The sequence below is a fragment of the Moritella yayanosii genome, assembly GCF_900465055.1.
In the GTDB taxonomy this organism is placed as follows: Bacteria; Pseudomonadota; Gammaproteobacteria; order Enterobacterales; family Moritellaceae; genus Moritella; species Moritella yayanosii.
The window spans coordinates 3,979,331-4,037,001 of sequence record NZ_LS483250.1 but is presented as its reverse complement, the minus strand read 5'-3'; the positions used below and the strand labels follow the sequence as shown (position 1 = coordinate 4,037,001).

The 57,671-nt window shown below is 41.1% G+C and carries 56 protein-coding genes and 1 pseudogene (2 of these 57 running past the window's edge); 27 read left to right on the top strand and 30 right to left on the bottom strand.

The window, feature by feature from the left end:
• Nucleotides 1-105, top strand: partial view of an OmpA family protein gene (locus MORIYA_RS18790; RefSeq protein ID WP_112717691.1) — the 3' end only. The gene continues 660 nt to the left of window position 1, outside the view; the window shows 105 of its 765 coding nt (coding positions 661-765); its start codon lies beyond the left edge, outside the window; it ends in the stop codon at nucleotides 103-105.
• Between the two features lie 115 nt (nucleotides 106-220).
• Here MORIYA_RS18790 and MORIYA_RS21105 read toward each other — a convergent pair whose 3' ends face one another.
• Together MORIYA_RS21105 and MORIYA_RS18785 are read right to left on the bottom strand one after the other, a co-directional pair.
• Nucleotides 221-595: a zinc ribbon domain-containing protein gene (locus MORIYA_RS21105; protein WP_197713402.1), complete on the bottom strand. Its 375-nt coding sequence runs from the start codon at nucleotides 593-595 to the stop codon at nucleotides 221-223.
• Nucleotides 596-627: 32 nt separating this feature from the next.
• The gene (locus MORIYA_RS18785) at nucleotides 628-1,509 is read right to left on the bottom strand and encodes an RNA-guided endonuclease InsQ/TnpB family protein (protein WP_197713401.1); all 882 of its coding nucleotides are present in this window, start codon (nucleotides 1,507-1,509) and stop codon (nucleotides 628-630) included.
• A gap of 36 nt (nucleotides 1,510-1,545) precedes the next feature.
• Between MORIYA_RS18785 and MORIYA_RS21640 the strand changes: the two genes are divergently transcribed.
• Both MORIYA_RS21640 and MORIYA_RS18775 read left to right on the top strand, forming a co-directional pair.
• The gene (locus MORIYA_RS21640; protein ID WP_269461248.1) at nucleotides 1,546-1,662 is read left to right on the top strand and encodes a transposase; all 117 of its coding nucleotides are present in this window, start codon (nucleotides 1,546-1,548) and stop codon (nucleotides 1,660-1,662) included.
• 157 nt (nucleotides 1,663-1,819) lie between these two features.
• Entirely contained in the window at nucleotides 1,820-2,251 is a 432-nt protein-coding gene (locus MORIYA_RS18775; RefSeq protein WP_006032759.1) for a universal stress protein, read from the top strand.
• A 127-nt stretch (nucleotides 2,252-2,378) separates the two neighbouring features.
• Here the strand turns inward: MORIYA_RS18775 and MORIYA_RS18770 are convergent, their stop codons facing one another.
• Both MORIYA_RS18770 and MORIYA_RS18765 read right to left on the bottom strand, forming a co-directional pair.
• The gene (locus tag MORIYA_RS18770; protein WP_112717689.1) at nucleotides 2,379-3,830 is read right to left on the bottom strand and encodes a cytochrome P450; all 1,452 of its coding nucleotides are present in this window, start codon (nucleotides 3,828-3,830) and stop codon (nucleotides 2,379-2,381) included.
• An 80-nt stretch (nucleotides 3,831-3,910) separates the two neighbouring features.
• Nucleotides 3,911-4,906, bottom strand: a complete 996-nt coding sequence (locus tag MORIYA_RS18765; protein WP_112717687.1) for a hydrolase — start codon at nucleotides 4,904-4,906, stop codon at nucleotides 3,911-3,913.
• Between the two features lie 195 nt (nucleotides 4,907-5,101).
• On the opposite strand from MORIYA_RS18765, the gene MORIYA_RS18760 reads away from it, so the two are divergent.
• The 5 genes from MORIYA_RS18760 to MORIYA_RS18740 all read left to right on the top strand — a co-directional run bounded on the left by MORIYA_RS18760 (nucleotide 5,102) and on the right by MORIYA_RS18740 (nucleotide 8,528).
• Nucleotides 5,102-5,596, top strand: coding sequence for a DUF2947 domain-containing protein (locus tag MORIYA_RS18760; RefSeq protein ID WP_112717685.1), 495 nt, complete (start codon nucleotides 5,102-5,104; stop codon nucleotides 5,594-5,596).
• Nucleotides 5,597-5,605: 9 nt separating this feature from the next.
• Complete coding sequence (locus tag MORIYA_RS18755; protein ID WP_112717683.1) at nucleotides 5,606-6,073, top strand: YchJ family protein; 468 nt, start codon at nucleotides 5,606-5,608, stop codon at nucleotides 6,071-6,073.
• A 162-nt stretch (nucleotides 6,074-6,235) separates the two neighbouring features.
• The gene (gene purU, locus MORIYA_RS18750; RefSeq protein ID WP_112717681.1) at nucleotides 6,236-7,069 is read left to right on the top strand and encodes a formyltetrahydrofolate deformylase; all 834 of its coding nucleotides are present in this window, start codon (nucleotides 6,236-6,238) and stop codon (nucleotides 7,067-7,069) included.
• 135 nt (nucleotides 7,070-7,204) lie between these two features.
• Entirely contained in the window at nucleotides 7,205-7,645 is a 441-nt protein-coding gene (locus tag MORIYA_RS18745; RefSeq protein ID WP_112717679.1) for a hypothetical protein, read from the top strand.
• A gap of 166 nt (nucleotides 7,646-7,811) precedes the next feature.
• Nucleotides 7,812-8,528: a DUF3581 family protein gene (locus MORIYA_RS18740; protein ID WP_112717677.1), complete on the top strand. Its 717-nt coding sequence runs from the start codon at nucleotides 7,812-7,814 to the stop codon at nucleotides 8,526-8,528.
• A gap of 11 nt (nucleotides 8,529-8,539) precedes the next feature.
• Here MORIYA_RS18740 and MORIYA_RS18735 read toward each other — a convergent pair whose 3' ends face one another.
• Nucleotides 8,540-9,013 (bottom strand): Lrp/AsnC family transcriptional regulator, encoded by a 474-nt coding sequence (locus tag MORIYA_RS18735; RefSeq protein WP_112718679.1) that lies wholly within the window; start codon nucleotides 9,011-9,013, stop codon nucleotides 8,540-8,542.
• Nucleotides 9,014-9,505: 492 nt separating this feature from the next.
• Between MORIYA_RS18735 and MORIYA_RS18730 the strand changes: the two genes are divergently transcribed.
• The gene (locus MORIYA_RS18730; protein WP_112717675.1) at nucleotides 9,506-10,606 is read left to right on the top strand and encodes a ketoacyl-ACP synthase III; all 1,101 of its coding nucleotides are present in this window, start codon (nucleotides 9,506-9,508) and stop codon (nucleotides 10,604-10,606) included.
• A gap of 113 nt (nucleotides 10,607-10,719) precedes the next feature.
• Here the strand turns inward: MORIYA_RS18730 and MORIYA_RS18725 are convergent, their stop codons facing one another.
• The 4 genes from MORIYA_RS18725 to MORIYA_RS18710 all read right to left on the bottom strand — a co-directional run bounded on the left by MORIYA_RS18725 (nucleotide 10,720) and on the right by MORIYA_RS18710 (nucleotide 16,859).
• Nucleotides 10,720-10,992, bottom strand: coding sequence for a lipoprotein (locus tag MORIYA_RS18725; protein ID WP_112717673.1), 273 nt, complete (start codon nucleotides 10,990-10,992; stop codon nucleotides 10,720-10,722).
• Nucleotides 10,993-11,104: 112 nt separating this feature from the next.
• Nucleotides 11,105-12,577 (bottom strand): cardiolipin synthase, encoded by a 1,473-nt coding sequence (cls, locus tag MORIYA_RS18720; RefSeq protein WP_112717671.1) that lies wholly within the window; start codon nucleotides 12,575-12,577, stop codon nucleotides 11,105-11,107.
• The gene (gene arcB, locus MORIYA_RS18715) at nucleotides 12,570-14,906 is read right to left on the bottom strand and encodes an aerobic respiration two-component sensor histidine kinase ArcB (RefSeq protein ID WP_112717669.1); all 2,337 of its coding nucleotides are present in this window, start codon (nucleotides 14,904-14,906) and stop codon (nucleotides 12,570-12,572) included. Before arcB ends, cls begins: the two co-directional genes overlap by 8 nt.
• A 90-nt stretch (nucleotides 14,907-14,996) precedes the next feature.
• Nucleotides 14,997-16,859: a sensor domain-containing diguanylate cyclase gene (locus MORIYA_RS18710; RefSeq protein WP_112717667.1), complete on the bottom strand. Its 1,863-nt coding sequence runs from the start codon at nucleotides 16,857-16,859 to the stop codon at nucleotides 14,997-14,999.
• Nucleotides 16,860-17,380: 521 nt separating this feature from the next.
• On the opposite strand from MORIYA_RS18710, the gene gltB reads away from it, so the two are divergent.
• The 7 genes from gltB to MORIYA_RS18675 all read left to right on the top strand — a co-directional run bounded on the left by gltB (nucleotide 17,381) and on the right by MORIYA_RS18675 (nucleotide 28,903).
• On the top strand, nucleotides 17,381-21,844 hold the full coding sequence (gene gltB / locus MORIYA_RS18705; protein ID WP_112717665.1) for a glutamate synthase large subunit: 4,464 nt from the start codon (nucleotides 17,381-17,383) through the stop codon (nucleotides 21,842-21,844).
• An 8-nt stretch (nucleotides 21,845-21,852) separates the two neighbouring features.
• Nucleotides 21,853-23,265: an FAD-dependent oxidoreductase gene (locus tag MORIYA_RS18700; protein WP_112717663.1), complete on the top strand. Its 1,413-nt coding sequence runs from the start codon at nucleotides 21,853-21,855 to the stop codon at nucleotides 23,263-23,265.
• A 208-nt stretch (nucleotides 23,266-23,473) separates the two neighbouring features.
• Nucleotides 23,474-24,709: a DUF481 domain-containing protein gene (locus tag MORIYA_RS18695; RefSeq protein WP_112717661.1), complete on the top strand. Its 1,236-nt coding sequence runs from the start codon at nucleotides 23,474-23,476 to the stop codon at nucleotides 24,707-24,709.
• Nucleotides 24,710-24,802: 93 nt separating this feature from the next.
• Entirely contained in the window at nucleotides 24,803-25,498 is a 696-nt protein-coding gene (gene mtnN, locus MORIYA_RS18690) for a 5'-methylthioadenosine/S-adenosylhomocysteine nucleosidase (RefSeq protein WP_112717659.1), read from the top strand.
• A 13-nt stretch (nucleotides 25,499-25,511) separates the two neighbouring features.
• Nucleotides 25,512-26,438, top strand: coding sequence for a cobalamin biosynthesis protein CobD/CbiB (locus MORIYA_RS18685; RefSeq protein ID WP_232011672.1), 927 nt, complete (start codon nucleotides 25,512-25,514; stop codon nucleotides 26,436-26,438).
• A gap of 55 nt (nucleotides 26,439-26,493) precedes the next feature.
• Entirely contained in the window at nucleotides 26,494-27,369 is an 876-nt protein-coding gene (locus MORIYA_RS18680; protein WP_112717655.1) for a cobalamin-binding protein, read from the top strand.
• Nucleotides 27,370-27,463: 94 nt separating this feature from the next.
• Nucleotides 27,464-28,903: a GumC family protein gene (locus MORIYA_RS18675; protein ID WP_112717653.1), complete on the top strand. Its 1,440-nt coding sequence runs from the start codon at nucleotides 27,464-27,466 to the stop codon at nucleotides 28,901-28,903.
• A 628-nt stretch (nucleotides 28,904-29,531) separates the two neighbouring features.
• On the opposite strand, the gene MORIYA_RS18665 is transcribed toward MORIYA_RS18675, so the two are convergent.
• The 5 genes from MORIYA_RS18665 to MORIYA_RS18645 all read right to left on the bottom strand — a co-directional run bounded on the left by MORIYA_RS18665 (nucleotide 29,532) and on the right by MORIYA_RS18645 (nucleotide 37,199).
• Nucleotides 29,532-31,160, bottom strand: coding sequence for an ABC transporter ATP-binding protein (locus tag MORIYA_RS18665; protein WP_112717651.1), 1,629 nt, complete (start codon nucleotides 31,158-31,160; stop codon nucleotides 29,532-29,534).
• Nucleotides 31,160-32,209, bottom strand: coding sequence for an ABC transporter permease (locus MORIYA_RS18660; RefSeq protein ID WP_112717649.1), 1,050 nt, complete (start codon nucleotides 32,207-32,209; stop codon nucleotides 31,160-31,162). The genes MORIYA_RS18665 and MORIYA_RS18660 overlap by 1 nt, the downstream gene beginning before the upstream one ends.
• Nucleotides 32,209-33,300, bottom strand: a complete 1,092-nt coding sequence (locus MORIYA_RS18655; protein WP_112717647.1) for a microcin C ABC transporter permease YejB — start codon at nucleotides 33,298-33,300, stop codon at nucleotides 32,209-32,211. Before MORIYA_RS18655 ends, MORIYA_RS18660 begins: the two co-directional genes overlap by 1 nt.
• A gap of 4 nt (nucleotides 33,301-33,304) precedes the next feature.
• Nucleotides 33,305-35,125: an extracellular solute-binding protein gene (locus tag MORIYA_RS18650; RefSeq protein ID WP_112717645.1), complete on the bottom strand. Its 1,821-nt coding sequence runs from the start codon at nucleotides 35,123-35,125 to the stop codon at nucleotides 33,305-33,307.
• A 229-nt stretch (nucleotides 35,126-35,354) separates the two neighbouring features.
• The gene (locus MORIYA_RS18645; RefSeq protein WP_232011671.1) at nucleotides 35,355-37,199 is read right to left on the bottom strand and encodes a putative bifunctional diguanylate cyclase/phosphodiesterase; all 1,845 of its coding nucleotides are present in this window, start codon (nucleotides 37,197-37,199) and stop codon (nucleotides 35,355-35,357) included.
• A gap of 250 nt (nucleotides 37,200-37,449) precedes the next feature.
• Here MORIYA_RS18645 and hpf point away from each other — a divergent pair, with 250 nt between their 5' ends.
• Entirely contained in the window at nucleotides 37,450-37,836 is a 387-nt protein-coding gene (hpf, locus tag MORIYA_RS18640) for a ribosome hibernation-promoting factor, HPF/YfiA family (protein WP_112717643.1), read from the top strand.
• Between the two features lie 227 nt (nucleotides 37,837-38,063).
• Nucleotides 38,064-39,230 carry a chorismate mutase gene (locus MORIYA_RS18635; protein ID WP_112717641.1) on the top strand — a complete coding sequence of 389 codons (1,167 nt, stop codon included), beginning with the start codon at nucleotides 38,064-38,066 and terminating at the stop codon, nucleotides 39,228-39,230.
• A gap of 177 nt (nucleotides 39,231-39,407) precedes the next feature.
• On the opposite strand, the gene tyrA is transcribed toward MORIYA_RS18635, so the two are convergent.
• Both tyrA and MORIYA_RS18625 read right to left on the bottom strand, forming a co-directional pair.
• Complete coding sequence (gene tyrA / locus MORIYA_RS18630) at nucleotides 39,408-40,550, bottom strand: bifunctional chorismate mutase/prephenate dehydrogenase (RefSeq protein ID WP_112717639.1); 1,143 nt, start codon at nucleotides 40,548-40,550, stop codon at nucleotides 39,408-39,410.
• Between the two features lie 62 nt (nucleotides 40,551-40,612).
• Nucleotides 40,613-41,680: a 3-deoxy-7-phosphoheptulonate synthase gene (locus MORIYA_RS18625; RefSeq protein WP_112717637.1), complete on the bottom strand. Its 1,068-nt coding sequence runs from the start codon at nucleotides 41,678-41,680 to the stop codon at nucleotides 40,613-40,615.
• Between the two features lie 285 nt (nucleotides 41,681-41,965).
• Between MORIYA_RS18625 and tal the strand changes: the two genes are divergently transcribed.
• Nucleotides 41,966-42,913: a transaldolase gene (gene tal, locus MORIYA_RS18620; protein ID WP_112717635.1), complete on the top strand. Its 948-nt coding sequence runs from the start codon at nucleotides 41,966-41,968 to the stop codon at nucleotides 42,911-42,913.
• Nucleotides 42,914-43,039: 126 nt separating this feature from the next.
• On the opposite strand, the gene MORIYA_RS18615 is transcribed toward tal, so the two are convergent.
• On the bottom strand, nucleotides 43,040-43,720 hold the full coding sequence (locus tag MORIYA_RS18615; protein ID WP_112717633.1) for a TIGR01621 family pseudouridine synthase: 681 nt from the start codon (nucleotides 43,718-43,720) through the stop codon (nucleotides 43,040-43,042).
• Nucleotides 43,721-43,914: 194 nt separating this feature from the next.
• On the opposite strand from MORIYA_RS18615, the gene MORIYA_RS18610 reads away from it, so the two are divergent.
• The 3 genes from MORIYA_RS18610 to MORIYA_RS18600 are packed head-to-tail and all read left to right on the top strand — an operon-like array spanning nucleotide 43,915 to nucleotide 45,207.
• Nucleotides 43,915-44,202 carry a SelT/SelW/SelH family protein gene (locus tag MORIYA_RS18610; protein WP_112717631.1) on the top strand — a complete coding sequence of 96 codons (288 nt, stop codon included), beginning with the start codon at nucleotides 43,915-43,917 and terminating at the stop codon, nucleotides 44,200-44,202.
• A 4-nt stretch (nucleotides 44,203-44,206) separates the two neighbouring features.
• Nucleotides 44,207-44,902: a M15 family metallopeptidase gene (locus MORIYA_RS18605; protein ID WP_112717629.1), complete on the top strand. Its 696-nt coding sequence runs from the start codon at nucleotides 44,207-44,209 to the stop codon at nucleotides 44,900-44,902.
• 38 nt (nucleotides 44,903-44,940) lie between these two features.
• A complete protein-coding gene (locus tag MORIYA_RS18600) occupies nucleotides 44,941-45,207 on the top strand; it encodes a DUF2897 family protein (RefSeq protein WP_112717628.1) in 267 nt (88 codons plus the stop codon).
• Nucleotides 45,208-45,327: 120 nt separating this feature from the next.
• Here MORIYA_RS18600 and bamC read toward each other — a convergent pair whose 3' ends face one another.
• Together bamC and dapA are read right to left on the bottom strand one after the other, a co-directional pair.
• Nucleotides 45,328-46,458, bottom strand: coding sequence for an outer membrane protein assembly factor BamC (gene bamC, locus MORIYA_RS18595; RefSeq protein WP_112717627.1), 1,131 nt, complete (start codon nucleotides 46,456-46,458; stop codon nucleotides 45,328-45,330).
• 27 nt (nucleotides 46,459-46,485) lie between these two features.
• Complete coding sequence (gene dapA / locus MORIYA_RS18590; RefSeq protein ID WP_112717625.1) at nucleotides 46,486-47,364, bottom strand: 4-hydroxy-tetrahydrodipicolinate synthase; 879 nt, start codon at nucleotides 47,362-47,364, stop codon at nucleotides 46,486-46,488.
• 208 nt (nucleotides 47,365-47,572) lie between these two features.
• Between dapA and MORIYA_RS18585 the strand changes: the two genes are divergently transcribed.
• Nucleotides 47,573-48,112, top strand: a complete 540-nt coding sequence (locus tag MORIYA_RS18585; protein ID WP_112717623.1) for a glycine cleavage system protein R — start codon at nucleotides 47,573-47,575, stop codon at nucleotides 48,110-48,112.
• 74 nt (nucleotides 48,113-48,186) lie between these two features.
• Here the strand turns inward: MORIYA_RS18585 and moeB are convergent, their stop codons facing one another.
• From moeB to MORIYA_RS18565, 4 genes are all read right to left on the bottom strand, one after another.
• On the bottom strand, nucleotides 48,187-49,605 hold the full coding sequence (gene moeB / locus MORIYA_RS18580) for a molybdopterin-synthase adenylyltransferase MoeB (RefSeq protein WP_232011670.1): 1,419 nt from the start codon (nucleotides 49,603-49,605) through the stop codon (nucleotides 48,187-48,189).
• A gap of 1 nt (nucleotide 49,606) precedes the next feature.
• Nucleotides 49,607-50,032 carry a M67 family metallopeptidase gene (locus MORIYA_RS18575; protein WP_112717621.1) on the bottom strand — a complete coding sequence of 142 codons (426 nt, stop codon included), beginning with the start codon at nucleotides 50,030-50,032 and terminating at the stop codon, nucleotides 49,607-49,609.
• A gap of 2 nt (nucleotides 50,033-50,034) precedes the next feature.
• Nucleotides 50,035-50,922: a PLP-dependent cysteine synthase family protein gene (locus MORIYA_RS18570; protein ID WP_112717619.1), complete on the bottom strand. Its 888-nt coding sequence runs from the start codon at nucleotides 50,920-50,922 to the stop codon at nucleotides 50,035-50,037.
• Between the two features lie 114 nt (nucleotides 50,923-51,036).
• The gene (locus tag MORIYA_RS18565) at nucleotides 51,037-51,522 is read right to left on the bottom strand and encodes a DUF6314 family protein (protein ID WP_112717617.1); all 486 of its coding nucleotides are present in this window, start codon (nucleotides 51,520-51,522) and stop codon (nucleotides 51,037-51,039) included.
• A 184-nt stretch (nucleotides 51,523-51,706) separates the two neighbouring features.
• Between MORIYA_RS18565 and bcp the strand changes: the two genes are divergently transcribed.
• A complete protein-coding gene (bcp, locus tag MORIYA_RS18560; protein WP_112717615.1) occupies nucleotides 51,707-52,216 on the top strand; it encodes a thioredoxin-dependent thiol peroxidase in 510 nt (169 codons plus the stop codon).
• 204 nt (nucleotides 52,217-52,420) lie between these two features.
• Here bcp and MORIYA_RS20870 read toward each other — a convergent pair whose 3' ends face one another.
• The gene (locus tag MORIYA_RS20870) at nucleotides 52,421-52,564 is read right to left on the bottom strand and encodes a hypothetical protein (RefSeq protein ID WP_162629294.1); all 144 of its coding nucleotides are present in this window, start codon (nucleotides 52,562-52,564) and stop codon (nucleotides 52,421-52,423) included.
• A gap of 331 nt (nucleotides 52,565-52,895) precedes the next feature.
• Entirely contained in the window at nucleotides 52,896-53,168 is a 273-nt protein-coding gene (locus MORIYA_RS18555; protein WP_112717613.1) for a hypothetical protein, read from the bottom strand.
• Nucleotides 53,169-53,471: 303 nt separating this feature from the next.
• On the opposite strand from MORIYA_RS18555, the pseudogene MORIYA_RS21855 reads away from it, so the two are divergent.
• Nucleotides 53,472-53,699, top strand: a pseudogene (locus MORIYA_RS21855) (phenylalanine 4-monooxygenase); the annotation flags it as partial.
• 66 nt (nucleotides 53,700-53,765) lie between these two features.
• Nucleotides 53,766-54,107 carry a 4a-hydroxytetrahydrobiopterin dehydratase gene (locus MORIYA_RS18540; protein ID WP_112717611.1) on the top strand — a complete coding sequence of 114 codons (342 nt, stop codon included), beginning with the start codon at nucleotides 53,766-53,768 and terminating at the stop codon, nucleotides 54,105-54,107.
• Nucleotides 54,108-54,221: 114 nt separating this feature from the next.
• On the opposite strand, the gene MORIYA_RS18535 is transcribed toward MORIYA_RS18540, so the two are convergent.
• The 3 genes from MORIYA_RS18535 to MORIYA_RS18525 all read right to left on the bottom strand — a co-directional run bounded on the left by MORIYA_RS18535 (nucleotide 54,222) and on the right by MORIYA_RS18525 (nucleotide 56,789).
• Entirely contained in the window at nucleotides 54,222-55,289 is a 1,068-nt protein-coding gene (locus tag MORIYA_RS18535; RefSeq protein WP_112717609.1) for an AI-2E family transporter, read from the bottom strand.
• Nucleotides 55,290-55,332: 43 nt separating this feature from the next.
• Entirely contained in the window at nucleotides 55,333-55,584 is a 252-nt protein-coding gene (locus MORIYA_RS18530; protein ID WP_112718673.1) for a sulfurtransferase TusA family protein, read from the bottom strand.
• 230 nt (nucleotides 55,585-55,814) lie between these two features.
• Nucleotides 55,815-56,789 carry a porin gene (locus MORIYA_RS18525; protein WP_112717607.1) on the bottom strand — a complete coding sequence of 325 codons (975 nt, stop codon included), beginning with the start codon at nucleotides 56,787-56,789 and terminating at the stop codon, nucleotides 55,815-55,817.
• Nucleotides 56,790-56,997: 208 nt separating this feature from the next.
• Here MORIYA_RS18525 and MORIYA_RS18520 point away from each other — a divergent pair, with 208 nt between their 5' ends.
• Nucleotides 56,998-57,384 carry a DUF423 domain-containing protein gene (locus tag MORIYA_RS18520; RefSeq protein WP_112717605.1) on the top strand — a complete coding sequence of 129 codons (387 nt, stop codon included), beginning with the start codon at nucleotides 56,998-57,000 and terminating at the stop codon, nucleotides 57,382-57,384.
• Here MORIYA_RS18520 and MORIYA_RS21480 read toward each other — a convergent pair.
• Together MORIYA_RS21480 and MORIYA_RS21475 are read right to left on the bottom strand one after the other, a co-directional pair.
• Nucleotides 57,377-57,568, bottom strand: a complete 192-nt coding sequence (locus tag MORIYA_RS21480) for a hypothetical protein (RefSeq protein WP_232011668.1) — start codon at nucleotides 57,566-57,568, stop codon at nucleotides 57,377-57,379. The two genes, MORIYA_RS18520 and MORIYA_RS21480, sit on opposite strands and share 8 nt — an antisense overlap.
• A 5-nt stretch (nucleotides 57,569-57,573) precedes the next feature.
• Nucleotides 57,574-57,671 carry the 3' portion of a hypothetical protein gene (locus MORIYA_RS21475; protein ID WP_232011667.1) on the bottom strand. The gene runs 58 nt beyond the window's last position, so the window shows 98 of its 156 coding nt (coding positions 59-156); its start codon lies beyond the right edge, outside the window — the gene reads right to left on this strand; the stop codon is at nucleotides 57,574-57,576.

Below are 57,671 nucleotides of genomic sequence, written 5' to 3'. Positions count from 1 at the left end.
CTTATTCAATACCCAAGAGATCGTAAAGTAACTATCGAATTTATCGATGACCAAGACCACAATATGGAAGATAGCACCGCAGATGAAATAGCGATGCAATTCTGACACATTTCGAGCATGGCGATGAAGGCTAACGATAATTCGTTAGCCTTTTTAAGGTCTCATATCTACCTACAGAACCCTGATTATCTAGCCTATAACTCTTGTGAACTACTCACCGCTAAAGCGGCAGAGCTTCCTGTAGACAATCGCCTACATTCTTTTTTGACGTTTCTTTAGTAGATGCCTGTTTGCTACGCTTGCAGGTCTTACGTTTACTTCCACGCCCATTACCTAAACTGAGTACACCCTGTTTAGACAACTCCGTTCCAGAGTCTAAGATTAAGTTAATTGCTCTTTTTGCTATTACACTACTTGCATTTGAATCTGCATTATCAGTGTGTCCACAACTAACGCATTTGAACTCACTTTGTGAGGTTCTATTAGTTGGGTGAATGTGGCTGCAATTAGCACATTCCTGACTTGTGTATGCGGCTGATACTTTGAATACCGCCATTGCTTCACGTTTAGCTTTGTACTTAACGTATGATTCCAATAAGTGCCATCCACTTGCTAAAATCGTTTTGTTTAGTCCTGCTTTTTGTGCTGCTTTATTAGAAACAAACTTACCGTTTTGATCTTGCCTTTTCTTATGTTTGTGCATTTAGCGTAATGTTTTGAAATTCTAATCTTGGTCTTGTTTCTGCGGTTAGAACCCTTAGCTTGCTTTGATAGCCTGCGCTGTAGACACTTGATATATCGCTGCGACTTACTACTTGATAGCTTTTGCTCTTTAGTAAAATCAAACGCTTTGTAACCTGCATGAACAGGGACAGCTACACCACGATCTAAACCTACTGTTTTTTCTTGTAGAAATTCTTTAATTGCACCTTTTAAATATGACAAATGTTCTTCATCACCAAGTAATTGCTTTTCATCAAAACTATCATCGTAACAAAATGAAATGCTGTATAAGCCACGTTCTTTCTTGATATAGATTGATTTTGGTTCTGTGAATTTTCTATGCGATTTAAACGATAGATAACCTATGTTATTTGTTTTTGTTCCAATGAATAAGCGAGTAACACCATCATCACACTGAACGAACTTGAATACTTCTTTGGTTAGATGAACAGAGCCACGATCAGATTTAGACTTAAACTTTGGCTTGCCACATTCACCTTTCATGAACTTCTGGTAAGTTTGATACCAGTTTACCGCGCTATTGCGAATAATCTGACTAGGACAGTTGTATAACCACGGGCTTAATTCTTTAGATTTAAACTGTGCAGCCTTTTGGTCTACAGGTGCATAAGTACCGATTGAATAATACTTACGAGCAAATACACTGTAATACTTTTCTTCACCACATTTAGCGTTCCAGATAAACTTTGCACAACCCATCCACTGAGAAAGAACTTGTTTTTGTTCGTTAGTCGGGTTTGCTTTTAATTTAATACCTAATAACACTTTAGTCCTCCTTAGCTCAATAAGTTGTTGTTATTCGTGGTAAATGGTAAGTCATCATACATGATTAGGCGTGAATACTGGGAGCATGTTAAAAATATGCTTTGGGGTAATCACTTCTGGTCGCCTAGCTACTGCGTCATGTTCAAAACATAAATATATCTGTTCTATACTGAAGTGATAACGAAAAAATATTAAAATTATATTTTATGATCTAAGTAACAGTTTACCGACCCTAAGTGAGTATATTTAATAGTGTAAGTACATTATTTCACGACTAACGATTAGTCTTATCTTGAACAGGAGTTCCATAATGACCATTAACAACATCCTTTGCCCAACCGATTTTTCAGATATGGCGAATAGAGCGATAAGCTATGCAGCAGAAATGGCGTTGAAATATGATGCAACCTTACATTTAGTAAGTGTAATTAATGAGATACATGGCTTTGATAGTTTCCAGGTACTTGCTATCACCCCACGTGATATTCACGAACATATGTTAAAGATCACCCAAGAAAAACTGGACGAATTAACCTCAGATATTAGACCGAGTATTCCATTACATACCGCGGTACTAGAGGGACATCCATCAACAGAGATCACGCGTGCGGCGGCAGAATTTGATTGCGATATGATCGTCATCGCAAGTCATGGCCGTACTGGGTTGGAGCATATCCTCATTGGCAGTGTCGCCGAATCAGTGACTCGCCATTCTCACTGCCCTGTCTTGATCGTGAAGTAATATTAAATGCAATTGGTATAAAACCAATATGAGCCCATTAATTAAATTGTTTTAATTAATGGGCTTCATTATGACTTCAGATAAGTACGATTCACTTGGGAAAATACCATTAGTCTCATGGCAAATATCATTTACGTGGCGTTAATGTTAGCGCTAAATTGGTCGGCCGCATAGTAAACGCAAACTCTTCGCCGACTTCAGGCGCTTGTTCTGGTTGACTAATCACGTAATACCAACATAAACGGGCAATCACAGCCTTGCCTTCCATCATTGCTAAACGCTCACCTGGACAATGCCTTGCCCCTGCGCCAAACGGAATATGACTACTTTGTAGATGCGGACAAACCGGCTTTTCTGGGGTCGATAACCAACGCTCCGGATTAAACTTTTCAGGGCACGCCACCACCTTTTCATCTAACCCTCCGGGACGTGTTAATATAAAAATAGCCGTACCTTTTGGCACTTTAATGCCATTACTCAATACCGTGTCTTCAGTCGGTTCTGCGGAAATAAGCGGTGCAGTGCCTTTAAGCCGCAAACCTTCACGTAATATCGCTTCAATAAACTCAAACTGCTCTAACGCCGTCAGATCTACTTTTTCAATATCGCCATCGCAAACACGTGAGACTTCATCAATCACTTGCTGCTGTAAACTGGGATTTTGGGCTAAATAATACAAAGTCCACGCCAGCATATTAGAGGTTGTGTCTTCACCAGCCAGCAGCAAGGTTAAAATGTTGGCAACTAATTCATCATCCGTTAATTTACTCTCTTCGCTGTCACTGGCAACAATCATGGCTTGTAAAATCGTTTCAGGCTCGTCGGCTAACACACTATTTCCGGCCAAATCCACCTTGGCTTTAGTGATCATACTGACGGCTAATTGATAGACTTCTTCGCGGGCTTTATCAATTCTGCGCGTTTCAGGGGTACGAATATAACGCCACCACGGAAAAGGGTATTTACTGCGTTTATTTAATGCGCGAAACAGACGGTCAATATTATCACGCAGACTGGTATCTGCATTACCCAACAGCATATTGGTTTGATAACCGAATACCAAACTGGTGGTGATATCAATGGTAAAATACTGCAATAACTTATGCACATTAAACACTTCTCCCGTGGCTATTTTTTTATCTATAGCCGCTTGCAGATTAATGGATAATGATTTTAGCTGGGGTACAAAATTGGCTAATGTTTTGTAAGAAAATGCTGGCATAATCAATCGTCGCTGCCGCTTCCATTTGTCGCCATTACTGGAAAATACCCCGTGAATACCTAAGTCTGCAAACAACCATTCTAAACGTTCGGTACGATTAAACAGTTTCGGTCTTTGTTTGATAATTTCTAAGCCTATTTTAGGATCTGAGATCACCAGATACGGCTTATTCAATAATCTCATTTGATAAGCTGAACCGTACTCTTTCGCCCATTGCTCTAAGTGTGTATGAAATGATTCTGCCGAAATCTGTGTGAAATTACCGAGGATAACTTGTTGTTTTGGACCTGGTAGGTCATCGAAAGAAATTGTTGGTAATACTGACGAGTTAACACCCTTAACCATTTTAGCATTCATTTAACTTTCCCTGTTCAATATGACATAGTGCGATATTAAAATCGTTACCATTAACCATAGAACAGTTTTTTAAGATGGCATTACCGTTTTTTATCTTTAGTAAATTCATTAAACCAAGTTGGGAACCGCTCTTCTAACCAATATTTTGGCTTTAAAATGGAACCATACACAAAACCAACATGACCGCCATAACGACTTAATTCAAATACAATATTTGCCGACATATCTTTAGCGTTTGGGATCACTTTTTTAGTTAAAAACGGATCATCTTCGGCATGAATAAATAATGTTGGCGTTTCGATCTTATGCAAAAACTGCAAACTACTGCATTGACGATAATAATCCAGCGCATTTTTAAAACCATGTAACGGTGCGGTGACACGATCGTCAAATTCGATAAAAGTATTTAACTTTTTCACTTGCTTGGTCGTTAAATTCAACGCATTACGCATATCTAAATGTTCAAATTTACGCACCACACTGGCTTGCAGACGTTTAATCAACCGGCGTTGATACGCTTTAGAAAAGCCTTTTTTGATCCGCTCGGCACTTTCTGCTAATAATAATGGCGCAGATACCACAGAGGCAGCTAATAATTGTGATTGCTTACCGGTTTGTGCCAGATAATGCGTTAATACACTGCCACCCAACGAATAACCCACCGCAAATAAAGGCGCGTTAGGGTAACGCTTGGCAATCAAACCAATCACATAACTTGCATCACTGGTATCACCAGAATGATAAGCCCGTAATAAGCGGTTTGGTTCTTCACTACAACCACGAAAATGCATCACTAAACCAATCCAACCCGCAGCATTGACCGCACGCATAATACCTTTTACATAAGGCGACTCGACAGAGCCTTCAAGCCCATGGAAAATAATAACAATCGGTTTAATATTTTCGGCTGTTGGGAGCACAGTCCAAGCGAGATCAAGAAAATCACCATCTTCGAGTTCTAATCTTTCACTAATTGTCGGGAACGTCAGATTTCGGCGACTGATCGTCGGCAACATGGTTTGTAAATGCGCATTACGCATCCACCACTGCGGCTGAAATTGACTCGGTTGAAACATATTTTAATACCTTAAGTTAACCAACTGGCCACTAAACAACGTCTTACATTTTATTGGATATTTGATAATAACACCACTAGGATATTTTATAATAACACTCCAACTCGTTAAATTACGGTCAGTTGAGTAATTAATACCGCCAAGGTAAATAATGCTGTAAACTGAAAATAATTTTTCTTATAACCTGTGCTATTAATGAATTATATCGAACTTGAATCTTATTCTCGAAAGTGGATCTTCAACCATAAATCACTGCCAATTAACGCTGAAGATTTAGCGAATATCAAACCCTTTAGCAAAGAAAGAGCCGGTCAATTATGGAGCCAACTTATTAGCTCGCAATGTAACTTTACCGATCAATTCAGTAAAGGCGACTGGCCACATGATCAAAACACTTGGTTGCAAGAAGCTGACTGGCAGCGCGCTTGGGACAATGATGATAGCCATGAATTACCTGAAGAAGTGCTCGCACATTTAACTTGGGACGATAACAGTAAAGTTTATTTTTGCTATGAACGCTTCAATATGATTGAAACGAATTGGGGCACATTTAAACGTAACTGGAAAAACTTTTTGTTCTATGATGACGGTGCATTATTAATCTCCGCGAAACGTAAAGAAACCCTCTCATTTAAAGAGAACGGGTCCGTATTAATTGGTACGCGCGCAGCTGTCCAGCCAGCTAAATAAAGAGTTATCATGCATATTTCGTGTAGCTGTGGTTTAGCAATACCCTTTAAAGATTGCTGCGGTAAATACATTTATGGCACAGCAACGCCGATAACTGCAGAACAATTAATGCGTTCGCGTTACAGTGCTTATGTAAACAATGTACCGATTTATTTAATGGCAACACATCATCCCGATTTTATTGCTGACTTAAATGAAGACTTAATTACTGAAACCGCAGAAAATACCCCGTGGTTACGATTAGAAATAATCGTCAGCCAAGGTGATGAAGAAAGCGCAACTGGCATCGTGGAATTTAAAGCCTGGTTCCAAGACGGCGAGCAAGAAGCGTGTTTACATGAACGCTCCAACTTCGTATTTCAAGACCAACAATGGTTTTATACCCATGGCGAACTTAATCCTGCGCCACTAAAACAAAGCCGTAACGATCCTTGCTTATGCGGCAGTGATAAAAAATATAAGAAATGCTGTGGCTAGCCATCATTGCTAAACACAGTAAATATGGCTAAACGCATACAAGAATGGAGTATCTCGTTTAGCCATATACCCAAGCTTCTTCAAATACACAATCAGCATCTTGAGTAACTTGGGTATATAACATTAAACATCAAATAAAGTAGTAGCTAGGATACGTAAATCATGGAAAAGAAAATATTACTGGCCGATTGTCCCGATCAAAAAGGACTTATCTCGAAGATCACCAACATTTGTTATAAGCATCGACTCAATATTATCAATAACACCGAGTTTGTCGATAACACCCACAATCGATTTTTTATGCGTACCGAACTCGAAGGCATATTCAACGATGAAACCTTACTTGCCGACCTCGATAGCGCGCTACCAACAGGCTCACACCGTAAACTGGTTTCTGCGGGTCGTAAACGCATCGTCATCTTAGTCACCAAAGAAGCGCATTGCCTTGGTGATATTTTAATGAAAAATTACTACGGTGGTTTAGATGTTGAGATAGCCGCCATTGTGGGTAATTATGATAACCTGGCCGAATTAGCCGGAAAATTTGATGTGCCTTATCATACGGTGTCCCACGTCGGTATTAGCCGCGAAGAACACGAAGAACAAATCATTGAAACAGTAACAACATACCAACCTGATTATGTCATTTTAGCAAAATACATGCGTATTCTAACGCCAAATTTTGTCACTGTATTTGAAAATAAAATCATCAATATCCATCATTCTTTCTTGCCTGCTTTTATTGGCGCACAGCCTTATAAGCAAGCGTTTGAACGTGGCGTGAAGATTATTGGTGCAACCGCCCACTTCGTCACTAATAATCTTGATGAAGGGCCGATCATTTTGCAAGATGTCATCCACGTAGATCATAAATACAACGCCGAAGATATGGCGCGTTCAGGCAAAGATGTAGAAAAATCAGTGCTCAGTAAAGCATTGCGTCTAGTACTTGAAGAACGTGTGTTTATCTATGAAAACCGTACCGTGGTATTTTAATCTACTTTAAATCTCGTGAATAATAGAAAGCCCATAAATCATTATGGGTCCACGCTTATTTCCTTTCAGATATACCTTTACACGAGTAACTAAATTGTTAATATTAATGACTTATTCATAATTTAATGGTTTATCATGCTAACAATTATCTTTACCGCATTACTCAGTAGCATCTTTACAGCACTGGCGTTTCTTTATGTCTTCAATCATGTCATTAAGCCCTATTTAGCCACTCAGATCGCCTTGATAAAAATCGAAGCTGAAACCACCATTAACCAAGCTTCACCACAAATAAGTACAGATATTGCCGATGCTATCGAAGCAAAATTTGCCGAACTACAACCCGACTTAGAAGCGCATGTGAAGCAAGAACTCGATCAGATTATTGATGAATTCTTACCGCAACTCAGTAAAGAAGTTGAGGATGGTGTCGACAATGCCTTTAAAAAATTCATTCCAACAATAATGGGTTCGGCTGCGAGTATGCCAGCTGAAACGCTCATTAAAACCAGTTCAAGCTTATTTAATACCGGCATTGGTATTTTAAGAAGTGTGACTCCAGATGTGAGAAAGTAGTCATTTCGCCATCATTAAATAGCCCTGATCGGCATTCAATAACGATAATATGCTCATCACGTGATCCGGTCTAAATTTTAAACAATAATATTTACAACTGGATCGACCTGCATGATAGACAAAATTAATGTAAACTAGCGTTTTCATTCTCGTAGCTTAATTATATATGTTTCTAAACGAATTCTATTCTCAAAAAGACAGCTCTTTTCGCTTCACTCAACAGCAGGCTAGTCGATTTGCTAAAACGGTAGCGAACGACTATAACAAGATCCATGATGTGGATAATAAACGTTTTTGTGTTCCTGGCGACTTACTTTTTGCTGTATCTTTGGTTAAATTCGGTTTATCTGAAACAATGAAAATTGATTTTACCGGTATGGTTAAAAACGACACTGACCTCGCTTTTTCCCCACTGGTAGAAAATAAAACCGAAATAGTAAATACCGATCAAAAATCCTTTATGAAATTAGAGATTGGCGGTCCATCGTCTCACGATGAAAAAATAATCACTAAAATTATTAAAGAATATGTTCAATTTTCAGGAAATAATTTCCCTGACATAATGGTGCCACTGATGCGCTCAGAGAACCTCATGTTCAACCCCGCGCGTGCATTAGTGATGTATAAATCCATGCAATTAAACATGACACGTGTGAATGTTAATAGCATTACACTAAAATTTGATGGCGCTGTGATTGACGTGCAAGGCAAACGTGCAACCGTGACCTTTAAATTTGATTTCTACGAAGGTAATGACAAAATAGGAACAGGCCAAAAAGAAATGCTATTAAGCGGTCTCATCCCATACGAAGAATCGGTAATGGCCGGTGTCATTGCCGATTATCAAGCGGCAAAAACTAAGTACCTTGCTGCAGCGAGTTAATTCGTTACCTATTATTTAATGTGGTCGAGCGGTAATACCGTTCGGCTTAATACATTACGTAACATAAAGCTCGATTTCACCCCTGTTACCCCTTTAATTCGCGTTATCTTTCCTAGCAGTAACTCTTGGTAATGCTCCATATCCGGCACGATAACCTTTAACTGAAAATCGGCATCACTCCCGGTAATAATACAACATTCCATCACATCTGGGATCGCGGCGATCTCCGCTTCAAAATTATCAAATCGCTCAGGCGTATGTCGGTCCATACTAATATGAATATATGCCGTCAGCTTTAAACCAAGTTTGGCTTGATCAAGCAAGGTCACATGCTTGTCAATTAAGCCTAATTCTTCTAAATTTTTAACCCGTCGCGAGCACGGCGACGCCGATAGACCAATTTTATCCGCTAATTCTAAATTACTGATCCTGCCATTTTCTTGTATTAAATTAAGAATTAATTTATCGGTTCGATCTAGTTTCATATTCATAGTCCCTACTCCACTGTTTACGTCTAAATTAACACATCAACGTTAAATTTTAGAATTAAAATAGCGCACCAAAACGCAACTAGGGTCAATTATTGCTAATTACTAGCTTTAATTCAAATGTAATTGCTAAATAAGCGCCAAGTAATGCAAACATTGCAACCACCCTCCCCATCAACATCGCTATACTAAACCCAGTTAAAGATAACGCCAAAAGCTGATTAGCAGACACCTTAACCTAGGTCGACGCGGTGATAGAAGACCCCTTCTTGTAACCAATCAGGCACCACTCCTTACCCAGGAATTATCGTCATCACCAATGACAGGCAATATTAACGCAAAGATAGGCATCCTAAACGATGCCTTTTTTGTGTCCCATTTTCAGTTCAAATATCCCATCTATTATAAATTAACTACCACTTTCAAAGACTAACCTCTATAATTGAGCAAGTAAGATTAATTACAGTCACAACACACAGGTAAATTTTAATGCACTATGCAAATATCACCGGTTGGGGTAAATGCCTACCGCCTGCAACGCTAACAAATAATGATCTCAGCACTTTTCTTGATACTAATGACGAATGGATCCAATCTCGCACTGGTATGCAAGAACGTCGTATCTCACATGTAAGTACATCAGAATTAGCGTATGTGGCAGCGTGCCAAGCTATTGCAGCAGCGGGTATTGATGCATCAGAACTTGACGGTATTTTCTTTGCGACTTGTACTGCTGATTGCACACTGCCAAGTGCTGCATCAAAAGTTCAAGCTAAATTAGGCGCAACCAACGCCGCTGTATTTGATATGAATGCGGCTTGTACTGGTTTTGTTTATGGCCTGAGTACCGCAAGTGCATTTATCCAAAGTGGTCAAATGGACAAAATATTAGTAATTGGTGCAGAACGCATCAGTTATTTCCTTGACTGGACAGAGCGTGGCACTGCAGTATTATTCGGCGATGGTGCCGGCGCAGTGATTCTGGAATCGAGCACTGAAAAACAAGGTATTTTAAGTAGCAAAATTGGCTGTGATGGCGATGCTGGTCATATCCTTTCAGTACCTAACTTTGGTACTGACAGAGCACGTTTCAAAAATGTTGATGGTCTATTTGACTTCCACTTCGAGGGTAAAGAGATCTTTAAACGCGCGGTAACACGCATGGCTGAAGCCTCTGCGATTGCACTAGAGAAAGCAGGCATGACAGCTGAAGATGTTGATTTCATTATCCCACATCAAGCTAACTTGCGTATCATTGATTTTTTAGCCAAACGCATGGGTGCAAGCAAAGAAAAAGTCATGGTGAACGTACATAAATATGGAAATACCTCGTCAGCAACGGTGCCTATTGCACTTTGTGAAGCGCTAGAACAAGGCCGTATTAAAGCTGGTGACAATGTATTACTGGCTGCATTTGGTGGTGGTTTGACGTGGGGTGCGACGGTGATAAAATGGGGCGAAAGAACAACACCTATCGCAACATCAGATGTATCACTACCTGAATATAACGGCACTGCGTTGGAGCTCATCCAGGATGCTGTCAAGGGTTGTCAAGAGGCTAAATTAGCCCGTGAATCTCAAGCGGATTAATATCATCGTTAACAAGTTAATGAATTAATTTATTAACTTGTTAACCTATTAATTTGTTAACAGTACCATAAAGCCAAGTAAATGAAACTGCATTCGCTTGGCTTTTTATATATCTAAAACGACTGACACTCACTTTCAGAATAACCACGCACCGTTACATCAGAACATGCACCACATGCATTACTGAATGTTTTCAGCTCATTTGATTCCGTAGTACCACATACAGGGCGATAATCCATCGTACACATCTGTGGGCGCTCATCTGGGCAGCTATTGCTGTAACTTGGCAATATCGGTAATGACTTTGCTGTCTCTTCTGTAGTATCGATATTACTACATGCCGCTAAAGAAAATACTGCCAATGCTAATAAAATCGGTTTTTTCATTTGAATTCCAACCCTTCATTGATTGCTAATACTTTGTTGTTAGTGATTTGTGGTTAGCCATTAATTGTTAGATTTTACTAGCTCTTTCTTATTAACCCTTTCTGATTCATACTTATAATAACGGATTAAATAAGTAAAATAGGCTTTCTAAAAATCGTTGCACTCGACCTCGTTGTCGCCATTGAGTTAGGCATACCTGATGAGAATGGGCGATGTAAGATAACTGTAATTGATAAAGTTCTTCAATAAAAGGGGACTTATCAATCAGCAATGTGACTTCAAAATTTAACCAAAAACTGCGTTTATCTAAATTGACTGTACCGACTAAACATAGTTCATTATCCACCAGAATACTTTTAGTATGCAGTAAGCCATTTTGGTATTGATAAATTTCGACACCGCATACCAGCAACTCATCAAAAAAACCTTTGCAGGCATAATCCACCATGCGTGAATCATTCTTCGCCGGTAGAATAATCTGCACTTTTACGCCGCGGGCGCTGGCGGTTTTAAGAGCCGCTTGCAAGGCTTCATCGGGCACAAAATAAGGCGTGGTCAGAATTAAAGATTTTTGTGCTAAATAAATCGCTGAAACCAATACTTGATGAATATTATCATCATCAAAATAAGGTCCTGATGGGATCATTTGCACATGACTGCACTCTTCGAATACAGAACTTTCTTGGTATTTAGACGCCCTAGTATTAACTAAACTTTCCCCCGTTTCCATCTCCCAATCCCATTCCAACAACGAACCGGTAATCGGAATAATAGGCCCTTGCATGCGGATCATAATATCAACCCACTCACCGACCCCAGCGTGTTGTTTAAAAACCTCAGGATCAACCAAATTCATACTACCAGTATAACCCACATGGTTATCAATCGCGATAAGCTTACGGTGCATACGCAAATCTTGACGATGAAAAAATATTCGCATCGGCCCAACGGGCAGCACTTCAATAAGGTGAATACCGGCCTGTTTAAATAACTTAGGCCAACGACTTTTAAAAAACGGCGAACTGCCTACCGAATCGAGCATGACGCGACAGTCGACGCCACGTTTAGCGGCATTAATCAGCGCGCTAGCAACTAGGTCGGTTTTACCGCCCACCGCCCATATATAAAACTCGAGATACACAACGTGGGTAGCAGTATTCACATCTGCTATTATCTGCTCAAGAATATCGTGAGGACGGGTTAATAACGTCAGTTGATTACCAATCACGGCTGGCATTTGAAAACGCCCATAAATCAACTCACGCAATGGGGTAACTAAACTTCTCTTATCCGCATCACAAGAGACCAGATACGGGGCGGCACATAGATTAATCCGTTGGGTAAAAGGACCGAACATTACAGCGGCTCGTTGCACTCGCTTTTTACCTAAGTACAGCTCGCCAAAAATTAGATAAATGACGACACCAGCAAACGGTAACGCGTAAATCACCGCTAACCAAGCCAACGATATACTGGCAGGACGTCGCTTAGTAATAACCCGAAATGATACTAATATAATTATCACAGCATGCAAAAAAACCAACAGTAAGGTAAAAAAATTAGTAAACGAATCCCACTTATCCATCTTGGCTCTCGATCCAGGTCTTCAGACGCTTAACGTCATGCTGATATTCGGTATTAATCTGCTCAACCCAATCGTCAATATTTTCCCACCATGTAGGTTGGTCTGGTGACTGGACCAATTGTGATACTTGCTGGATCCGCATTAATCCAACCGTCCCTGCTGCGCCTTTGATTTTATGGGCTTCATCAACAATCGCATCTTGGTCTCGCGCCGTTAAATTAGTGTTTAACAACGTCAAATAATGCGGCATTGTTTGTTCAAAAAAACGCACACTTTGCAGTAATAAATCTTTACCTAAGGTATCGAGATATTGTTGTAATAAATCAATATCAAGGTATTCATCCAGCATTTCTTGATCATCAGCAGTATAATGCAGCTTAGGTTTTACCTTTTTTTCTACCTGGTTAAATAAGCGATTGATCACACCGGTTACGGCATTGATAGAGACTGGTTTACTGATCGCATCATTCATGCCTTTCTCAATATATTCTTGACGATTATTAATGACATTCGCCGTTATCGCGACCACTGGCGGTAACTCAAGCGTTTTATTCTCTCGTAATATTTTAATAATTTCAAACCCCGAGATATCAGGTAAATTAATATCTAAGAAGATTAAATCGTAGCTATTATTCTCTGCCATTTGGATAGCGCTACGACCATCAACAGCCACTTCAACAGTATGTCCGAGTTTATTTAAAATTGCGGTACACACAGTAACATTCAGTTCGATATCTTCAACCAGTAGTACCGACAGTTTAATTTGCTCACTGCCAGCAGTACCACTCGGTAGTAAGCTATCCACACCATCCACATCAAACTCGATGGTGAAACATGAACCTTCACCTAATTCACTTCTGACCCAGATATCCCCACCCATTGCCGTCATTAAACTTTTGGCGACAGACAGACCAATACCCGTACCCGTAGCACGCTTACTGCCTTGTTCCTGATAATACATCGCGAATATCTTATCTTGTCCAGCGGCAGAAATACCAATGCCAGTATCCTCTACTTCAAAGGTTAGACCAATTTTGTTATTCGCTTCCTCACTGGTAAATATCCGGATACTAATTTCACCTGAATCAGTAAATTTAACGGCATTCGACACCAAGTTCCATAATACTTGACGCAATCGTGTACCATCGGCATTGATAAAGTCGGGAATATCGCCGAATATCTCAAATGCTAACACCAAGCCTTTTTGTGCTACTTGAAGCAGTGCTAGGGTTTTAATATCATTGAGAAAACTTCTGAATTCAATTGGTTGATTTATGATCTCAAATTTACGGCGGTCAAATTTATCTAAATCAATAATATCATTAAAGATGTTACCCATTGTTTGCGCGCTAACATAAATAGTATTTAAGTGCTGACGTTGCTCAGCATTAAGCGAGCTATCAAGTAAGATCCGGCTTAAACCAACGACGCCATTTAACGGCGTGCGTAATTCATGGCTAATGGTCGAAATAAATGTGGTTTTATCCCGGCTGGCTTTTTCTAATGCATCTTGGTATTTTTTGCGTTCGGTAATGTCACGGCCATAACCCAGTACCCCGATATATTCATTCCGGCGTCCAAAAAAGGGCACTTTTCGTAATTCAAAGCAAGCCTTATGACCATCGGGGTAAGTTAACCACTGTTCATAGGTTTCCGGTAATTTGGTATTAAGAACGGCTTTGTCTGTTGCCGCAAATTTAGCCGCAATTTCAGTATCAAAAACATCAAACGGCGTCAAACCGATAAGCTCTTTTTCAATCTTACCCGTGAGCGCTTCCATGGCTAAATTACAACCAGAAAATTGTCCCTGTTCATTACTGTAATAAACCAGATCTGGCGAGCTATCAATAAATGAACGTACTAATGCAGACCGTTCTTCAACAATAAGTTGTGCTTGCTCACGATGAAATACTTCATTTTCCAAATCTTTGAAGGCCTGGTTTCTATCTGCTTCTGCTTTTTTACGCTCTTCAAATTCAGCATTCAGTTCAATCAGGTTAACTTGTAACTCTTGTTGTAACTGTAAATCACGAGCGCGGACTTCTTGCAGTTTGTAAACCATTTTACTGAGTCGTTTTCGTGAATGTTCGAGTTGCTGAACGACGATAGAGAGAAAAAACACCACCCAAGGCGTAATGATAATCGCAAATAAGATTGCCGCATATAGATCATCAAGTTTAACCTGACCACGTAGAATATAATTAATGCTGGCTTGAATAGTAATAGAAAAGAAAATAACCGTAGCGGCGGAGAGGATACTAAAACGAATAACGCCCAATTTAACGAGCATATCAACATAGTATTGAGCCCAAGCTCTGATTTTCATCATGGTGTACCCATATTCATAAAATTATCTAGATAATTAATAATATACGATAGGTTATAGGCAAACCACAGGAAAATTAAGCTTTTAATCAATCTAATGTTTTAATAAATCAAAATTTAATTCCACCATTGCAGGCTCACGCTCCTGATCGCGATATACACAATACTGATTGCGGCCATGTTCCTTGGCGAGGTACAACGCCTTATCCGCATGTTCAAGTAATTGCGCTTCCGAACTTTCATCTTCAGGCCACATAGTGGCAACACCAATACTAAGTGTGACATGTTTTGCCACGTTAGAGTGAGCATGTGCAATCGCTAAACTTTCAACCGCAGCAATGATTTTCAGGGCAAGACGAACTGCCCCTTCTTCGTCGGTATTGGGTAAAATAACGGCAAATTCTTCACCGCCATAACGCGCCACTAAATCTGCACCGCGATGGACCTGCTCATTCATCACTTGGGCAATGTTAGCGAGCACGACATCCCCCATTGGATGACCATAATTATCGTTGTATAACTTAAAACTATCCACATCGCAAAACAACAACGATATTTCTTTAACTTCGCGACAATGAGTTGACCAATGATGCTGTAACTTACGATCAAACGTGCGTCGATTAGCTATTTTAGTCAGTTCATCAATTGAACTTAGTTCATCAAATTTTTCTATCGCCTGTTCAAGTTCATGCTCGATACGCTTACGTTCGGTTAAATCTCGGTAGATAATTAAAATACCACTTTCACCATTGGTACTATTCACATAGCGCTGTTTACATATTTCATACCAGCGTGGATCTTGACCCACAAAATGCAAAAATTCTTCATAACGGATTGATTTCCCATCCACTAACAATTGATTTTCTTGTTCTAATAACCAGGACTTTTTATCGTGACTAAACAGTTGTTGTCTATCCATACCAATTAAATCAGCATGTTTCACACCAACAACCTCGCAATAACCATGATTGGCACCTACATACTTACCGTTACCATTCATAAAAGCAACCGGATCTGGCGTCGCATTAATGACCGAGTTTAATAAACTATTATGACGGCTTAACTCAGCCTCAATGCGTAAGTGCTCACTGTTCTCACTCAGCAGACGTTCATTAAGTTCCATCACTTCCGTTTGGTCATTCGATACTGTTAAGATCGCGACCACCTTTTGATGTTCGTCATACAGCGGATATTTGATTGTTTGCAATAAAATATTATTGTCATCAACCATACTCCACTCTTCATATTCTTGGACCTCACCAGTAAGTACATACTTTTCATAAGATTTTATTTGTTCCAGCTTGGAAACACTATAAAAATCGTGTTCAAAATAACCACTCACTTGCTCTACCGATTGGCCAAATTGAGTTGCCCATGATGGTGAACAACTTAAGATGAGACCATCCAATGTTTTGATATGAATCAATGCCGAATTGGAGGAAAATAAACTATTAATGATTTGCCCATCCATATTCCAAGGAGAAATGGTAGCAGAATTAGTATCCATATGCTCAATCTGACACAACCAAGCCCGACGACCTTGATAGTTTATTTGCACCGCACTATAACGTAACGTTTTCTTTAATTTCTTTATATGAAAAACATCATTGGTTACAGACGTTTGATCTGTTAGGTGAGATAGACGCTCAAAGCAGCACTGAGCAACAATATGGCTGGTATTATTATCTTGATCAAAAGCAGCGGTTATTGCCGGATTAACATAACGTATCGTGGCGTTTTTTACATCGAGAACAAGTGTTGGGGTGACTGAAAATGTCAGCAATGCTTTATAGGTAGCAATTTGGCGTGATAGCGTTAATATCACCAGCATACTCATTAATAAGGCCGCTACAACCAGCCAAAACGTGATCATGATAGGGGTGTTTGTTGATAATTCAGTAATAGCCTGCCACCAATTCAATATTGGCTGCATAAAAGATTGATAATTAAAATCCATATTCCCGCCCAAGATCCATCTCACACCGACCGACCATAGAACACCAAAATTAGAACCCTGTAAAGCAGTTATGATGAAAATTAACGCCAACGCCATTTTTTGTTTTACATACTTTAGTATTAGGTAACATAAACTAAACAAATCAATATATTATTAGAATAAACAATATAAATGGCATACTACAACATCAATAACAGCTTAAACATAATTTAAAAAATCACACAATGTCATATATCCAAAATAAAAACTAAATTTTGAATAATCCTCAGTTTTTTTTGTAGTTTATTGACCAATACCAAAATAAATGGCCCATTTACTTAAAAAGGTGATAAGTAACTCAGAATACATTTTTAGATTGACCTAAGTATTAATTCTGGTAAATTTGGCAGGTTAGCCAATTTTCGGCTTTTGAAAATTTTAACGATTTATCTATTTTTGTATGTATTTTTACCTGTGAGTAGAAACTCAATATAGGCATATATATTTAGTATTTAGTGAATTGAATGCAAGGGAGAAGTGCAATGTCAGTCTATGACCCGTCGCTGGAAAAAGACAACTGTGGTTTTGGTTTAATCGCCCATCAAGAAGGTGAAGCTAGCCATAAGTTAGTGCGCATCGCTATTTCATCATTAGACCGTATGCAACATAGGGGCGGTATCGCGGCAGATGGGAAAACAGGAGATGGCTGTGGTTTACTCATGCAGAAACCTGACAGTTTTTTCCGTGCTATCGCGATAGAAAATGATTGGAATCTAGGAAGTAATTACGCCGTTGGTATGATTTTCTTAAATCAGGATACCGATAAGTCTGCAGCAGCAAAGCAAATCATTAAAGAAGAGCTCGAACGCGAAACACTCAAGGTTGTTGGCTGGCGTGAAGTCCCTCTTGATACCAGCGTGCTTGGCGAAATTGCAATGTCATCGCTGCCACAAATCCAGCAGGTATTTATTAATGCACCTGCGGGCTGGGCACCAAAAGATATTGAACGCCGTTTATATATAACTAAACGTCGTATCGAAAAACGCATTACCGATGACAACGATTTTTATATTGCCAGCTTATCAAACCTAGTGACTATCTATAAAGGTTTGTGTATGGCTGGCGATCTGCCGAAGTTCTTCTTAGATCTTGCCGATCTGCGTATGCAATCTTCAATTTGCTTGTTCCATCAACGATTCTCAACAAATACCTCGCCAAAATGGCCATTAGCACAACCATTCCGCTTTATGGCGCACAATGGTGAGATTAATACCATCGAAGGTAACCGAGAATGGGCACGCGCACGTAGCTACAAATTTAGTTCTCCACTCCTCCCTGACATGCATGATGCGGCACCGTTTGTTAATACCAAAGGTTCTGACTCATCATCTATGGATAACATGCTCGAGCTATTCTTAGCCGGTGGCATGGACATTTTCCGTGCTTTCCGTCTACTTGTGCCGCCAGCATGGCAAAATCACCCGAATATGGATGATGATCTACGCGCATTCTATGACTTCAACTCTATGCATATGGAACCTTGGGATGGCCCTGCGGGTATCGTCCTAACTGATGGCCGTTATGCCGCTTGTGGTCTCGACCGTAATGGTTTACGTCCAGCACGTTATGTGCGCACCACAGATGGTTTCATTACCGTCGCCTCTGAAGTCGGTATTTGGGATTACACCGCTGATGAAGTTATCGAAAAAGGCCGTGTTGGTCCAGGTGAGTTACTTGTTATCGATACTGAAACCGGCAAACTATGGACATCTTGGGACATCGACCAAGATCTGAAAAGCCGTAATCCATACCGTGAATGGTTAACCAATAATTCAACGAAACTAACGCCGTTTGAAGCATTACCAAAAGAAGCCATCGGCACTCGTACATTTAATGACGAGCAATTAGCCACGTATCAAAAACAATTTGATTACAGTAAGGAAGAACTCGAGCAAATTATTCGGGTGCTCGGTGAAAACGGTCAAGAAGCGACAGGCTCGATGGGTGATGATACCCCAATGGCTGTACTTTCAACTAAAACACGTTCGCTGTATGACTACTTCCGTCAGAAATTCGCGCAAGTAACCAACCCGCCAATCGACCCATTACGTGAAAATCATGTCATGTCATTGGCAACTTGCATCGGTCGTGAGCACAATGTGTTTAATGAAACCGATGGTCATGCGCACCGCGTACTATTTGATTCACCCGTACTATTATGTTCAGACTTTAAGCAGGTAACTGAATTAAGCGGCGAGCACTATAAAACCGCAAAAATTAACCTTTGCTTTAACGGTCAAGATGAAACCTTAGCACGCGCGGTAGCCCGCATTACTGCCGAAGCGATTGAACTTGCGACTGCGGGTGTTGTGCTATTAGTACTAACAGACCGGACCTTAGCGAAAAATAATTTACCCATTCCAGCAGCAATGGCTGTAGGCGCGGTACAAAAAGCATTGGTTGACGCCAATTTACGTTGTGATACTAACATTTTTATCGAAACGGCAAGTGCCCGTGACCCACATCATTTTGCGGTATTGATTGGGTTTGGTGCCACTGCGGTTTACCCGTACCTGGCTTACGAATCACTGCGTAAACTTGTTGAAATAGAAACCATCCAACAAGATATTGCGAAGACATTGTTAAACTACCGTAATGGTATTAATAAAGGTCTGTACAAGATCATGTCGAAAATGGGTATTTCTACCATTGCCAGTTACCGTTGCTCACAACTGTTTGAAGCCGTGGGTTTAGCCGACGAAATTATCGAGTTATGCTTCAAAGGCACAAGCAGCCGTATTAAGGGCGCTGATTTTAGCGATTTCCACATTGACCAACAGATACTGAGTAAATTGGCATGGACAAAACGTAAACCGACCTCACAAGGCGGTCTACTGAAATATGTTCACGGTGGTGAATACCATGCTTATAATCCAGATGTTGTCAGTACATTACAAACAGCAGTACAAAGCGGAAAATACGAAGACTACCAACGGTATTCAACCGAAGTAAATGAGCGCCCTATTACCACCCTGCGTGATATGTTACAGCTGAAGAAATCAGATAATCCGATTGAACTGGATGCTGTAGAGCATGAAGATAACCTATTCAAACGTTTTGATACCGCTGCAATGTCAATCGGTGCATTAAGCCCTGAAGCCCATGAAGCACTGGCGATTGCGATGAACACCTTAGGTGGTAACTCTAATTCGGGCGAAGGCGGTGAAGATCCACGTCGTTTTGGTACTTTAAAAGTATCTAAAATTAAACAAATCGCGTCTGGCCGCTTTGGTGTAACACCGCATTACTTAATGAATGCAGAGATCATTCAAATAAAAGTAGCGCAAGGTGCGAAACCAGGTGAAGGTGGTCAATTACCCGGCCATAAAGTAACCACTGAAATTGCTAAATTACGTAATGCCGTACCGGGTGTAACCCTTATTTCACCACCACCGCATCATGATATCTATTCTATTGAAGATTTAGCACAGCTTATTTTTGATATTAAACAAATCAACCCGACTGTATTAGTCTCGGTGAAATTAGTATCAGAGCCGGGGGTGGGTACCATTGCTACCGGTGTTGCAAAAGCCTATGCCGATTTAATCACTATTTCAGGTTACGATGGTGGTACTGCAGCAAGCCCTATTACCTCGGTGAAGTATGCAGGTAGCCCTTGGGAACTTGGTTTAGCCGAAACGCAGCAAGCATTAGTTGCAAATGGCTTGCGTCACCGTATCCGTTTACAAGTTGATGGCGGTCTAAAAACCGGCCTTGATGTTATTAAAGGCGCTATTCTAGGTGCAGAAAGCTTTGGTTTTGGTACCGGTCCAATGGTGGCGTTAGGTTGTAAATTCCTCCGAATTTGTCACCTAAACAACTGTGCAACAGGTGTTGCAACACAAGACGAAAAATTACGTCAAGATCACTTCCATGGTCTGCCAGAAATGGTCATGAACTACTTCAAGTTTATTGCCCAAGAAACCCGTGAAATCATGGCCTCACTTGGCGTAACTCAGTTAACTGATTTAATTGGCCGTACCGATTTACTGGTGCAATTAGACGGCATAACTGACAAGCAACGTAAAATTGATTTATCTGGCATCATCTACAAGCCACAGCCAAAAGAAGGCTTAGGTGTTTACTGTCAGGCAACCAACGATCCGTATGATAAAGCAGAACTAAACGAAGCATTAATTGCGCATTACTTAGAAGCAATCACGGAGAAATCAGGGTTATCAAATCATTACCCAATTAAAAACACTGACCGTTCTGTGGGTGCCCGCCTGTCTGGTGAGATTGCCAAACAGCACGGCAACCAAGGTATGGCATCAGACCCTATCACGGTTAACTTTACCGGTACTGCCGGACAAAGTTTCGGGGTCTGGAATGCCGGTGGCTTACACCTCATCCTCACTGGCGATGCCAACGATTACGTTGGTAAAGGCATGGCAGGCGGTAAGATCGTTATTCGTCCTGAACCGGGTTCAGCGTTTAAATCAAACGAAGCGGTTATCGCAGGTAATACTTGTCTATACGGCGCAACCGGTGGCGAATTATACGCAGCAGGTTTAGCTGGCGAACGTTTTGCAGTACGTAACTCCGGGGCACACGCTGTGATCGAAGGTATTGGTGACAACGGTTGTGAATACATGACTGGCGGTATTGTGACAATTCTCGGGGAGACAGGTGTTAACTTTGGCGCAGGTATGACCGGTGGTTTTGCTTATGTTTATGACGAGAATAGTCAATTAGCAAGTAGACTCAACAACGAACTGGTTGAACAGCATGCAGTAACGGACTACCCAATGCACGTTGAACACCTGCGCGGTATCATCATTGAACACCTTGCTCAAACATGCAGTCAGCATGCGCAAAATCTGCTTAATGAATTTGATACGGTGATAAATAAATTCTTTATTATCAAGCCTAAAACAGCTGATATGAACGCATTACTTGGCCACCAATCACGCTCTGCTGCAGAGTTACGTGTCCAGGCTCAATAGGAGGGATCATGAGTAATAATGTATTTCAATTTGTCGATGTACAACGCATTGATCCAGATAAGAAGCCGTTAAAAATCCGTAAAGTGGACTTTATCGAGATTTATAAACCATTCACGATGAACCAAGCACAAATGCAATCGGGTCGTTGTTTAGAATGTGGTAATCCGTACTGTGAGTGGAAATGCCCAGTACATAACTACATTCCAAACTGGTTAAAGCTGGTTGAAGAAGGTCGTATTATTGAGGCCGCAGAGCTTTGTCATGAAACCAACAGCTTGCCTGAAGTCTGTGGCCGAGTTTGCCCACAAGATCGTTTATGTGAAGGTTCTTGTACGCTCAATGATGACTTTGGTGCGGTGACTATTGGTAATGTTGAAAAATACATTACCGACGAAGCCTTTAAAATGGGCTGGCGTCCAGACATGTCAAAAGTTGTTCGCAACAATAAAAAAGTGGCGATTATTGGCGCAGGCCCTGCAGGTCTTGGCGCCGCCGATATCTTAGTGCGTAATGGGGTAACCCCCGTCGTCTATGACCGATATCCAGAAATTGGTGGTCTATTAACGTTTGGCATTCCCGCGTTCAAACTGGATAAAAGCGTGATGAGTCATCGCCGTGAAGTATTCACGGAAATGGGCATCGAATTTTGCCTTAACACTGAAATTGGTAAAGATATTCAATTCAGTGAATTAGTTGCCGAGTACGATGCAGTTTTTGTCGGTGTTGGTACCTACAAATACATCAGTGGTGGTTTTGATAACGGTGCAGCACAAGGCGTCTATGATGCCCTGCCTTACCTTATTGCTAATGTTAATCATGAACTTGGCTTTGAAAAGAACGCCGATGATTACATTAACTTAAAAGGCAAAACAGTAGTAGTACTGGGTGGCGGTGATACCGCGATGGACTGCGTACGAACCGCAATACGTCAAGGCGCTAAAAACGTTTATTGTGCTTACCGTCGTGATGAAATAAGTATGCCCGGTTCTAAACGTGAAGTTAAAAACGCCAAAGAAGAAGGGGTTAAATTCTTATGGAATTTACAACCACTTGATATAGAAGTGGCTGGCGATAAAGCCACTGGCGTTAAAATGGTGAAAACTCGCCTAGGTAACCCAGATAAAAACGGTCGTCGTCGTGCCGAACAAGTGATTGGCTCTGAACATGTGCTAAAAGCCGATGCGGTTATTCAAGCATTTGGTTTCCAGCCAGATCCTGCCCAATGGTTATTGGATGAAGGTGTTACCACAAACAGCTGGAATGGCATTATTGCTCCAGAAAAAAGTGACTTCCCATTCCAAACTGAAAATCCAAAAATCTTTGCTGGCGGTGATGCCGTTCGCGGTTCAGACCTGGTGGTAACAGCAATTGATGAAGGTCGTCGTGCTGCCGAAGCCATGTTGGACTATTTAGAAGTTTAAATGCTTATAAAAATGCAGTGTTTAACGGCGCTGTTATTTAGTCGTTAAAGCCTGATATTACTAATTAAAAACGCTAGTATTCATTTTACTAGCGTTTTTTTATACGTTATTTTCAACTATAAAAACGATAATATATTTAATTATTGATCATTATTTTGTATTATACCCATCCAATTACAAGGAACTATGGCGCAAATACCTGATAACAATGAACTCGTTTAATATCCGCACAACAACTAAATTAACTTTAATTGTTATTAGTATCGCTTTTAGTTTTTTAAGCACAGTATTTAGCGTGCCGAGCTTTGCTGCGCAAGAAATAATTCTAGGTGACTATATTAAAACGCAAGCGCCAACCTCACTTAGCGAATCAAGCAGTGTTAGCACCAATATTGCCGACAATACCGATGCAGTGACCCACATTGAAAACAGCCAAGAGATCATACTTGCCGACAGTTTAGGCATAGATGAAGATTGGCTCTGGTTAAAATCAGGTGAATTCTTAATTGGTAACATCGAAGATCTTTATGATGAAAAACTCGCTTTCGATAGCGATGACCTTGGCGATTTAAAAATTAAGTGGTCTGATATCAGCCGCATTAACAGTCGTCAATTATTTACCGTTCGAACCATTGACGGCAGTATCATTACCGGCACCATTGCGCTTGAAGACGGTATCCTCATTATTAGCAATAACCGGCAGCACAAAATAGCCCAAGCAGATCTAATGACCCTGATCGCAGGTTTAGAGACTGGTGGTAATATATGGCAAGGAAAAATAACCTTCGGTGCCAATCTCAGCTCAGGTAATACCAATAAACTTGAATATAATACCAATGCAGAACTTTCTCGTCACACCACTACATCGCGTATTAAAACGTCTTATAGCGCGATTATCGGGGTGACAGATAATGTTCAGACCGATGAGAACCATCGTTTTTTAATGACCTACGATGTCTATAGTGACAAAGACTTATTTTTCAGACCGCTTGATTTAAGTCTATACCGAGACCCATTGCAAAATGTAAACAGCCGGATCAATATCGGTATGGGTATCGGTTATCAATTCATTGACGACGGCGATCAAGCGTTAGAGATGAACTTAGGACCTTCTTATTTGTATACCAAATATGAATTTAGCGAGACACAACTCAATACGAGTGATTCCAGTCTCGCTGTATCCGTCAGTCTTGATTATGAGCGTGAAATACATAATCAGATTGATCTAGAATTGAGTTATAAAATAACCGCAACAGAATCTGATCTTGGCGGCTATTTACAAAACGCCAAAATGAATTTTGATATTGAACTGACTGACGTGCTTGATTTCGATATTACTTTCTTTTGGGATCGGGTTAATAACCCCCTACTTAATATCGACGGTGTGCCGCTAGAAAAAAATGACTTTCGTATAGCATTTGGCTTAGGTGTTTCATTTAATTAATCGCTTAACGACCAATTAATACCGCAACCAAAAATTAATACCGCAACCAAACTGTGCTAGCATGACATTTTTCGAGATAGATTAGAGACAACGATGAAAATAGGTATTATTGGTGCAATGGAGCAGGAAGTTGAGATCCTGCGTGAGCAACTTGATAACGTAACGACATTTACGCAAGCCGGTTGTGAGTATTATAGTGGCACACTTGCTGGGCATGATGTTATTTTAAGTAAATCAGGTATTGGTAAAGTTGCAGCAGCCGTAGCAACAACACTACTACTTGTACATTACAAGCCTGATTACATCATCAATACTGGCTCAGCAGGCGGTTACGATAAAGCGCTTAAAGTTGGCGATGTCGTGATCTCAAGTGAAGTACGTCACCACGATGTAGACTTAACTGTATTTGGCTATGAAATCGGTCAATGTGCTCAAAAACCTGCGGCATATATTCCTGATCCACGTCTTGTTGAAGCAGCTAAAAAAGCGATTTCAGCAGACCGCGACATTAAAACTATCGAAGGTTTAATCTGTACTGGTGATAGCTTCATGGCTGATCCGAAAAAAGTAGAAGAAGCACGTGCTAACTTCCCGACAATGGCAGCAGTAGAAATGGAAGCTGCAGCAATCGCCCAAACATGTCACCAGTTTGACGTCCCATTTGTGGTGATCCGTTCATTATCAGATATCGCGGGGAAAGAATCTCCAACATCATTTGAAGAATACCTGATTGTGGCCGCGAAAAACTCATCCGCAATGGTCGTAAACATGTTACACGAGTTAAAATAACATGAATTTGGCCATGAATTGGACCAGTATGCAGTCAGTATTTATCTTACTGACTGCAATCGTCATCGCCCGTTTACCACTATACCCACCACGTTTTCATCCGACACAACTGTTAAACCACCTCTTTAGCGCCATTGCAGATAAAGTAAATAACGCACAACGCAGCCCACAGCAACAGTACATCGCAGGCCACCTTGCCATGATCACCATGCTCGGTTTCATTTTAATTATCGCTGCCGTTATTCAATTTATTGTTATTGAAGCCATCATATTTGAGTTGGTATTATTATTGTGTTTATTACAATGGGAAAAAGTCAGCTTACCCAAAATTGATTTAGGTAACCTGGAAAAGCAAACCATCATCAGCCAAATACAACCTCGAACATTGCGGGATTTAGACCAACTATCCTTACTCGGTTTACATAAAGCCAGTATCGAAAATATGTGCTTACGTAATAGTTATCAGTGGTTTGCTGTTATATTTTGGTATGTATGTTTGGGTATCTGGCCAGCGATAATTTATCGAACCATTCAATTAATAGCGCATAACTGGAATAGTAAACTGCCGGTTAATCATCAATTTGGTCGCCCTGCAGCGTCCTTACTACGGCTATTAGCGTCACCCGCTCATCTTATACTTGCATGCACATTACGCGGCTTACAGCGCGCGACAAGCCCATTATCGAATTTAACCAAACAAGCCAAACAATGGCATCACTTTAGCAGTGGTTTTTTATTATCAAGCTTTGCCTATAGTCTTGCGATCCAATTAGGCGGTCCACGTAAATATCAAGGGGCTATGCAGCGTTTTAGCCAACTTGGTCATACCCAGCCAGCACAGCGCGATGATATCAAACGCGCACAACAAAAATTGACCTTGGCACTCATCGTTTGGTTATGTTTTATCAGCGCTATCTACTTACTTATTGCGATTAAATAAACACGTTATAATCAATGTTATTGTTCACCTTAACCTGTCACAACACTGAGTTTTTATGTCTTTTTTAACGCGATTCGTTACACTCTTCATCATTGTATTTTCAGTGCAAGTGCAGTCTTCTTCCGTTCAAGCATTTCCTTTACCAGTGCCAGAAAAGTACCCACAGCGTATCGTATCGCTGTCGCCGCATACCACAGAACTGGTTTTCGCCGCTGGCGCGGGGGATAGACTGATCGGAGTCAGTGCTTACTCTGATTACCCAGAAGAGGCCAAAGCATTACCGATTGTCGCTAGCTCGCAACAAATAAATATCGAAACAATACTCGCACTTGAACCTGATCTGGTCATTTACTGGCAGCAAGGTAACTCCGCGGCAGATATCAATCAACTTAAAAAATTTGGCATTCCGGTTTATGCTTCAAAGACCGGTGGATTAGATGATATTGCCACCCAAATACAGCGACTTGGGAAAATGTTAGGGACCCAATCTATTGCCGACCCGGTGAGTGACAAATACCGTCAAGCCTTAGCTGCATTGCGCGCTAAGTATGCGCATAATCCGAAGCAGGACCTCTTCTACCAAGTCTGGCCAACCCCGTTAATGACAGTGGCGAACGACCCTTGGTTACAAGAACAATTTGAGTTATGTGGTTTTAATAATGTATTTCATGACAGCCCGGTGCCCTATCCCGTGATCAATGTAGAACAAGTGCTAGTGAAGCAACCCGCAGTGATCGTGGCTGGTACAGTGAATGACGCCGAGTTAGCACAATGGCAAACCTGGCAGAGCATTCCGGCAGTGAAAAACGGCAATATATTTAGAATTAATCCCGATGTATCACACCGTTTTTCACCGCGCGTAGTACAAGGTATAACAACCCTCTGCGAGATTGCCTTACAAGCACAACAAAACGTAATAACCAACCAGTGAGTGTTGATCTGAGAATAAATATTGCCATAATTCAGACAGCTAGCTACCTTTAATAAAGGTTCCTTGTGACGTGTGACATTTATGGCAAAGATTTATGGCTTTATGGATTAAGCTTTACCAGCTTTATGCTATTTTGTGGCGGAAACGCTATTATTTACTGATCCCAATTATTACGATGCCAGTCATTGGTTATTTTGTTGGCCGCAGTATTCCTGAAAGTTACCATTCACATACCAGTATATTATTGCAAGAAAGCGCACTGTTAAATCCATTTTTGTCAGAATTATCACAGCCCTTCAATATCCAATCTCGCTTTAAAGCGATCAACATTCTTGTTAAGCGCAAACAAGTATTACTCGAGGTGGCTCAACAAGTCGGTTTAATTATACCCGATGATTCAGCTTGGCAACAACAGCAAGTAGTTAATAAAATAAGACAATCTTTAAAGTTATCATTAACAGGGGCTGAACTAATAAAAATTGAAATGGTATGGCCAGACCCGCGACAATTAAGCATAATCTTAGATGTGGTCAGTGAGCAATTCATTTTACGCTTAATTAAACCTAACCAAGAACAGGCAATAACGAGTCAAACCTTTCTTGCCAAGCAGCTCAATCAACAATATAAAGTATTACGCCAAGCAGAGCAGAACCTTTTTGATTTTCAACTAAAAAATGCCAGCATCATTCCTGAGTTATATGAAGCCAGGGAGTCAACACTTGTTGATATCAATCGCAGTCTAGAAAATAAAGCACAGGAATTAGCATTATTTCAATCTAAATTAACGCTATTAACAAAAATATTAATTCTAACCAATCCTGCTGCACAGTTTATTGATAACAAAATCACCCAACTCGAAACATTAAAAATCCAGCAATTAATGCTCTACACCGAACAACACTCACAAGTTAAATCAACAAATCTAAAAATAGCTCGCTTACAAGAGCAAAGACAAAGACTCCAGTCCAGCATACAGAGTCAACAGGGGCTAGATTTACTGCTAAACCGTATCACTCGGCTGACACAACAAGCCTTAACAACGCAGGTGACGCCATTATTACTCGCTCAGCTCGATAGTTATGAACGCTATAGAAACAGCATTAAAAAAATAACATTAGAATTAAAAACACTGGCAAAACAGCAGCAATACTTCCAACAAAACCAAGCTAAATATGTAACAATTGAGCTAGAGTTACAGCGATTAAAGCGTGAGCACGATGAAAAAAACACCGTCTATTTAGAGTTATTAACACGCCATGAAATGGTGTCAATTAGTAATGCGCTTGGCGAGTTTGAATCAGCGACTAACATTAAGATCATTACGCGACCATTCATTCCCGAACAAACGATTAATTTACCTATTATCAGCTATATTTTACTGGGACTATTATTAGGCATAATCCAAGGGGTAGCCATCAGCGTTGCACTGTCAACAACACAAGATACACTATGGGATACAAGTAAGATTGCTCACGAAATGGGTCTAAACATCATTGCGCGCGTCCCGTTAATCTCATTAGCATCGGGGCGATAACGCCTGAAATCATTACATTGGCGGCAACAATTAATCAATACATCTGCCGTGGTAATTGTCATAACATCGTGCTGCATATATTCAGGAAAGATAAGTAGGAAATCAAAACTGAGGCCATTATCTGAGAATAACTCCAAATAATAGGGTTCTGTGTTATTGGTTATGTCATTGCATTAAGGCATAACTGATTGTTAACAACGGGCAGAAATAATATCGCAATTATTTCGATGTCATCCAATTAGTGCAAAGGCTCCGCCCGAGACTAGTGTGAGGTCAGACTTAATTTAACAGTAAATTACATGTATCGTAACGATCGGCGTCACTAAGTTAATAATCATCAAAAATAAGCCATAAAAAACACGACATCAACAGTTGTATATTAAAAGTAATGCGCTATATTTAAGTCAGAAGCCGAAACAGCCGACCACTTTATTGGTCAAACAGATGTAATGACATCGTATTTGGACTTTCAATGCCGGCGTGCTTGGTTATCTCACTCTAACTTCGGGTTAGCGCTTTGGAACACCACTGCATTCAGAATTTAAAAAAGCTCACTATTTATTAGTGAGTTTTTTTGTCTGTAAAACAGTGCGATAACTATCACTAAAGTATTAACTCGAGTGGTACTTTAACTAAAACACATTGCGGCCGACAGTAATGCTTGGGTATAAGCTTGCTGCGGTTGGTTAAACACCGCTTCTGTTTCCCCCTCTTCAACAACTTTACCGTCTTTAAGCACTAAAATACGGTGACTTACCGCGCGTACCACACTTAAATCATGAGTAATAAAAATATAGCTGAGTTGATGCTGTTGCTGCAACTGACACAATAAATCTAAGATCTGTTTTTGCACCGTACGATCTAGCGCTGATGTTGGCTCATCTAAAATCAGGATCTGAGGTTTTAACACTAACGCTCGCGCGATAGCAATACGCTGACGCTGGCCACCAGAAAACTGATGTGGGTAACGATCTAAAGACTCTACAGGCAAAGCAACATCAATCAATACTTGTTGGATAGCAATTTCAATTTCAATTTCACTGTGTTTACCTTGCACCTCTAACCCTTCACTGATAATTTGTCGTACCGACATGCGCGGACTGAGGCTACCAAACGGATCTTGAAACACGATTTGTAACGACTGACGATAAGCGCGCATCGCGGTCAAATTAAGTCCTTGCAGATTGGTACCGTTAAAATAAATATCACCTTCACTTTCAATCAGCCTCAATATACCTCGTACCAAGGTACTTTTACCAGAGCCACTTTCCCCGACAATACCGAGGGTTTCTCCTTGATATAGTTGCAGTGATACGCCGTCAACGGCTTTGATGTGATCATAAGTGCGTTGCCAGAACCCTTTCTTTAACGGAAACCATACCTTAAAATCGTTTACCTGTAATAATGGTTTTGTGCGTATCAACGTAGGTATATTACGTTGTGGTTCCGCATCTAATAGGATTTTAGTATATGCATGCTGTGGCGCTGAAAAGATCCGCTCAACAGCGCCCATTTCCACAATTTTACCTTGTTTCATCACCGCCACATCATCGGCCAAATATTTGACGATATTAAGATCATGAGTGATCATCAATATCGCCATTCCCAGCTTAGCCTGTAATGATTTTAACAATTCCAAAATTTGTAATTGCACGGTGACATCCAGTGCAGTGGTCGGTTCATCCGCGATCAATAAATCCGGCTCATTGGCCAACGCCATCGCGATCATCACTCGCTGGCGTTGACCACCAGATAATTCATGCGGGTAAGAACCTAAGCGCTTTTTCGGTTCCGGAATTGCGACTAATTCTAACAATTCGAGACAACGGCACTGCGCCGCTTTTTTATTTAATCCCTGATGTAAAAACAGTATTTCAGATATTTGTTTTTCAATGGTATGCAGTGGGTTTAAAGACGTCATCGGTTCTTGAAAGATCATGCTGGCACAGTTACCCCGTAACGCTTGCATCACCGCGTGGTTTTTGCCTATCACCTCTTTGCCCATTAGCTTAATACTGCCTGCCGGATAGTGTGCCGCGGGAAAAGGCAATAACTGTAAAATAGATAACGCTGTCACTGATTTACCAGAGCCACTTTCACCCACAAGCGCAAAGGTTTTGCCTTTTTCAATCGTAAAAGAAACATGCTCAACAACCCGCTGTTCACCAAAACTAACCGATAAATCGTTTACCTCCAGTACCAGTTGTTTCGGCTCAGAGGCCGATATAACGTTTAGTTTAAGTTTCGTTTTACTCATTACGCTCCCTTACGAGGATCAAACGCATCACGTGCCGCTTCACCAATAAAGACTAATAACACCAAGATCGTTGCCATCGACACAAACGCGGTAATGCCTAACCAAGGTGCTTGCAGGTTATTTTTACCCTGCTTGATTAATTCACCTAACGACGGCGACCCCACTTCTAAACCAAAGCCGAGGAAATCCAACGAGGTTAATGTGGTGAGTGCGCCCGTAAAAATAAATGGCATGAACGTCATCGTCGCCACCATCGCATTAGGCAAAATATGCTTAAACATAATCGCGCGGTGAGATTGCCCCAAGGCTTTCGCGGCAATGACATACTCGAGATGACGGCCACGCAAGAACTCGGCGCGTACCACGTCCACCAGCGCCATCCAACTAAATAGCAGCATGATACCCAGTAACCACCAAAAATCAGGTTGAACTAAACTGGCTAAAATAATCAATAAAAACAGCATAGGTAAACCCGACCAGATCTCGATAAAACGCTGACCATAGAGATCAATACGACCGCCGAAATAACCTTGTGTGGCCCCCACCGCAACCCCAATTATCGAGCTAAATATGGTCAAGGTAATTGCAAATAATACCGAGATACGAAAACCATAAATAAGCCGAGCGAGGACATCACGACTCTGATCGTCTGTGCCTAATAAATTGTTACTATCTGGCGCAGAAGGTGCCGGCACCGTTAAATCATAATTGAAGGTATCATAACTAAATGGGATCAAGGGCCACCACATATCGCCCTGTGCTAAAATCAACTCTTGAATATATTCATCACGATAATCGGCCATAATATCCAGCTCACCACCAAACTCCAATTCGTTATAATCATATAACACGGGTAAGTAATAACTGTCGTTGTAACGCACCACTAACGGCTTATCATTAGCAATGAACTCGGCGAATAAACTCAATAAAAATAATCCGCTAAATAACCATAACGACCAATAACCGCGTTTATTCAGCTTAAAGGTTTGCCAGCGATTGAGGTTCATCGGATTTTGTTTGATCCGCTGCCACGTTGCGATCCAGCCCATTATGATTGCGCCTCAAAATTAATGCGTGGGTCGATCATCATATAGGTGACATCACTGATTAACTTAATAACCAGCCCCATCAAGGTAAAGATATATAAGGTGCCAAATACCACCGGATAATCACGATTTATTACCGACTCAAAGCCTAATAAACCCAGTCCGTCTAACGAAAAAATAATTTCTATCATCAATGAACCCGTAAAGAAAATACTGATCAACGCGGCCGGTAATCCGGCAATCACTAATAACATCGCATTACGAAATACATGTCCGTATAACACCTGGTTTTCGGTAAGACCTTTGGCTCTTGCAGTGGTCACATATTGTTTATTAATTTCATCTAAAAATGTATTTTTAGTCAGCAAGGTTAACGTGGCAAAACTACTGATCACCGAAGCCAACACCGGTAATGCCAGATGCCAGAAGTAATCTTTGATTTTCCCAAACGTGGATAACTCATCGAAGTTAGCCGACGTTAACCCCCGTAATGGAAACCAATCAAAATAACTGCCACCAGCGAAAAGCACGATCAGTAATAACGCAAACAGGAAGTTAGGAATAGCGAAACCGATAATCACCGCGCTTGAACTCCAAACATCGAAAGCAGAACCGTGAGTAACGGCTTTTTTTATCCCCAGCGGTATCGAAATAAGATACACCAAGATCGTCGTCCACAGTCCTAATGAAATTGATACAGGTAACTTATCTAATATCAGATCGATCACCGAACTATCGCGAAAAAAACTATCACCAAAATCGAATTGCACATAGCTTTTCAGCAACAACCAATAGCGTTCGTGTAACGGTTTATCAAAACCATATAACCGCTCTAATTCCTTAATATATTCAGGATCAATACCTTGTGCACCTCGGTATTGTGACTGAGTACCATTGCTTAGATTCACTTTCACTTCACCCTGACTACTGCCATCAACACGGCTGGTTGCAGAGGATTCAATACCTTGTAATTTAGCCAACGACTGTTCAACAGGGCCGCCAGGGGCCGCTTGAATAATAATAAAATTAAGGGTGATAATGCCTAACAAAGTGGGGATCATCAGCAAACAACGGCGCAGTATATAACTCCACATTTAGCTAATTCCCTGTATTGCTAGTGGTGTCTTGATGCCACCAACTATCGATAGCTAAACCGTACTTAGGTAGCTTTTCGGGACGCTGTATTTGCTGCCAGTACGCGACACGATAACTGCTAATATGCCATTGTGGGATCACCAAGTTTTTCCACAATAACACCCGATCAAGCGCTTTCGTCGCCGTAATCAAACTGTCACGATCTGTGGCATTAATCACCTTCGCCACCAACGCATCGACAACCGGATCTTGTAAACCAATACGATTGAGCGTCCCCGGGATATTGGCAAACTCACTGCCCCACATGCTCAACTGTTCATTACCCGGTGATAGGCTTTGCGCTTGAGTGAGGGTGTAAATATCAAAATCAAAATTATTTAATCGGTTCACGTACTGCGATACATCGACAATGCGGATCTCCGAGGCAATCCCGATACGTTGTAAATTTTTACGAAATGGTTGAATAACCCGTTCAAACGACGGACTATAAGCCAAGAATTCCACACTAAATTGTTTGCCATTGGCATCAAGCATTTTACCTGACTTCAATGTCCAACCCGCTTGCTTGAACAACTTGATTGCTTGGCGCTGCTGCTTACGCACGCGGCCATCACCTTTGGTTTTATCTAATGTATAAACTTGGGTAAACAGTTCGGGCGGTAACTGCGCTTTAAAAGGTGCAAGCAGGGCTAATTCGTCCCCTTTAGGGATACCGGTTGCTGCCAACTCTGAATTACTAAAAAAACTGTCCGAGCGCTTGTACGCCCCATAAAAAAGTGTCTTATTGGTCCATTCGAAATCAAACATTAAGCCGAGTGCTTTACGTACATTGGGATCTTTAAATTTATCTCTACGTAAATTAAACCAAAATGCCTGCATACCTTGTGGATTCTGATGTTGGATCTCTTCTTTGATGATCTTACCAGACATAAAATTTTTGCCCTGATAACCCGTCGCCCACTGTTTCGAAATATTCTCCGATCTGAAATCCACGTCGCCAGCTTTGAACGCTTCAAAGGCAATGCTGCCATCTTTGTAATAATCAAAAATAATATGTTTAAAATTATAACGTCCACGGTTTACCGGTAAGTCTTTTGCCCAATAGTCATCATTGCGCTGATAATCAATACTGCGTCCGGCATCAAAGGATTTGATGGTATATGGCCCAGAACCCAGCGGTATATTTAAGTTTGCCTTCGCAAAGTCTTTACCTTGCCAGTCTTTCTCCGAGAACACCGGAAGTTGTGCCAATATCAAGGCTAGTTCTTTATTTTTGTTATCTTTAAAACTAAATTTAATGACTGATTTACTTTCTACTTCAACCCTGGTGACCTCTTTATACTGCGCGCGTAACTGCGGTACGCCTTTTTCGATCAAGACATTAAACGTAAACTCAACATCACTTGCCGTTAGCTCACTGCCATCAGAAAAGCGGGCATTGGGATTTAAGTGAAAACGTACCCAGCTACGGTCGTCCGGCACTTCGATAAACTCAGCGACTAAGCTATATAAGGTGAATGCCTCATCCCCGCTTTGCTGCATTAAGGTATCAAACAAATAGCCAGTGCCATCAGCAGTGACACCTTTGACGATATAAGCATTAAAATTATCAAAACTGCCCATCGCGGAACGGCGTAAAGATCCGGTACGAGGCGCGTTTAAATTAACATAATCGAAATGAGTAAAGCTGTTACCATAGGCAGGTTCCCCATGCATTGCAATAGCATGGCGTAGCGGTTCACTCACATTCGATGTTGCCAAGACAGGTAGCGTGAAGAGCAGTGAACTGAGAGATAATAATGCAGTACGAAGCAGTTTATTCATGGCTAGGTTCCTTTGGCCGATGAAGATAGTAATTTAATGCGCTACTAAAATAATAGCATTTAGCTGTAATTTACAATGGTATGTACCCAAGTTACTTCAAGATGCACAATCAGTAAACCGAATGAAGGAATCTTCGGCGTTATGAAGTCACTTGGGTATAGATACTAAAGTGACAAAAATGTTCACCTTAATAGCAACATTTTTTCCTTCGGGTTATCACGAACGCCGACTATCCCTGTAGACGTTTGATGTAAAGCGCTAAGTATTCGGCCGACAACGGCTTACTGGCATAAAAACCTTGATAGAAACTACATTGTTGACGTTGTAAAAATTCCAACTGCTGGCGACTTTCAACCCCCTCAGCGGTAACATTAAAGCCCATGTGTTTTGCCATCGCCAATACCGCTTCAACAATCGCCATATCAGAGACGTTATAAGGAATATTTTGAATAAATGAGCGATCAATTTTCAGCTCATTGGCAGGCAAGCGTTTTAAGTAACTTAACGACGAATAACCCACACCGAAATCATCCACAGCAAAACTGACACCGATATTTTTCAGATCGGTCATTTTACGGATAGCGTCTTCGGCATGCTCAATCACCACCGACTCGGTGATCTCTAAGTTTAATTGCATCGGGTCCATTCCGGTCTCCTCCAATACCATCAATACCGAATCAACAAAGTTATTATCATGAAATTGTCGGGTGCTCACGTTCACCGATAATTGCGGTACATTAACGCCTTGTAATTGCCATTCAACAAATTGACGACACGCGGCCTGCAGTACCCATATACCAATATCAATAATCAGATCGGTCTCTTCAGCAATCGGAATAAATTCGGCAGGCGAGATTTGTTGTTTCCCGCCTAAATGCCAACGCACTAAGGCTTCAACACCAATAATCTCGCCATTTTGCACCATATGCTGTGGTTGGTAATGCAAAAACAGTTCATTTTTAGCGATCGCACTTTTCAGACAATTATAAATATGTAACCGTTTATCCGCTTTACGCTGCATTTTTACATCAAAGAAATACACTTTTTTACGGCCATTCGATTTCGCTTGATACATAGCCGTATCTGCTTGTTTTAATAAATCATCAGCATGCTGATCTTTACTTGGGAACAAGGTAACACCAATACTCGCACCAATATACAAGGCTTGTCCTTTGTATAAATACGGCTGAGAAATACGCTCAATTAACTGCTCTGCCAGTAAATTCGCGTGTTGTTCGGCATGCATTGGGTTTTCCGATAAATCAGCTAACAAAATGACAAATTCATCACCACCGAGGCGCGCAATAAAATCTTCTGGACGTGGTATTTCTTTTAATCGCTCTGCAACCTCAACCAGTATGCCGTCACCCACAGCATGTCCCAATGAATCATTAATGGCTTTAAAAAAATCCAGGTCTATAAATAATAACGCCCCTACCACCTGATTTTTTTTAGCTAGCTGGTACTGCGTTTCTATGGTTTGATTTAATAATCGTCGATTAGCAAGACCGGTTAACGAATCAAAAAATGCCAAACGATGAAATTCTTCTTGCGATTGACTCGCGGTGAGCATAGATAAACCATAGCGTAATTCATTATCCATCAAGCGGAAATTACGTTGTATTAGCGAGCCGATAGCATGACAAAAAGACAAGGTTGTGCTCGACGGGACATCACTCTCGATGATGCCATTAAAGTGCATCACACCAATACAGTCATTATGATTAAATAATGGGACAGTTAAATTGATTGTTTTTAGAACATCGTCCTGTGCAATAATTTGAACAACCTCACTGCGTGAGTGCAACTGCGATAATTCGGTCAAATTAAAAACGTGATTAGGATTAACACGGCTAAGGTATTGTGGCAATAACGGGATAATATTATCGAATGTGTCGGTAAACAACTGAATATGCACATCAACAAGGCTTAATGATTGTTTAGTTTCGTTGACTATATCATCGACAAAACCAACAAATTCATCACTGCCACGCCAATCTATAACGGTTAATTGTAATAACACATGGTTAAGCTGTGCAGACTTGGCAATAAATTTGTCATGTGTGTGAGTCATATTACATTTATCAGACATATTATACGGTTCAATAATCATTTGATTTTATCAGCTATGGACTAGGCATAATGCCTAAGCGGGCGGTAGAAGACAATAAATTTAACGAAAACACCTATAAATGATTAGCTCGTCACACTTTTTGTGCATTAAAAAAACTAAATTAACAAACGAGATATAGATCACGTTTTTAAACGCTGAAAGTCGTATTCTGAAGTTGAACCCATTAAGGCAATTATCCAAGGAGATGTCTATGACATTTGAAATAACCAGTAAAGAAATTAAAGTTACGGCTCCTATGCGCGAAAAGCTCGCAATGAAGTATGCTAAGTTAGAGCGCTTCAATATTCCAATGATTAACCCGCACGTAACGATCACCAAAGACAAGAATTGCATTAAAAAACTTGAGGCTAGCATTCATCTTCCACAAGGCCAACTACTCGCAGTTTCTGAAGGAGAAGATCTTTACGCTGCAATTACGATTTTAGGCCAAAAGCTAGAGCGTCAATTAAATAAATACTGCGACAAGCACGCTGCACACAGCAGTGGTAAAGAACAATGTCGAGCAGGTGTCATTAGTGGTGAAGAACTCCCTGCCGAAAAGGTTTCTGATGACGAGTTAGAGGTCGCTGAATATTAATACAACGTACTAACAAAGAGTACTAAATTTTCTGATTTCCACGTTAATACGGGAACAACAAAAAGCGCAGTATAGAACTGCGCTTTTTTATTTCCACAGTTTGCCCCCTGACACCTTGACTTTGCCTCGCTAGATAAATAAATTAAACCATCAATTAAACATAAATGTGCACTATTAGGCATATATATCCACATAACTTTATAGAGTACGCACAAGGATCCTATTTCATGGCAGACCTCAACGATATTAGAACGCGCATTACCACGCTGGATAATAATTTATTAAGACTATTATCCGAACGCAGAGAATTAGCCATCGAAGTGGCAAAAAGCAAGCAATCGACGAGTAAGCCAGTACGCGACCAAGATCGTGAACAGCAACTACTAGTACGTTTAATTAACCAAGGTCGTGAACTTGGTCTTGATAGCAACTATATCATGAGCATTTACCATACGGTGCTTGAAGATTCAGTATTATTACAACAAGCCTTTTTACAAGAAATTAAAAATCCCAATGCCGCGGTATCGGTCGCACGCGTTGCTTTTCTCGGTGACAAAGGCTCTTATTCCAACCTCGCGTGTAAAAAGTATTTTGCGCGTCAAGATGACCGCTTAGTAGAATTAGGCTTCCCGACATTCCAAAAAATCATCACCGCGGTAGAAAAAGGTCAAGCTGACTACGGCATGCTACCCATTGAAAATACCTCTTCAGGTAGCATTAATGATGTTTACGATCTATTGCAGCACACCACGTTATCGATTGTTGGTGAATTAACCCAGCCAATTGAACACAGTTTGATCACTACCTGTGATACTGACTTATCAAAAATTAAAACGATCTATGCGCATCCACAACCGTTTGCCCAATGTTCATTATTTTTAAGTGCCCATCCACACATTAAAATTGAGTTTGTGGACAGTTCATCAGCCGCGATGGCGAAAGTAAAAGAACTTAACCGCGAAGATGCTGCGGCAATTGGTAGCATCACCGGTGGCGAACTGTATGGTTTAAAGCCCATTCGTACCGGTCTTGCAAATCAAACCGAAAACTACAGCCGCTTTATTGTGGTGGCCCGTAAACCGGTTGATGTTGCAGTACAAATTCCGGCTAAAACTACCTTTACTATGTCAACAGGACAGAAAGCGGGCTGCTTAGTAGAAGCGTTATTAGTATTACGTGAAGAAGGCGTAACGATGACGAAATTAGAATCGCGTCCAATTCAAGGTAACCCTTGGGAAGAGATGTTCTATATTGATGTCGCGGCTAATTTACAATCAGACAAAATGAAAAATGTCATTAAACAACTCACCCGTATTACTCATCAAATAAAGATATTAGGTTGTTATCCAAGTGAAGATGTAGCTGCAACAGATGTACCTGAAGAACTGCTCTAGTGTTTATCAGTGCACCACTACAATTTTATAAGTGAACCATTATAGTTTTATAAGTTGAAATTTGTAGTTTTATCAATGAACACCCGTGTGGTTTTGCTACATTAAATTATCCAAATAAAAAAAGCATCATCGCGATGCTCTTTTTATTTGTCTGTTATTAGCGACTCGATTAACTAACTAATTATCAACATTAACAAACTGGCGATTATCATTTGCTTGTAACAATAGATTGCGACTTTCTTGCAAGAACTGGGTTGAATAATCACCAAACCAATCAGAGACCATTTCAAACGAGCGAATAAAGCCATCTTTATCATTACGCTCTAACATTTCAGCAGCTTGCATAAAGCGTTCGGCATAACGACGGATCATCGCTACGTTATTATCTGACGCTAAAATAATGTCTGCATATAGCGTTGGGTCCTGGGCAAACAGACGTCCAACCATGGCCAATTCTAGGCGATAAATCGGTGAGCTTAGATCCAGCAATTGCTGTATATCTGGATTCTCTTCCGCTAAATGTGCACCGTATACAAACGTAGTAAAGTGGCGTAAGGCTTGGATCAAGGTCATCGCTTCATCATGTTGCTTGGCATCCACATGATAAATACGCGCGCCCCAAATCTGCATTTGCGCTAACAGCCACTGGTATTGCTCTTTACCACGCCCATCACAACACACAATCACTTGTTTCGCCAGATTACCTACATCAGGGCCAAACATCGGATGTAAACCGACCACAGGGCCTTGATGCGCATTAAGCATTGCTTGTAAGGGTTTACTCTTAATACTGGTAATATCAGCCAATACGCAATCTTTTGGTAAACAGCCTAATTTAGCAATAATGGTTTCGGTTAGGTTAATTGGCACTGATACCACCACCAGCCCGGCATTGGCAAATAACGCATCGGCATTATCCCAATCACCTTGCTCGAGAATATCAACCTGATAACCAGACAAACGAAACATGCGTACAAACAGCATACCCAATTTACCCGCACCACCAATCACCACGATACGGCCAAGGTCTGGCTTCACTGTTTTGAAACCGGAATCTTTTTCAGAGGCATACGACTCGCGCATCACACGGCGTAATACATCTTCAATCAAATCACCAGGTACACCTTTACTTTCGGCTTCCGCACGTCTTTTTTCCAACATCGCAGTTTCACGTTCCGGCACATAAATAGGTAAGCCATGCTCACTTTTTATGTCCCCGACTTCTGCCACTAATGCCAGACGCTGTGCGAGTAAGTCAACCAACTGCTGGTCAACATCATCGATTTTATCTCTTAATTTACCTAACGGATCCAGTTTCACTGACCATTCACCTCATAACGTCCTTGATGCACTATTTACCTAGATATGTATCGAACTAAGGACTATGTTCTTTTAGTCAAACAGCCGCTTAACTCCGCTGCTGTTTGACGTAATAATATATCAGTCGTATCCCAATCAATACACGCGTCAGTCACAGATACACCGTATGCCATATCCGCAATAGGCTGTTCTGACGATTGATTACCACCATGTAGATGACTTTCAATCATAATACCCATGATTGAGCTATTACCTTCTTGGATCTGGTGAATAACATTTTTCGCTACCAGCGGTTGTAGTTCGTGGTTTTTATTCGAGTTAGCATGGCTGCAATCCACCATCAAGCTTGGGCGTAAACCGGCTTTGACCATGTCTTGCTCGGCTAATGCAACGGCAACTGAATCATAGTTTGGTTGTTTACCACCCCGTAAGATCACGTGACCATCAGGATTACCCTGAGTTTGTAGTAACGCAACTTGACCGTCTTGATTAATGCCCATGAAGCGATGTGAATGAGATGCAGACTTCATCGCATTGATTGCCGTTGATAAACTGCCGTCGGTACCATTTTTAAAACCAACAGGCATCGACAGACCAGACGCCATTTCACGGTGAGTTTGTGACTCGGTGGTACGTGCGCCAATCGCTGACCAAGAAAATAGTTCCGCAAGGTATTGTGGACTAATCGGGTCGAGCGCTTCCGTGCCGGTTGGGATTTCCATTTCCGCTAGGGTAATTAATAATTTACGCGCATTGATCAACCCCGTTTCAACATCAAATGAGCCATCCATGTGCGGATCATTAATCGCGCCTTTCCAGCCAACAGTAGTACGTGGTTTTTCAAAATAGACACGCATCACAATATATAGCTGCTCGCCTAATTCGTCATGCAATGCTTTTAATCTGCCGGCATATTCTAACGCCGCTTTGTCATCATGGATTGAGCAAGGACCACACACCACGAGCAAACGTTTATCTTTACCAGCGATAATGTTAGCAATCGTTTCACGTGCAGTTTGTATATAACCAAGGGCATGCTCTGAAATAGGTAATTTAACTTTTAATTCAGAAGGGGTCATCAATACTTGTTCAGAACAAATATGTACATTATTTAAGGTATCTTTTTCCATTACGTTGCTCATATATTCTATTTATTATATATAAACAACATACCGTAGCAGAATGTGATTGCAAGCACTATTTTGTCAAAGAAGTTTGTCAACAAAACGTGATGAAAGCCTACATACTTTCAAGTGAAGGTTATGCTAAGATACAATTCAGAAATTACCGCTATTTTTCTTAAACGAAGATCTCGAAAAAGTCTGGTTTTATAGTATTGACATTATAATCAATATTAATGATAGTTAACGGTAAGCCCTTACACCGATCAATAATATAATTGTGGACATAAAATAATGAGTAATCAGTTAGAACAGCTAAGTAAATTAACCACTATTGTTGCAGATACAGGCGATGTGGAAGCGATTAAATTATACCAGCCTCAAGATGCGACGACCAATCCATCACTTATCTTAAAGGCAGCTGCATTACCAGCTTATCAACCATTAGTAGCACAAGCAATTGCGTATGCTAAAGAAAACGCAACGCCAGAAACACAAGTTGCACTGGCATGTGACAAACTAGCGGTATTAATTGGTAAAGAGATCTTAACGACAATTCCAGGTCGCATCTCAACAGAAGTTGACGCACGTCTTTCTTATGACACAGAAGCAAGTGTGAAACAAGCATTACTACTAATCGACTTATATAAGGCTGTTGGCATTGCAAAAGAAAAAATCCTGATCAAACTGGCTTCTACTTGGGAAGGTATCCGCGCTGCAGAACAACTTGAAGCAATGGGCATCAACTGTAACCTAACGTTACTATTCTCTTTCGCTCAAGCGCAAGCATGTGCTGAAGCAGGCGTATTCCTAATCTCTCCTTTCGTTGGCCGTATCATGGATTGGCATAAAGCGAAAACAGGCGAAACATATGAAGGCGCTAACGATCCAGGCGTTATCTCGGTAAGCACTATCTATAACTACTACAAAGCATCGGGTTATAAAACGGTTGTTATGGGCGCAAGCTTCCGTAACACAGGTGAGATCCTAGCCCTTGCTGGTTGTGACCGTCTAACCATTGCACCACAGCTATTAGAAGAGCTACAAAACTCTTCAGAGCCTGTTGTACAAGCGCTATTCTCAGAAGCTGATGCAGTAGCACCAAAAGCGAAACTAACAGAAGCAGCATTCCGTTGGGATCACAGCCAAGATCCGATGGCAGTTGAAAAACTAGCGGAAGGTATCCGTAACTTCGCAATCGACCAAAACAAACTAGAAGCGATGATTACTGACTTATTCTAATTTAAATAAGCACTAGCGTCGTTAACAAAAACGGCCAACGCATTACTCGATAAAGAGTACTACGTGGGCCGTTTTTTTATGCATTTTTTAGCCAGTATCTCTGGCAGTAACTGGGCTATATAATGGTTATACTTTTGGCCAAGCCAATGTCTCAGGCTGTGCATAAGCCACTAATGCTTCTTTACACGCTGGTGTCGCAAATAGCTCACCACTAAATTCATCAGCCACAAAACTAAAGTCTTCACCATTTAAGGTAAACTGTAAACAATACGCGTGTAGGTAAGCGCGATCATATTTCCAAGCATCAGCACTTTGATACAGCGGATCGCCACAGATAGGGCTACCTAGGCTGTTTAAAGCAACACGTAATTGATGTGTCTTGCCAGTATGTGGTTTCAATACCACTAAGCGTTTGCCATCACCAATACTCTGGGTGAAGAACTGGGTCACAGCAGGGTTAGTTAATGTCTTCGTTAAACGCCACATGCTACGACGTGAACGCTCCATATCACCTTTCACTAAACCTTGTTTTTTCTTTGGTTTGCTATCAATGATACCCAAATAATATTTTTGGATCTCATGCAATTCAAATAGCTTGGCTAATTTAGCAGCCGCTTCTGATGATTTAGCCAGTAACAACAATCCTGATGTCACTTTGTCTAAACGGTGTACTGGAAAAACTAATCTGCCAATATCCTTTCTGACAATAGAACAAATACCATCAACGCCGTCTTCATCATGAAAACCGATGCCAGCTGCTTTGTTGATAACCAAGAAATCATTATTCTGAAATAAAATGCTATACATTAAAAAAACCAATGCTGAAAATGAGGCCGAAGTGTACCCTAAATAAACAATATACCCAAGCGACTTCAAGATGCACAACCAGCAAACCGAATGAAGCGTATATTCAAGGCATAAGTAACTTGGGTATAAAATCATATCCACCCGCGAATAATAGCGCTAGGATAAGTAATATTTATAACAATAGGACCTTGACTGTGTCAGAGATCAAAGCTGAAATTGATATTTACTATTGCCGACAGTGTAACTGGATGTTGCGCTCGACCTGGCTAACACAAGAACTCCTGCATACCTTTGGTGAAGAGATAAGTAAAATAAGCTTACACCCAGATACCGGTGGTCGCTTTGAGATCCATTGTAATCAGCAATTGATTTGGGAGCGTAAACAAGACGGCGGTTTCCCCGACGCGAAAGTATTAAAGCAACGGGTACGGGATATTATCGCCCCAGAACGCGACCTCGGCCACAGTGACCGTACGGTATAATCAAATGCTAACGACACCATTATTGAACACACAAGCTTTAACCGGACAAACACAAAATCATGTTATTGCACTACCATTACAGGCCAAGCTTATTCACCAGCAAACATTCACTGCATTTCAGCGGTTACAAACTCGCGCTAAACAGGCTGGATTCAATCTCGACGTCGTCTCTAGCTTTCGTTCTTTTGAGCAGCAACTGAGTATTTGGAATAATAAGTTTAACGGTCTCAGACCCATTTTGGATCATGACAGTCAACCTCTCGATCACGCTATACTTAGTGAAGAACAAAAAGTATTCGCCATATTACGTTGGTCAATGTTACCGGGTGCCAGTCGCCATCATTGGGGCAGCGAGATTGATGTGTGTGACTATAGTGCATTGCCCAAGGATTATCAGTTACAACTGATCCCACAAGAATATGATCAAGGTGGCTATTTAGCGTCGCTGTCAGCTTGGTTAGATGACAATATAACTGACTGTGGTTTCTATCGTCCTTATCGTCAAGATCTGGGTGGCGTGTCACGCGAACCTTGGCACTTAAGTTACCAGCCTATCGCCGAACCAGCACAACAAGCATTCACCCTGGCGTTAATAACAGACACGATTCGCAATGCGGACATTCAAGGTAAAGCGGCTATTTTAGCCAATATAGAACAGATTTATACCCAGTATATTTGCAACGTTGCAGCGCCCGATTAATATTTAATAACGACTATCAATTAACAATAGGAGGATTTATGGTTTGGCTCATTATTCTAGTGGCCTTAGGTTTCATTCTAGGGTCAATCATGGCGTTAAAATACACCGCAAACATGAAAATGAAGATACCAGAAGAAATTGAACACCAATTTAACAAAGCTTTACATCTGGATGCCGGAAAACATGCCAAAGCATTACCGGATGATGATGACGACAAAGACCAGCAAGAATATAACAATGAATACCGTAATGAATACAACAAAAATCCAATGCCCGATGAAGTAAAAAAAGATTCAGATAAATAACAGCTAATGCATCGACATTGCCATTTATATTTATATTTATAACCATAAACACAAAGGCCGATGTACTTATATACATCGGCCTTGTTTTTATTTCATGATTAACACCCTAGGTATTGCACATTACTCTTCGTTTGTTGTTTTCTCTGCACGTAATGCATCAGCTGCATCTTTCAAGCTAATAAATAACTGGCTCATCACTTCAGCTGACAATGGCTGTTTGTCGTCACCAAAGAACGCGATTGAAGTATGTCCTTTGATCTCGCCAACCTGAATACGGTAGTCATCTTCCGCGAGAGTCACCGGTGTTATTTTATTGTCAGTCCAGAACTTATCAGACTGCTCATCAAAGCTCACGAGCATGGTCGCAGCAAGTTTATCTTCATCTTCAACTGTCATCCCTACTTTGTTTAATACCATTGGTAATAACTGCCAAGCATCATCAAACGGAATATTTAAGGTAATAACAGGGTGTTTTTGATCAACAAAATCAATTTTAAGCTTCGACGCTTTTTGTTCTGCCGTTTCTTTGTTATTACCTTCGATACGGTCAACTTCGTAATAAATATTAACTAGGTTTAACATCTGCACGGCAAAACGACGGCGATCGCCTTTACTTAAATTATTATCAACCTTAGTACCTTCTAAACGTTCTTCGTGATCAATCAAATCTACTTGTAGACCGACAGTACGCTTACTTGTCGCGGTTAATAACGTGAATTTATAACGCTGCTTGAGTTCGTATTTCGATACTTCTTTAAATTCATCAAACGTTTCTTGGTTAATTAACCAATCCGTTTCTAAGGTATGATTCGTTTCATCTAGCTTGGCAATCGCTACTTTTTTATCGGCTAAGAAGTTAGCTAATAATGTCCATACCTGCGCAGAAATATTTTCTTTTGAACTACGGCTATTAAACCAAATCGTCACATTTTCACTGCCTTCTTCAACACGTACCAATGGCGATAACGCTAGAATTTGTACTGGCGAACGTACATCAACATCAGCTCCTACGGGGCGATTTTCAGCCCCTTCGGCTAATTCAGGCACGTTATAACGCTGTGTGTATAACGGTGTATCAAGCCCTTCTGCAATCACCAATTCTGGCTGTGTTGTCTGCTTTAAATATTCAAAGTCTTGATTGGCCTGACGTCTTGTGTCTGTTCCTGAACAAGCACTGACTAAAATAGCACACGCTAATACGCTATAACGCTTTGCGTTAGTCAAGCGGTGACCTGTTGATGACATAGTCATAGTATTAATATTCCCTAATTCAAAAATTTATGCATCCACTGCAAGCGCGAGTGCCGCACTCACTTGAGCATGATATTGCTGATCTAATTCAATTAACGGTAACCGTAAATTAGCCGTTGCAGTCAAAGATAACTGGTTGCACGCCCATTTTACCGGGATTGGGTTGGCTTCGACAAATAAATCTTGGTGTAAACGCATTAATTTGTTATTAATTTCAGTCGCTTCTTGACGTTTTCCTGCTAATGCTAACGAACACATACGGCTCATGGCATCGGCAGCGACATTACTAGTAACAGAAATAACCCCATTACCGCCTTGCAACATAAATTCACAGCCCGTGGCATCATCACCACTATATAGCAAAAAATCATCTGGAAGGAAGGGTTTAAGCTGAGTTAAACGCGTTAAATCACCGGTAGCATCTTTGATGCCTATGATAGCATTAAGTTCCGCTAATCTAACCACGATCTCATTACTCATATCACACCCCGTACGACTGGGTACATTGTACAAAATCTGAGGTAAATCACAGGCTTCAGTGATCGCTTTATAATGCTGATATAACCCTTCTTGGGTTGGCTTATTATAATAAGGCGTGACACAAAGTCCGGCTGTTACGCCTAGCTTGTGTAATTCTTGACTTAACTTAATGGCGTTACGAGTGCTATTTGACCCTGAACCAGCAATAATTGCGATACGACCTTGCGCCATGTCCAGTACTGCTTTAACCACGGAAAGGTGCTCATCTTGGGTAAAAGTACAAGACTCTCCAGTCGTGCCCAATACCGCTAATGCGATGGTATTGCTCTGGATGTGATATTCAACTAAACCTTGTAAAGAGCAAAGATCGACGTCTCCATTGTCGAGCATCGGAGTGATAAGTGCGACGATATTACCTGTTAACATATAGGCCTTGTTATAACTGACGATAAAACACATGGCATAGTAATATGTAGCAGTCAGTTGCCGCAAGCATATTCTGGTTATATACCTGCCAACATCAATATGCGGGTTGATAATCTCGCGGATTGTTGCATCTTGAAGTTGCTTGGGTATATCATGCTCTACTGTTTACTTACTGTAATTGACTCAGAATAAAAGGACCTGGAACAAAATGACGCAGAATTTAGTTATCACCGCCCTTGGCAGCAATAGTCCAGGTATCGTCCACAAACTGATTGGCCACGTCAGTAATTGCGGCTGTAATATCGTCGATAGCAGACTGGCTATTTTTGGAAATGAGTTCACCCTGATCATGCTATTGTCTGGTGAATGGAACGCCATTATCCAACTTGAATCTAGCTTGCCAATAAAGAGCCAAGAGCTCGACTTAATTACCATGATGAAGCGCACCGAACGTCACGAACCAATTAGCTATGATCATACCATTGAAGTTGAAGTAACGATCCCTGATGCAACCGGCATTATCGAGAAATTTACGTTATTCTTTACCAATAATAATCTTAATTTAGCCGGACTACGCTCAGAGATATTAACCGCGGCAGACAACTCAGATATACTTAAAGCACATTTTACGCTAAATACGACGTCTGATTGTGATTTGGCTGTTTTAAAATCGGAACTCAGCGGACTGTGTACTATTTTGAATGCTGAATATCACTTCACGGTCGATAACAAGGTGATCACGGCTTAATTAAGTATTTTCGATATCATCGCGGTTAATCATCGCGATTAACCGTGGTGAGTTTACCTGCCTAACACACTACGTCAATAACGGATCAACTTATCATCGACCGCATCCGCCCAGGCTAAAATACCCCCTGTCAGATTAAACACATGCTTATAACCCTGAGTACTAAACTGCTGACATACTGTCGCAGAGCGCCCACCTAGCTTGCAATGAACCACTAGCACTTGTTCAGTATTGAACTCCGCCATATGTGCATCAATCTGTGCCATGGGAATATGCTGACTCGGCATTATCTTACAAATCTCACGCTCATAAGGTTCTCTCACATCGATTAACACTAAGGGGTCGTTAGCATCCAACTTCTGCTTTAGTTCCTGCGGGCTGATGTCCTGATAACTGCGTGGTTCAGTACTGGTGGTGATTCCACAAAATTGCTGATAATCAATCAATGCATGAATAGACGGGTGCTGACCACATAACGGGCAATCCGGATTTTTTTCAATCTGTAGATATTCAAATTCCATTTTTAGCGCATCATACAGCAGCAACTTACCCGATAAGCTATCACCGATGTTGGTGATCATTTTAATCGCTTCGGTCGCCTGAATTGAAGCGATAATCGCCGGTAATACCCCAAGCACACCACCTTCGGCACAAGAAGGCACTAACCCGGGCGGCGGCGGGGATGGATAAAGACAACGATAACAGGGCCCTTGTTGATAATTAAACACCGTTGCCTGACCGTCGAAGCGAAAAATACTGCCGTAAATATTCGGTTTATTCAGCAATACACAAGCATCATTCACCAGATAACGGGTGGGAAAATTATCGGTACCATCAATCACCAGATCATAAGGTTCAATCAACTGCATGGCATTAGCACTGGTCAGTAGCTCGGCATAACAACTGATTTTAATATAAGGATTAAGCTGACGCAGACGCGCCGCGGCACAATCTACTTTCGGCTTGCCGATATCATCGATGGTATACAGTACTTGCCGTTGCAAATTAGATTCTTCGACAACGTCATTATCCACGATACCTAAATGACCAACTCCCGCCGCAGCAAGATACAAACCCAACGGGCAACCTAACCCCCCCGCGCCAATAATTAAAATACTGGCGGATTTTAGCAACTCTTGCCCTTCAATGCCCATTTCGGGCAACATGATATGGCGGCTATAACGACTCAACTCCAGCGCCGACAATCGGCTGTCACTGCCACCCGCTATGGCTGGCACGATACGCAGTTCACTGCCTTGGTGTAAACGGGTATTTAGTCCTTGCTGCTGGCGAATATCGACCTTGTCGTGAAATAAATTAACGAAATTACGCAGCTGCCCGCTGTCATCCATGACTTGTAATTTCAGATCTGGATACAGAATAAATAGCTGTTCAAGTGCCGTTGCAACACTGTCAGCTTCAACCTCTACGGCACGGCTATTATCGGTAAAACGCCGCAATGGGGATGGGATTTTTAGCGTCACTGTCATCATATTAATCTCCCAGATTAATAACTTCCTGATGGAATTCACTGCGATCATCGCTCAATTGCCACGACCGATAACTGCGCACTCGACCCGCAAACACAGCAATAATGATGTAACTGAGCCCTGGCCAGGCATGCAGCCGATCAAATTCAGAAGGCTGGTCGGGATGATCAGGGTGAGAATGGACAATACTAATGATGCTTTGCCCATTGGCATCGGCTGTATCTTCGGCTAATTGATAGGCCATGGGATCAATAAGAAAACGCCGCTGTTGATTGTGCCCATGATCATTGTCACAGGGAATATAATAATCGCCCTTAGCCACACCAGCTGCGTATGAACCAATAATAAAGCCACAACTCTCATTGGGAAAACAAGACTCAGCCTGATCTAGCATCGCTGACTTGATCGCGGCATTAATTTCAATCGTCATGATTACCATAACCCCGTACTGAAATAACGCTCGCCACTGTCACACATTAAGGTGGTCACCACCCCTTCTGACAACTCCGCCATTAATTTACAGCAGCCCGCAAGGTATGCCCCGGAAGATTGCCCGACAAAATAACCTCGACGGGCCATAGTAAGACACATGCTTTTGGCTTCATCAGCGCTCACATCAAGCCAACGATCAACCAAAGAGCCGTCAAAAATTTTCGGTAAAATATCTTCTTTTTCGCCCAAGGGTTTCAGGCCTTCGATACCCGGCCAACGCTCGGGGCGAATACCCACGATGACAACTGCCGGATACTTGGCTTTTAGCCGCCTAGCGATGCCCGTTAAGGAGCCGCCAGTGCCGACACCACAGACAAAATGGGTAATGGGACCTGATACCTGCGCAATGAGCTCCGCGCCCGTGCCGTGGTAATGCGCAAGCACATTGGCTTGATTACTGTATTGGTCAGCAAAGAAATATTTATCTGGTGAGTTGGCATATAATTCATGCACATGACGAATGGCTTGATCGTAACCTTCTAACGCATCGGTCTCGATCAATTGCGCACCGTGGGCTCGCAGACGCATTTTTCTTTCGTTGCTGGCATTGTCGGGGATCACGATGTTGACCGCATAGCCGAGTGCGGCGCCAATCATGCTGTAAGAAATACCGGCATTACCGCTACTGGAATCGAGAATTATTTTACCTGGCTGTAACAGGCCGTCTTCAATAGCGCGCGTTAGGATCAGTTTCACCGAGCGGTCTTTAAGTGAACCGCCGGGATTCATCCACTCGGCTTTGGCAAACAAACTGACACACTCAGGCTGTGGGCTTAGAAAACTCAGATTAATTAACGGCGTATTACCAATTAAATCTAGCACTTCCATGGCGCTCTCAAATAACGTATTTAACGTCAAAGTTATCGGGTCTAAATAGTGTTTATAAGTAAGGAATAGTATAGTTGACGATTAACCGAAGAACAAAAAATGCGCTAATGTCCCTTATACCCAATAAATATAATCTAAGACTTCACGCTTCTTAGGCCCCTGGATGCGCCACTGCATAACCAGACTATCGATATGTAATACAAATGAGGCATCGTAATTATCTGCCGCGCATTGATGTGATTGACGCGTGACTAATTCACCCTGGCCATTTTCAATAATATCAAACAAAAATACCGGTTTATCCCAACCAAAGCGTAAATGGGTTAAACCAATATGATCGCCTTCGAACTCCCACAAATATTGGTTATGCATCGACACTTTACGATCTGCTGTCACGTAATAATCGCCACGCTCGATAGTTTCGATAATCGCGCCGGATCCAGGCTCGTCCGATTTAACGTCATTAGTACCGGCACGGCGTTTAATTAAGCCCTGCCCTTCACCTTGCCAACCAGTGACAGAGTCATTGTCGGCATTGACCTTGAAACTAAATCTGTTCAAGCGATTCAGTAGGGTCCACAAGTTAGTCAATGTTTGCACTATCTTCTCCTTAAATACTATTTATCACTATTTATCACTATTTATCGCTATTTTATTCATGTTTTATCCATGTACCGAGTCCATTAATGCCTATTCGTAATAGTCCTTGTCGAGATGGAAAAACTCCCGCACAATAGTCTCATACGATTTATTCATAATCTGTTAATAGTTAGGACTCATATTCATGCAAACTTTAAAGTCTGGTGATAAAGCACCATCGTTTACTCTGCTAAACCAACATAATGAAAGCATTTCTCTTGATTCATTCGCAGGCAAAAAAGTCTTAGCTTATTTCTACCCAAAAGCAATGACGCCGGGTTGTACAACACAAGCGCAAAAACTACGTGATCATATCACAGCATTCACTGAGTTAAATGTAGTCGTAGTAGGCATCAGCCCTGATGAAGTGGAACGCCTAACTAAATTCAGCGACCGTGATGAATTAAACTTTAGCCTACTTTCAGACCCTGACCATGCAGTCGCAGACGGATTCGGCGTCTGGGGTCTGAAAAAATTCATGGGTAAGGAGTTTGATGGTATCCACCGTCTGTCTTTCTTAATCGATGAGCAAGGTACGATTGAACACGTATTCACTTCAGCATCGCTAAAAGCAGTGCCGTTAGAAGGCGAATACAGCAAGTTTAAGACGAAAGAACATCACCAAGTAGTATTGGATTATTTAGCGACTAAATAGGCGCGGTTAATTTAGTTTCTGATTAGTTGTAAGAACAATACAAAGCCAACAGAATTTGAGGATGTAATGACTCAGGTTTGTTGGCTTTTTGTTTTGAAAAAATGATTAGAGCTGGGGGGGAGTTGAAACCCGTGGCTGATGATGAACTTCTTACATAAAATTCGTAACACGCAGTGGTGCTTCACTTCTTAATTTTTGGCCAAATTAGCTCTGCCACTGCAGTTCTTTGGCTTTCTTAATATACATTTCCATTTGGATCACCAGCTGTTCAATTTCTTGCTGCCCATTTTCAGATTCCGCTAATTTTTTTTCAAAATCACAAAGCATCAATTTGATGGCCTTTACCATTTTTCACCTCACTATTTCACCCGCAAACAACGCGAACTATAATGAGAATTATGGTGTATATCTAATTATATTTCAACGCTTTATTTTAATTTAGAGATGCGGAGATATAAAATGCAGATAAGATTAAAAGCTGAGAACGGAGTTTCTAGACCCCTGCCCAATTAAATACCGCTATCTGCCAATATATCAAATATCACTATCACGCCGAATATTAGAGAGTAAGCGTATATTACGTTTAAAATAATCACGACAAGAAGGTAAGGTAAAAATAATGAATGATAAATAAACTCAATGTAAACCGCAAGCTGCCACTATATATTATTAAAAAGGTCTAATCCACCAGCCCATTACGCTTTAAACCGCGCCGGACATTCTTACACAACTTACCAACGCGGTTCAATTCATCAAAAGTCGGCGCGGTGCCCTGCTTAACTTGGTCTTCCCAATAACAAAGTTCAGAATCGACTAATTCTAATAATTTCTTCGGACAACCTTCACACGAATCACCACAGATACTGGATTCCGGTGCATAGAAAGGAAAAACGTCGCGCACTTCTGCAATAAGATTTGTCATTGCACTAGAAAGATCAGGTTTTTGACTCATAATATTTTACTCATAAAGAGACCATCTAAGCACGACAAGAAAAGCGTCACTCGAGAATGGGATAACTTTGGAGTCGGAATTATAACGCCCCACCCCCTCATAAGAATTGATATGAGTCATTTATAAGTGTGATATTAATCACAGTTAATGCGAATGCAGTGATCAAACTTATTCGTGGCACTGCTGAGTTGCCCTGGTATCACGCCAATACCCATCTCAATCGCTTTAAGGTACAGTTGGTGTCCATCTATCCCCTTAGATAATACTACCGACAGAATACAGCCACCTTACAACCCGACTCATTCATACGCTTCGCTGTACAACCGTCAAACCAAGATTATTAAAGACCGTGCCTGTGATGAATTTATTACCGGTATCGAACTGCTACAAATGGGCGTCGAGAATGTGCCTGCTTTAATTGGTTTTGAACGTTTTTTTGAATTACTGGCGACCAAACGTTTTCCGGTAGCTACTTTCATTCGCACCAAAGCAGACATAGACTACATTCAAGAGCCGGATATTTTTCATGATGCCGCTTGTTAGGCAGAACCTGTATTTAACCCTTTTATTTTAAAATAATAGAAAAGAGTAATCATCATGACCGAATTAAATTTACAAAGTTGCCAAGCATGTCGTGCCGATGCACCACAAGTCAGCGACACAGAGTTAGCCGTATTAGTTAATCAGATCCCCGATTGGACGGTAGAAGTACGTGACAACATCATGCAATTAGAACGTGAATTTAAGTTTAAAAACTTTAAACAAGCGATCGCATTTACCAATCGAGTGGCAGATATGGCTGAAGTCGAAGGCCATCACCCTGCGTTATTAACAGAATGGGGCAAAGTAACGATCACCTGGTGGTCGCACAGCATTAAAAGCTTACATAAGAATGATTTTGTGTGCGCGGCTAAAACCGACACATTACTGGCTGAATAAACAAACAGCCCGTGACCTAACGTAAAATTTAGATCCACGAGCTGTTTATATACCCGTCGCCTTTGAAGCTGCATGAGTGTTGGGTATATGGCTACTTTTGATTAGACCAGCTAATTAAACTTCAGCTGGCGTATCTTCGCGTTTAGGCCAAGCGTTAAACACCGCTTTCACTAAGGTTGCTAATGGGATAGCGAAGAACACACCCCAGAATCCCCACAGGCCACCAAACACTAATACCGACATAATGATCGCAACGGGGTGTAAGTTTACCGCTTCAGAGAATAATATCGGTACTAATAAATTACCATCGAGTGCTTGCACGATACCGTAAGCCACCATCATATAAGTGAATTCAGGCGTTAGTCCCCACTGAAATAAACCCACAACCATAACAGGGACAGTCACTGCTGCCGCGCCAATGTAAGGAATTAATACCGAGAAACCCACCAATACCGCCAGCAGTGCTGCATATTGTAAATCAGTAAAGAAAAACACTAACCAAGTACAAAAACCAACAATGACAATTTCAAATACTTTACCGCGAATATAATTGGCAATTTGGCCGTTCATTTCGGTCCATACTTCCATCGCCAGACGACGATTCTGCGGCAAAATACTCACCAAGGCTTTAACCATAATGACCTTGTCTTTAAGCATGAAAAATACTAATAACGGCACTAAAATTGAATAAATCAGGATCGCAGCAATATCAAATAAAGACGCAAAAGAAGCACTTAATATCATCTCGCCAGATTTAACCACATGATCTTGCACTGCCAGCGAGGCGGTTTTAATCAACTCGGCATTAAAAATATCCGGATTTTCTTGTGGTAACATCAGTAAGAATTCTTGACCTTGCTTAAGCATAGTCGGCATTGCTTTAACCAGTGTCACCCCTTGCTGCCAGACAGTTGGTATTAACCCTAACGTGAGCATCACCATCATGGTGACAAACAGCAATAAAATAATCACAGTTGCCCAGGTTCTCGACAACCCTAAACGCATTAATCGTATTAATGGCCAATCCAGTAAATAAGCCAATACGATAGCCACTAAAAACGGGGTAATTAAGCTACCCGCGAAATAAATAACCGAAAAGCCAAATACTAATAGTAAGAATAAAGTGACTGCATGCGGGTCAGAAAAACGTTCCTGATACCAACGAGATACGACAGAGATCATAAATTGTGATTGCCTTAAGATTGAATTTATTGTTTATTAAGTGTTAAGTACTGAGCTGTGTCAGTGATAAGTGCTGCGTTAGTTTAGTGACCTTAATACGTAACATTAATGGACTGTTTTCTAATTCAACCACTGATTGACCAAGACTGATTAAAAATTTAGGTATATCTTGACGAGAACCAGGGTCGGTCAGTAATACGATAATTTCGGTGCCGAGCTCAACTTGCTTTAACCATAGTTTTACTTTTATCAATGGTAAAGGACAAGTGAAGGTACTAAGGTCTAATAGCTGCATTTTATTTATCCGACTTGTTAAGCTAAGAGGCTCAATAAAATGCCCGACGAGAAATCTCGAGTCATTATCAACTGTTTTCAAGCGATACACAACTAGGTTACGGTTTGAATATGAACTAGATAGAGAACTGCATGCAAAAAAGCGGTTAACCCGAAGATTAACCGCTTTTACGCATTCAACTATATTAATGTTCCGAGGCTAATTTAACGCCACGATAACTAACCTAGCGATTAAAAGCTGTAACGTGCCGCGAGATGGAAATCGTCATCCATACCGTCTACACCGTTAATGCGGTATTCAGCAACCGACCGTAAGCTTTTGTTAAAGTCATAACGCACACCGAATACTAAATCATCAACAACATCGGTTTTAACTGATGACACGGTGTCTTCGTGCTCTTGGACGTTATATAATATTTGAGCACGCAGTTGCTTGCTAATTTTGTATTCAACCATTAATTCATACGCCGTGTGGTCGGTATTTTGCCCTGCAAATTCGGAACCTTGTGCGAATGTGGCCGCTACTTTCACTGGGCCAGTTTTGTAACTTGCACCCACTAAGAAGATTGATGCATCATAATCATCAGTCGGTGAACTGCCATTAAAACCAGCCACGAGTGTTAAACCAAAATCAAGCTCATATGCCGCGGCTAAGCCGTATGCCGCATCACTTTCTGCATCACTTTGGGTATCGTCAAGACGGTATGAAGCATCTAGCTGCAAAGCGCCGAATTTGTTGCTGTATTTTAATAAACTGCTATCACGACCTGTGCCATCGTGGTCTTTACCTACGCCCAGATTGCCACCGTATGCATTGGTATAAGCTGTATCAGTAATGTCTGACACTAATGAAACCGCACCATATTGACGACCGAAGCTGAATGCACCAACGTCACTGTCAAGACCAACATACGCTAAACGGGTTTTGGTTTTGTCTTGTTTCTCACCGTCAGCGAGATCCCACTGTAGTTCATAACGAGCAAATGCCGATAGTGACTCAGAGATATCTGATTTCAGCTTAGCACCAATACGAATGTAAGCATCATTACCATAATTAGCATTTTTATCTTCACCACTAAAGTCATGTCCTGCATAAGCACGGCCATATACGTTAACAGATTGGTTATCATCATTATAAACTTCAACCGCGCCAACCGTTGAGGCGAATAAACTTGGTAATACCAGTGCCAGTAATGATTTTTTCATTTTAGATTCCATTGTGTTAACAAATATAAAAAATACGTTGTTGAGTAGTTGCTTTAATTGGAATCAATACTAAAGGTGAAATATGACAAAGATGTGTGATAAATATGAACAAAAAATGTAAGATAAATGACAACTTTATTACGTATTACAACAAACTAAGTCTTTCGACTGATTTATTTATAGTTATTAAAGGTAAGGTAACCGCACCATGCAGCACAACAAACTCAAGTATTTCCTGATCATCTGTTCCATTTTAATGTTTACCAATATTCTCGTGGGCACGTTAGGTGCACATTTATGGCATTCCCAGTTGGTATTACATAACGGGGTTACTAACTTTGCGACGGCGCGAGACTACTTATTTATTCATACATTAAGTGTGTTGTTTTTGGCTTTATTAGATAATAAATTCGCTGCCGGACGTTTTAACTGGGTCGCGGGTCTACAATTGGTGAGCATTATTACTTTTAGTGGTTCTTTGATACTTTATGCATTAACTGGTGAAAAATGGTTAAGCAACATCACGCCCTTCGGTGGCAGCGGTCTGATGTTGTCGTGGTTATTATTAGTTTGGCGTGCTTGCAAAATTAAATAATACTCGCGTTTAAATTACACTTTTCGATGTCATAAAAATCAATCATGGCATCACTGTCAACAACCCTCACATTTACCACGGCGTTGCCTTTATTCCAACGTTGACTTAATCGATCGCCCAATACCAACATACAGGGCGTCAATACTAAGGTCAGTACCGTCGCAAAGGTTAATCCGCTCGCCACAGCGGTTACCAATTGTGACCACGTGAGCGTATTGTCACACGCGGATCGAGCTCTAAACCTTTCATTAATTCCATTAACTTAGGCAGTTGCTCATTTAAGTTAT

Excerpts from the sequence above, each read along its gene's own strand:
- MORIYA_RS18775 (WP_006032759.1), top strand. The coding sequence starts at position 1,820 with ATGACCATTAACAACATCCTTTGCCCAACCGATTTTTCAGATATGGCG.
- MORIYA_RS18770 (WP_112717689.1), bottom strand. The coding sequence starts at position 3,830 with ATGAATGCTAAAATGGTTAAGGGTGTTAACTCGTCAGTATTACCAACA.
- MORIYA_RS18765 (WP_112717687.1), bottom strand. The coding sequence starts at position 4,906 with ATGTTTCAACCGAGTCAATTTCAGCCGCAGTGGTGGATGCGTAATGCG.
- MORIYA_RS18760 (WP_112717685.1), top strand. The coding sequence starts at position 5,102 with ATGAATTATATCGAACTTGAATCTTATTCTCGAAAGTGGATCTTCAAC.
- MORIYA_RS18755 (WP_112717683.1), top strand. The coding sequence starts at position 5,606 with ATGCATATTTCGTGTAGCTGTGGTTTAGCAATACCCTTTAAAGATTGC.
- purU (WP_112717681.1), top strand. The coding sequence starts at position 6,236 with ATGGAAAAGAAAATATTACTGGCCGATTGTCCCGATCAAAAAGGACTT.
- MORIYA_RS18745 (WP_112717679.1), top strand. The coding sequence starts at position 7,205 with ATGCTAACAATTATCTTTACCGCATTACTCAGTAGCATCTTTACAGCA.
- MORIYA_RS18740 (WP_112717677.1), top strand. The coding sequence starts at position 7,812 with ATGTTTCTAAACGAATTCTATTCTCAAAAAGACAGCTCTTTTCGCTTC.
- MORIYA_RS18735 (WP_112718679.1), bottom strand. The coding sequence starts at position 9,013 with ATGAAACTAGATCGAACCGATAAATTAATTCTTAATTTAATACAAGAA.
- MORIYA_RS18730 (WP_112717675.1), top strand. The coding sequence starts at position 9,506 with ATGCACTATGCAAATATCACCGGTTGGGGTAAATGCCTACCGCCTGCA.
- MORIYA_RS18725 (WP_112717673.1), bottom strand. The coding sequence starts at position 10,992 with ATGAAAAAACCGATTTTATTAGCATTGGCAGTATTTTCTTTAGCGGCA.
- cls (WP_112717671.1), bottom strand. The coding sequence starts at position 12,577 with ATGGATAAGTGGGATTCGTTTACTAATTTTTTTACCTTACTGTTGGTT.
- arcB (WP_112717669.1), bottom strand. The coding sequence starts at position 14,906 with ATGATGAAAATCAGAGCTTGGGCTCAATACTATGTTGATATGCTCGTT.
- MORIYA_RS18710 (WP_112717667.1), bottom strand. The coding sequence starts at position 16,859 with ATGGATTTTAATTATCAATCTTTTATGCAGCCAATATTGAATTGGTGG.
- gltB (WP_112717665.1), top strand. The coding sequence starts at position 17,381 with ATGTCAGTCTATGACCCGTCGCTGGAAAAAGACAACTGTGGTTTTGGT.
- MORIYA_RS18700 (WP_112717663.1), top strand. The coding sequence starts at position 21,853 with ATGAGTAATAATGTATTTCAATTTGTCGATGTACAACGCATTGATCCA.
- MORIYA_RS18695 (WP_112717661.1), top strand. The coding sequence starts at position 23,474 with ATGAACTCGTTTAATATCCGCACAACAACTAAATTAACTTTAATTGTT.
- mtnN (WP_112717659.1), top strand. The coding sequence starts at position 24,803 with ATGAAAATAGGTATTATTGGTGCAATGGAGCAGGAAGTTGAGATCCTG.
- MORIYA_RS18685 (WP_232011672.1), top strand. The coding sequence starts at position 25,512 with ATGAATTGGACCAGTATGCAGTCAGTATTTATCTTACTGACTGCAATC.
- MORIYA_RS18680 (WP_112717655.1), top strand. The coding sequence starts at position 26,494 with ATGTCTTTTTTAACGCGATTCGTTACACTCTTCATCATTGTATTTTCA.
- MORIYA_RS18675 (WP_112717653.1), top strand. The coding sequence starts at position 27,464 with ATGGCTTTATGGATTAAGCTTTACCAGCTTTATGCTATTTTGTGGCGG.
- MORIYA_RS18665 (WP_112717651.1), bottom strand. The coding sequence starts at position 31,160 with ATGAGTAAAACGAAACTTAAACTAAACGTTATATCGGCCTCTGAGCCG.
- MORIYA_RS18660 (WP_112717649.1), bottom strand. The coding sequence starts at position 32,209 with ATGGGCTGGATCGCAACGTGGCAGCGGATCAAACAAAATCCGATGAAC.
- MORIYA_RS18655 (WP_112717647.1), bottom strand. The coding sequence starts at position 33,300 with ATGTGGAGTTATATACTGCGCCGTTGTTTGCTGATGATCCCCACTTTG.
- MORIYA_RS18650 (WP_112717645.1), bottom strand. The coding sequence starts at position 35,125 with ATGAATAAACTGCTTCGTACTGCATTATTATCTCTCAGTTCACTGCTC.
- MORIYA_RS18645 (WP_232011671.1), bottom strand. The coding sequence starts at position 37,199 with ATGACTCACACACATGACAAATTTATTGCCAAGTCTGCACAGCTTAAC.
- hpf (WP_112717643.1), top strand. The coding sequence starts at position 37,450 with ATGACATTTGAAATAACCAGTAAAGAAATTAAAGTTACGGCTCCTATG.
- MORIYA_RS18635 (WP_112717641.1), top strand. The coding sequence starts at position 38,064 with ATGGCAGACCTCAACGATATTAGAACGCGCATTACCACGCTGGATAAT.
- MORIYA_RS18625 (WP_112717637.1), bottom strand. The coding sequence starts at position 41,680 with ATGGAAAAAGATACCTTAAATAATGTACATATTTGTTCTGAACAAGTA.
- tal (WP_112717635.1), top strand. The coding sequence starts at position 41,966 with ATGAGTAATCAGTTAGAACAGCTAAGTAAATTAACCACTATTGTTGCA.
- MORIYA_RS18615 (WP_112717633.1), bottom strand. The coding sequence starts at position 43,720 with ATGTATAGCATTTTATTTCAGAATAATGATTTCTTGGTTATCAACAAA.
- MORIYA_RS18605 (WP_112717629.1), top strand. The coding sequence starts at position 44,207 with ATGCTAACGACACCATTATTGAACACACAAGCTTTAACCGGACAAACA.
- MORIYA_RS18600 (WP_112717628.1), top strand. The coding sequence starts at position 44,941 with ATGGTTTGGCTCATTATTCTAGTGGCCTTAGGTTTCATTCTAGGGTCA.
- bamC (WP_112717627.1), bottom strand. The coding sequence starts at position 46,458 with ATGACTATGTCATCAACAGGTCACCGCTTGACTAACGCAAAGCGTTAT.
- dapA (WP_112717625.1), bottom strand. The coding sequence starts at position 47,364 with ATGTTAACAGGTAATATCGTCGCACTTATCACTCCGATGCTCGACAAT.
- MORIYA_RS18585 (WP_112717623.1), top strand. The coding sequence starts at position 47,573 with ATGACGCAGAATTTAGTTATCACCGCCCTTGGCAGCAATAGTCCAGGT.
- moeB (WP_232011670.1), bottom strand. The coding sequence starts at position 49,605 with ATGATGACAGTGACGCTAAAAATCCCATCCCCATTGCGGCGTTTTACC.
- MORIYA_RS18575 (WP_112717621.1), bottom strand. The coding sequence starts at position 50,032 with ATGACGATTGAAATTAATGCCGCGATCAAGTCAGCGATGCTAGATCAG.
- MORIYA_RS18570 (WP_112717619.1), bottom strand. The coding sequence starts at position 50,922 with ATGGAAGTGCTAGATTTAATTGGTAATACGCCGTTAATTAATCTGAGT.
- bcp (WP_112717615.1), top strand. The coding sequence starts at position 51,707 with ATGCAAACTTTAAAGTCTGGTGATAAAGCACCATCGTTTACTCTGCTA.
- MORIYA_RS20870 (WP_162629294.1), bottom strand. The coding sequence starts at position 52,564 with ATGGTAAAGGCCATCAAATTGATGCTTTGTGATTTTGAAAAAAAATTA.
- MORIYA_RS18555 (WP_112717613.1), bottom strand. The coding sequence starts at position 53,168 with ATGAGTCAAAAACCTGATCTTTCTAGTGCAATGACAAATCTTATTGCA.
- MORIYA_RS18540 (WP_112717611.1), top strand. The coding sequence starts at position 53,766 with ATGACCGAATTAAATTTACAAAGTTGCCAAGCATGTCGTGCCGATGCA.
- MORIYA_RS18535 (WP_112717609.1), bottom strand. The coding sequence starts at position 55,289 with ATGATCTCTGTCGTATCTCGTTGGTATCAGGAACGTTTTTCTGACCCG.
- MORIYA_RS18530 (WP_112718673.1), bottom strand. The coding sequence starts at position 55,584 with ATGCAGCTATTAGACCTTAGTACCTTCACTTGTCCTTTACCATTGATA.
- MORIYA_RS18525 (WP_112717607.1), bottom strand. The coding sequence starts at position 56,789 with ATGAAAAAATCATTACTGGCACTGGTATTACCAAGTTTATTCGCCTCA.
- MORIYA_RS18520 (WP_112717605.1), top strand. The coding sequence starts at position 56,998 with ATGCAGCACAACAAACTCAAGTATTTCCTGATCATCTGTTCCATTTTA.